At 59.2% G+C, this 56,638-nt stretch carries 52 protein-coding genes and 8 pseudogenes (2 of these 60 cut by a window edge); 40 read left to right on the forward strand and 20 right to left on the reverse strand.

The window, feature by feature from the left end; all coding sequences use genetic code 11:
* Positions 1-399: the final stretch of a cation:proton antiporter gene (locus A3AY_RS34620; protein ID WP_018324966.1), read on the forward strand. The gene continues 867 nt to the left of window position 1, outside the view; the window shows 399 of its 1,266 coding nt (coding positions 868-1,266); its start codon lies beyond the left edge, outside the window; the stop codon is at positions 397-399.
* A gap of 201 nt (positions 400-600) precedes the next feature.
* Positions 601-798, forward strand: a complete 198-nt coding sequence (locus tag A3AY_RS0106970) for a hypothetical protein (protein WP_018324967.1) — start codon at positions 601-603, stop codon at positions 796-798.
* Positions 799-824: 26 nt separating this feature from the next.
* Here A3AY_RS0106970 and A3AY_RS0106975 read toward each other — a convergent pair whose 3' ends face one another.
* Positions 825-1,628: a helix-turn-helix domain-containing protein gene (locus A3AY_RS0106975; RefSeq protein WP_234913076.1), complete on the reverse strand. Its 804-nt coding sequence runs from the start codon at positions 1,626-1,628 to the stop codon at positions 825-827.
* Positions 1,629-1,824: 196 nt separating this feature from the next.
* Between A3AY_RS0106975 and A3AY_RS0106980 the strand changes: the two genes are divergently transcribed.
* Positions 1,825-2,655, forward strand: coding sequence for an N-acyl homoserine lactonase family protein (locus A3AY_RS0106980; protein ID WP_018324969.1), 831 nt, complete (start codon positions 1,825-1,827; stop codon positions 2,653-2,655).
* Between the two features lie 357 nt (positions 2,656-3,012).
* Here the strand turns inward: A3AY_RS0106980 and A3AY_RS38970 are convergent, their stop codons facing one another.
* The 4 genes from A3AY_RS38970 to A3AY_RS41365 form a co-directional block, all read right to left on the reverse strand.
* Positions 3,013-3,453 carry a hypothetical protein gene (locus tag A3AY_RS38970; protein WP_018324970.1) on the reverse strand — a complete coding sequence of 147 codons (441 nt, stop codon included), beginning with the start codon at positions 3,451-3,453 and terminating at the stop codon, positions 3,013-3,015.
* A gap of 44 nt (positions 3,454-3,497) precedes the next feature.
* A complete protein-coding gene (locus A3AY_RS0106995; RefSeq protein WP_018324971.1) occupies positions 3,498-4,361 on the reverse strand; it encodes a ferritin-like domain-containing protein in 864 nt (287 codons plus the stop codon).
* Between the two features lie 163 nt (positions 4,362-4,524).
* Positions 4,525-5,247, reverse strand: coding sequence for an RNA polymerase sigma factor (locus A3AY_RS0107000; RefSeq protein ID WP_018324972.1), 723 nt, complete (start codon positions 5,245-5,247; stop codon positions 4,525-4,527).
* 363 nt (positions 5,248-5,610) lie between these two features.
* A complete protein-coding gene (locus A3AY_RS41365) occupies positions 5,611-6,003 on the reverse strand; it encodes a DUF6946 family protein (RefSeq protein ID WP_420864891.1) in 393 nt (130 codons plus the stop codon).
* Positions 6,004-6,201: 198 nt separating this feature from the next.
* Here A3AY_RS41365 and A3AY_RS0107005 point away from each other — a divergent pair, with 198 nt between their 5' ends.
* Both A3AY_RS0107005 and A3AY_RS0107010 read left to right on the forward strand, forming a co-directional pair.
* Positions 6,202-6,513 carry a hypothetical protein gene (locus A3AY_RS0107005; protein ID WP_018324973.1) on the forward strand — a complete coding sequence of 104 codons (312 nt, stop codon included), beginning with the start codon at positions 6,202-6,204 and terminating at the stop codon, positions 6,511-6,513.
* Positions 6,514-6,564: 51 nt separating this feature from the next.
* Positions 6,565-7,173, forward strand: coding sequence for a general stress protein (locus tag A3AY_RS0107010; protein ID WP_018324974.1), 609 nt, complete (start codon positions 6,565-6,567; stop codon positions 7,171-7,173).
* Between the two features lie 286 nt (positions 7,174-7,459).
* On the opposite strand, the gene A3AY_RS0107020 is transcribed toward A3AY_RS0107010, so the two are convergent.
* Positions 7,460-8,344 (reverse strand): helix-turn-helix domain-containing protein, encoded by an 885-nt coding sequence (locus A3AY_RS0107020; protein ID WP_026203194.1) that lies wholly within the window; start codon positions 8,342-8,344, stop codon positions 7,460-7,462.
* Between the two features lie 129 nt (positions 8,345-8,473).
* On the opposite strand from A3AY_RS0107020, the gene pobA reads away from it, so the two are divergent.
* The gene (gene pobA, locus A3AY_RS0107025; protein WP_018324976.1) at positions 8,474-9,646 is read left to right on the forward strand and encodes a 4-hydroxybenzoate 3-monooxygenase; all 1,173 of its coding nucleotides are present in this window, start codon (positions 8,474-8,476) and stop codon (positions 9,644-9,646) included.
* Between the two features lie 17 nt (positions 9,647-9,663).
* Here the strand turns inward: pobA and A3AY_RS34625 are convergent.
* A pseudogene (locus A3AY_RS34625) lies at positions 9,664-10,275 on the reverse strand (LysR substrate-binding domain-containing protein); the annotation flags it as partial.
* Between A3AY_RS34625 and A3AY_RS40340 the strand changes: the two are divergent.
* From A3AY_RS40340 to A3AY_RS0107055, 6 genes and pseudogenes are all read left to right on the forward strand, one after another.
* A pseudogene (locus A3AY_RS40340) lies at positions 10,268-10,464 on the forward strand (3-carboxy-cis,cis-muconate cycloisomerase); the annotation flags it as partial. The pseudogenes A3AY_RS34625 and A3AY_RS40340 sit on opposite strands and share 8 nt — an antisense overlap.
* A 127-nt stretch (positions 10,465-10,591) precedes the next feature.
* Positions 10,592-11,764 carry an ABC transporter substrate-binding protein gene (locus A3AY_RS0107035; RefSeq protein WP_018324979.1) on the forward strand — a complete coding sequence of 391 codons (1,173 nt, stop codon included), beginning with the start codon at positions 10,592-10,594 and terminating at the stop codon, positions 11,762-11,764.
* Positions 11,765-11,966: 202 nt separating this feature from the next.
* Positions 11,967-12,830: a branched-chain amino acid ABC transporter permease gene (locus A3AY_RS0107040; RefSeq protein WP_018324980.1), complete on the forward strand. Its 864-nt coding sequence runs from the start codon at positions 11,967-11,969 to the stop codon at positions 12,828-12,830.
* Positions 12,830-13,837: a branched-chain amino acid ABC transporter permease gene (locus tag A3AY_RS0107045; protein WP_018324981.1), complete on the forward strand. Its 1,008-nt coding sequence runs from the start codon at positions 12,830-12,832 to the stop codon at positions 13,835-13,837. The genes A3AY_RS0107040 and A3AY_RS0107045 overlap by 1 nt, the downstream gene beginning before the upstream one ends.
* Complete coding sequence (locus A3AY_RS0107050) at positions 13,834-14,598, forward strand: ABC transporter ATP-binding protein (RefSeq protein WP_018324982.1); 765 nt, start codon at positions 13,834-13,836, stop codon at positions 14,596-14,598. Before A3AY_RS0107045 ends, A3AY_RS0107050 begins: the two co-directional genes overlap by 4 nt.
* Complete coding sequence (locus tag A3AY_RS0107055; RefSeq protein ID WP_018324983.1) at positions 14,579-15,295, forward strand: ABC transporter ATP-binding protein; 717 nt, start codon at positions 14,579-14,581, stop codon at positions 15,293-15,295. The genes A3AY_RS0107050 and A3AY_RS0107055 overlap by 20 nt, the downstream gene beginning before the upstream one ends.
* Before the next feature lie 150 nt (positions 15,296-15,445).
* Here the strand turns inward: A3AY_RS0107055 and A3AY_RS41370 are convergent.
* Positions 15,446-15,643: pseudogene (locus A3AY_RS41370) on the reverse strand (FCD domain-containing protein); the annotation flags it as partial.
* A 169-nt stretch (positions 15,644-15,812) separates the two neighbouring features.
* A complete protein-coding gene (locus tag A3AY_RS0107065) occupies positions 15,813-16,832 on the reverse strand; it encodes a LacI family DNA-binding transcriptional regulator (protein WP_018324984.1) in 1,020 nt (339 codons plus the stop codon).
* A 169-nt stretch (positions 16,833-17,001) separates the two neighbouring features.
* On the opposite strand from A3AY_RS0107065, the gene A3AY_RS0107070 reads away from it, so the two are divergent.
* The 6 genes from A3AY_RS0107070 (at position 17,002) to A3AY_RS0107095 (ending at position 24,463) form a co-directional block, all read left to right on the forward strand.
* The gene (locus A3AY_RS0107070) at positions 17,002-18,261 is read left to right on the forward strand and encodes an ABC transporter substrate-binding protein (protein WP_026203195.1); all 1,260 of its coding nucleotides are present in this window, start codon (positions 17,002-17,004) and stop codon (positions 18,259-18,261) included.
* 66 nt (positions 18,262-18,327) lie between these two features.
* Positions 18,328-19,209 carry a carbohydrate ABC transporter permease gene (locus A3AY_RS0107075; RefSeq protein WP_018324986.1) on the forward strand — a complete coding sequence of 294 codons (882 nt, stop codon included), beginning with the start codon at positions 18,328-18,330 and terminating at the stop codon, positions 19,207-19,209.
* A complete protein-coding gene (locus tag A3AY_RS0107080) occupies positions 19,202-20,038 on the forward strand; it encodes a carbohydrate ABC transporter permease (RefSeq protein ID WP_018324987.1) in 837 nt (278 codons plus the stop codon). The genes A3AY_RS0107075 and A3AY_RS0107080 overlap by 8 nt, the downstream gene beginning before the upstream one ends.
* Positions 20,039-20,051: 13 nt before the next feature.
* Positions 20,052-21,194, forward strand: a complete 1,143-nt coding sequence (locus A3AY_RS0107085; protein ID WP_018324988.1) for an ABC transporter ATP-binding protein — start codon at positions 20,052-20,054, stop codon at positions 21,192-21,194.
* Between the two features lie 119 nt (positions 21,195-21,313).
* Entirely contained in the window at positions 21,314-22,669 is a 1,356-nt protein-coding gene (locus tag A3AY_RS0107090) for a NosD domain-containing protein (protein WP_018324989.1), read from the forward strand.
* Positions 22,670-22,786: 117 nt separating this feature from the next.
* Positions 22,787-24,463 (forward strand): glycoside hydrolase family protein, encoded by a 1,677-nt coding sequence (locus A3AY_RS0107095; RefSeq protein WP_018324990.1) that lies wholly within the window; start codon positions 22,787-22,789, stop codon positions 24,461-24,463.
* A 61-nt stretch (positions 24,464-24,524) separates the two neighbouring features.
* On the opposite strand, the gene A3AY_RS0107100 is transcribed toward A3AY_RS0107095, so the two are convergent.
* Together A3AY_RS0107100 and A3AY_RS0107105 are read right to left on the reverse strand one after the other, a co-directional pair.
* Positions 24,525-24,986, reverse strand: a complete 462-nt coding sequence (locus tag A3AY_RS0107100) for an MgtC/SapB family protein (RefSeq protein WP_018324991.1) — start codon at positions 24,984-24,986, stop codon at positions 24,525-24,527.
* 765 nt (positions 24,987-25,751) lie between these two features.
* Positions 25,752-26,630, reverse strand: coding sequence for a LysR family transcriptional regulator (locus tag A3AY_RS0107105; RefSeq protein ID WP_026203197.1), 879 nt, complete (start codon positions 26,628-26,630; stop codon positions 25,752-25,754).
* Between the two features lie 215 nt (positions 26,631-26,845).
* Here A3AY_RS0107105 and A3AY_RS0107110 point away from each other — a divergent pair, with 215 nt between their 5' ends.
* From A3AY_RS0107110 to A3AY_RS0107125, 4 genes are read left to right on the forward strand one after another with little or no spacing between them, the layout of a single operon-like run.
* Positions 26,846-27,829, forward strand: a complete 984-nt coding sequence (locus A3AY_RS0107110) for an ABC transporter substrate-binding protein (RefSeq protein WP_018324993.1) — start codon at positions 26,846-26,848, stop codon at positions 27,827-27,829.
* Positions 27,830-27,845: 16 nt separating this feature from the next.
* Positions 27,846-28,850, forward strand: a complete 1,005-nt coding sequence (locus A3AY_RS0107115; protein ID WP_018324994.1) for a FecCD family ABC transporter permease — start codon at positions 27,846-27,848, stop codon at positions 28,848-28,850.
* Positions 28,847-29,881: a FecCD family ABC transporter permease gene (locus A3AY_RS0107120; protein WP_018324995.1), complete on the forward strand. Its 1,035-nt coding sequence runs from the start codon at positions 28,847-28,849 to the stop codon at positions 29,879-29,881. Before A3AY_RS0107115 ends, A3AY_RS0107120 begins: the two co-directional genes overlap by 4 nt.
* Positions 29,882-29,889: 8 nt before the next feature.
* Complete coding sequence (locus A3AY_RS0107125) at positions 29,890-30,687, forward strand: ABC transporter ATP-binding protein (protein WP_026203198.1); 798 nt, start codon at positions 29,890-29,892, stop codon at positions 30,685-30,687.
* Here A3AY_RS0107125 and A3AY_RS0107130 read toward each other — a convergent pair.
* The gene (locus A3AY_RS0107130) at positions 30,677-31,357 is read right to left on the reverse strand and encodes a class I SAM-dependent methyltransferase (protein ID WP_018324997.1); all 681 of its coding nucleotides are present in this window, start codon (positions 31,355-31,357) and stop codon (positions 30,677-30,679) included. The genes A3AY_RS0107125 and A3AY_RS0107130 overlap by 11 nt on opposite strands.
* Positions 31,358-31,627: 270 nt before the next feature.
* On the reverse strand, positions 31,628-32,515 hold the full coding sequence (locus A3AY_RS0107135; protein WP_026203199.1) for a LysR family transcriptional regulator: 888 nt from the start codon (positions 32,513-32,515) through the stop codon (positions 31,628-31,630).
* Positions 32,516-32,676: 161 nt separating this feature from the next.
* Here A3AY_RS0107135 and A3AY_RS34635 point away from each other — a divergent pair.
* Positions 32,677-33,572 (forward strand): annotated as a pseudogene (locus tag A3AY_RS34635) (DMT family transporter).
* 153 nt (positions 33,573-33,725) lie between these two features.
* Here the strand turns inward: A3AY_RS34635 and A3AY_RS0107145 are convergent.
* The 4 genes from A3AY_RS0107145 to A3AY_RS0107160 are packed head-to-tail and all read right to left on the reverse strand — an operon-like array spanning position 33,726 to position 36,967.
* Positions 33,726-34,457, reverse strand: a complete 732-nt coding sequence (locus A3AY_RS0107145) for a transporter substrate-binding domain-containing protein (protein ID WP_018324999.1) — start codon at positions 34,455-34,457, stop codon at positions 33,726-33,728.
* 35 nt (positions 34,458-34,492) lie between these two features.
* Complete coding sequence (gene hpaI / locus A3AY_RS0107150) at positions 34,493-35,260, reverse strand: 4-hydroxy-2-oxoheptanedioate aldolase (protein WP_018325000.1); 768 nt, start codon at positions 35,258-35,260, stop codon at positions 34,493-34,495.
* 9 nt (positions 35,261-35,269) lie between these two features.
* Entirely contained in the window at positions 35,270-36,052 is a 783-nt protein-coding gene (gene hpaH, locus A3AY_RS0107155) for a 2-oxo-hept-4-ene-1,7-dioate hydratase (protein WP_018325001.1), read from the reverse strand.
* Positions 36,053-36,073: 21 nt separating this feature from the next.
* Positions 36,074-36,967: a dioxygenase family protein gene (locus A3AY_RS0107160; RefSeq protein ID WP_018325002.1), complete on the reverse strand. Its 894-nt coding sequence runs from the start codon at positions 36,965-36,967 to the stop codon at positions 36,074-36,076.
* Positions 36,968-37,256: 289 nt separating this feature from the next.
* On the opposite strand from A3AY_RS0107160, the gene A3AY_RS0107165 reads away from it, so the two are divergent.
* The 10 genes from A3AY_RS0107165 (at position 37,257) to A3AY_RS0107210 (ending at position 44,712) form a co-directional block, all read left to right on the forward strand.
* Positions 37,257-37,997: a GntR family transcriptional regulator gene (locus tag A3AY_RS0107165; protein ID WP_018325003.1), complete on the forward strand. Its 741-nt coding sequence runs from the start codon at positions 37,257-37,259 to the stop codon at positions 37,995-37,997.
* Positions 37,998-38,819: a sugar phosphate isomerase/epimerase family protein gene (locus A3AY_RS0107170; RefSeq protein ID WP_018325004.1), complete on the forward strand. Its 822-nt coding sequence runs from the start codon at positions 37,998-38,000 to the stop codon at positions 38,817-38,819.
* A gap of 76 nt (positions 38,820-38,895) precedes the next feature.
* Positions 38,896-39,564, forward strand: a complete 669-nt coding sequence (locus A3AY_RS0107175; protein ID WP_018325005.1) for an amino acid ABC transporter permease — start codon at positions 38,896-38,898, stop codon at positions 39,562-39,564.
* Positions 39,565-39,575: 11 nt separating this feature from the next.
* Positions 39,576-40,226, forward strand: a complete 651-nt coding sequence (locus tag A3AY_RS0107180) for an amino acid ABC transporter permease (RefSeq protein ID WP_018325006.1) — start codon at positions 39,576-39,578, stop codon at positions 40,224-40,226.
* Positions 40,227-40,268: 42 nt separating this feature from the next.
* Positions 40,269-41,111: a transporter substrate-binding domain-containing protein gene (locus A3AY_RS0107185; protein WP_018325007.1), complete on the forward strand. Its 843-nt coding sequence runs from the start codon at positions 40,269-40,271 to the stop codon at positions 41,109-41,111.
* Positions 41,112-41,175: 64 nt separating this feature from the next.
* Complete coding sequence (locus A3AY_RS0107190) at positions 41,176-41,898, forward strand: amino acid ABC transporter ATP-binding protein (protein WP_018325008.1); 723 nt, start codon at positions 41,176-41,178, stop codon at positions 41,896-41,898.
* Positions 41,899-41,909: 11 nt separating this feature from the next.
* On the forward strand, positions 41,910-42,788 hold the full coding sequence (locus tag A3AY_RS0107195) for a shikimate dehydrogenase (RefSeq protein ID WP_018325009.1): 879 nt from the start codon (positions 41,910-41,912) through the stop codon (positions 42,786-42,788).
* Between the two features lie 25 nt (positions 42,789-42,813).
* Positions 42,814-43,182: a 5-carboxymethyl-2-hydroxymuconate Delta-isomerase gene (locus A3AY_RS0107200; RefSeq protein ID WP_018325010.1), complete on the forward strand. Its 369-nt coding sequence runs from the start codon at positions 42,814-42,816 to the stop codon at positions 43,180-43,182.
* Between the two features lie 28 nt (positions 43,183-43,210).
* Positions 43,211-43,660 carry a type II 3-dehydroquinate dehydratase gene (aroQ, locus tag A3AY_RS0107205; RefSeq protein ID WP_018325011.1) on the forward strand — a complete coding sequence of 150 codons (450 nt, stop codon included), beginning with the start codon at positions 43,211-43,213 and terminating at the stop codon, positions 43,658-43,660.
* A 14-nt stretch (positions 43,661-43,674) separates the two neighbouring features.
* A complete protein-coding gene (locus A3AY_RS0107210; RefSeq protein WP_026203204.1) occupies positions 43,675-44,712 on the forward strand; it encodes a Gfo/Idh/MocA family protein in 1,038 nt (345 codons plus the stop codon).
* A 301-nt stretch (positions 44,713-45,013) separates the two neighbouring features.
* Here the strand turns inward: A3AY_RS0107210 and A3AY_RS37485 are convergent, their stop codons facing one another.
* Positions 45,014-45,484, reverse strand: a complete 471-nt coding sequence (locus A3AY_RS37485; protein WP_083925909.1) for a BA14K family protein — start codon at positions 45,482-45,484, stop codon at positions 45,014-45,016.
* Positions 45,485-45,682: 198 nt separating this feature from the next.
* On the opposite strand from A3AY_RS37485, the pseudogene A3AY_RS41155 reads away from it, so the two are divergent.
* A pseudogene (locus A3AY_RS41155) lies at positions 45,683-46,254 on the forward strand (ATP-binding cassette domain-containing protein); the annotation flags it as partial.
* A gap of 244 nt (positions 46,255-46,498) precedes the next feature.
* Here A3AY_RS41155 and A3AY_RS0107220 read toward each other — a convergent pair.
* Entirely contained in the window at positions 46,499-48,268 is a 1,770-nt protein-coding gene (locus A3AY_RS0107220) for an adenylate/guanylate cyclase domain-containing protein (protein ID WP_018325014.1), read from the reverse strand.
* Positions 48,269-48,546: 278 nt separating this feature from the next.
* Positions 48,547-48,712 (reverse strand): annotated as a pseudogene (locus tag A3AY_RS41375) (transposase); the annotation flags it as partial.
* Positions 48,713-48,961: 249 nt separating this feature from the next.
* Here A3AY_RS41375 and A3AY_RS38980 point away from each other — a divergent pair.
* From A3AY_RS38980 to A3AY_RS40355, 6 genes and pseudogenes are all read left to right on the forward strand, one after another.
* Entirely contained in the window at positions 48,962-49,231 is a 270-nt protein-coding gene (locus A3AY_RS38980; RefSeq protein ID WP_154663256.1) for a hypothetical protein, read from the forward strand.
* On the forward strand, positions 49,206-51,686 hold the full coding sequence (locus A3AY_RS34645) for a hypothetical protein (protein WP_018325016.1): 2,481 nt from the start codon (positions 49,206-49,208) through the stop codon (positions 51,684-51,686). The genes A3AY_RS38980 and A3AY_RS34645 overlap by 26 nt, the downstream gene beginning before the upstream one ends.
* Positions 51,687-51,760: 74 nt before the next feature.
* Positions 51,761-53,527, forward strand: a complete 1,767-nt coding sequence (locus A3AY_RS0107235; RefSeq protein ID WP_018325017.1) for a type I secretion system permease/ATPase — start codon at positions 51,761-51,763, stop codon at positions 53,525-53,527.
* 3 nt (positions 53,528-53,530) lie between these two features.
* Complete coding sequence (locus A3AY_RS0107240; RefSeq protein ID WP_018325018.1) at positions 53,531-55,072, forward strand: HlyD family type I secretion periplasmic adaptor subunit; 1,542 nt, start codon at positions 53,531-53,533, stop codon at positions 55,070-55,072.
* A gap of 202 nt (positions 55,073-55,274) precedes the next feature.
* A pseudogene (locus A3AY_RS37495) lies at positions 55,275-56,224 on the forward strand (IS481 family transposase).
* A 224-nt stretch (positions 56,225-56,448) separates the two neighbouring features.
* Positions 56,449-56,638, forward strand: a pseudogene (locus A3AY_RS40355) (transcriptional regulator) (its annotated part continues 54 nt past the right edge of the window); the annotation flags it as partial.

Genomic DNA, 56,638 nt, shown 5'->3' on the forward strand with positions numbered 1-56,638 from the left:
CTTCTGATGATGGTACTCCTCGTATTCCTTGGCTCGATCGTGGCCACCGGGACGATCCTCGGGGCGCTCGACGGACGCGCCATCCTCGTCGCTGTGATAACCCTCGCCCTCGTAAGGCCACTATCCGGTTGGCTTTGTCTGCTAGGCACCGGATTTCCGGCGGGCGAGAAACTCGTGATCTCCGTGTTCGGCATCCGAGGGCTCGGAACGATCTACTACCTGGCCTATGCTACCGGGCAGGCGGCTTTCGATGATGCGAATACCCTCTGGGCGACGGGATTGCTGATAGTGCTGATCTCCATCGTCGTTCACGGTATTGCTGTCACACCGACCATGAATTGGGTCGATGCCACGAGACCGAAGAACCAGAACGCACCAGTTGATCCGGCAGTGCACTAGGTCGGTCGTTGCCGTCGTGTTGATCGCCACGTCATTCTGGCAGGCCTGCCTGCAAGAGGCCCTACCGATAGAGTGCACGACGTTCCAAGTGCTCGATCACGCTTCTGAAGGCGCTGGGCGGGGCGGGGCGGCAAGCGAGGCGGTGCTCTCGCCTGGTCGGTGGGTGATCCTTTCCTTTCCGACAAAGGCGCGGCGCTTTGCATGGCCTTTATGATCGGCCCTACGGATATCGGCTATCCTATGTGCCACCTTCTGCAGCAGCCACTCGTGGTCAAAGGCGAAATGGTGCAGGGAGGAATTGGCGTGCGCTTGAAGTCGAGCAACACCCAGTTCGTCGGTGGTTACCAGGGTATGCAGCATCTATTGATGGGATATGCCGGCGTGGGTTGGCCGCCTTGATGGGGTTCGAACTATACGCCTAGTTATCAGGAGCGGCGACCGCTCGGCGACTGGCCGAAGCTTTCCCTGTAGCGCCGGGCGAAATGCGAGCGTGAGGCATAGCCAGCGGCCTCCGCGGCGGCAAAACTCGATGCGCCGGAGGCAAGCGCGGTTTGGCCAGCGCGCAGGCGCTCGGTTCGAAGGACGTTGCGGAAGGACGTACCCGTCGCAGCAAGCCGACGGCGCAGCGTCGAAGCCCCGACGCCGAGACGGGCGGCGACGCGCTCGACCGTCCAGTCCTCCGACGGCGCGCTTCCGATTAGCCAGGCCACCTCCTCGGGCAGGCTAGCTTCGAACAATGGACGGGCCGCAGCGATCGGCCGCAGAAGCGTCAGCACCTCCATGAGCCGCACCGCCTTGACGGCTTCGCCCAACGCTTCACTGGCGATCGCCGTCGCTGCATGAATAAGTGTATGCACGAGATCCGGATCGAGTGGCACGCGGAACTGCCGGTCGCCATCGCGAGTGCTCGTCTTCTCGCCCCCCGTCAGCGGAGCTATGCCGGCCGGCAGCGCTGGCACCTCCAGCAACAGCGATTCATAGGAGGATGTAGGCCCCGCGGGAATATTGACGACATCCATCGGCACCCGCCCCGGCAGGACAAAGACAGTACCCGGCTCGAAGAAGTGCGTCGTATCGCCGAGCCACACTTCCTTGCGGCCCCTCAACATGACGCCGATGATGGGGCACGGAAGTTCAATCGCCCTGAACCGCTCCCGATCGATGGAGCAATAGGAAAACAGCCGGTTGCCATGCGAATACCGGCCGGCCGTGCCGTCTGGCGCCATCATCGGCCGCAGGCGCTCCACAAGCATGGACCTGAGATGGGTGTCGTCTCTGTAAGGGATGTTCATACCGAACGATAGCGCAGTACGCGTCAATAGAAAACCGCAGAGGTGAGCGTTTCGGGCTCGAAATCGATCGAACCGGACCCTCCACGGCGAACGGGATACGTCAAAAGCGGTCTCCACATCCAAGGAGACCGCCATGAACCCGATTGCAACGATCGTTTTTTCCGCCGCTGCCCTGATGGCATCCACGGCCCATTCCGCCGAGGTCGAACTCTGGCGGCTCGACTGCGGCGAAATCGAAGTCCGCGACCTTTCGCTGTTTTCCGACACCTACAATCACGTCGGCGAGAAGCGAACGCTGACCGACAGCTGCTACGTGATCCGCCACGACCAGGACTACATGCTCTGGGACGCCGGATTGCCGGCCGGTCTTCTCGGGGCAAAGCTTGATCCGAGCGCGGTACTTGCGCCAACGCTGGCGAAGGATATTCCGACCCAGCTCGCGGAAATCGGCCTCAAGCCCGAACAGATCAGCCGCCTTGGCATCAGCCACAATCATTTCGACCATGTCGGACAGGCCGCGTTCTTTCCGCAGGCGACATTGATGATCGGCGCAGCCGATCTCACCCAGTTCAAGGGCGACCCCCTGCCCTTCGCCGTCGATCCGGCCTTCATCAAGCCGTGGCTTGACGGCGGTGCGAAGGTTGACGCCATCTCGGGCGACCGCGACGTTTTCGGCGACGGAACGGTGACCATTCTCTCGACGCCGGGTCACACGCCGGGCGAAACAAGTCTGCTGGTGCGCCTTGCAGAAACCGGACCCATCCTACTTTCCGGCGACGTCGCGCATTTCGAGGAGCAGTTCGAGAACCGTGGCGTGCCAGGATTCAACTTCGATCGCGCCGAAACGCTGGCGTCGATGGAGCGGCTAACGGGGATTGCCAAGGCGCTGAATGCCACCCTGATCGTCCAGCATGACGCCAAGGATATCGCCAAGCTGCCGGCCTTCCCGAAAAGTGCCAGGTAGCGACGTCCGACAACCCGGCCGGCCGAACTGTCGGACGGCCGGGTTTTGTGTTGTATCCTTGCTGGTGGGAAAGGGCGCGACGCCCCCTTTTGCATCATGCCCCGACCAATGTCTGAAGTGTCCTCGCAAATGCCGCAATGAGGCATTGATCGGCTATGAAAACCGCGTCCTGATCGCCCTGGGCGGCGCTATTCTGGCCGCCTTGCCGAGCCGGCCAAATCACTAATTCAGTATTGCATCCCGCCAGCGTGCCGTGCTGCGACTGCCGGTGATATTGCCGGGGCGCAGTCCCAGGCCGTAGGGTTGCACTGATGCTTGACCTGATTTCGCCGGCATTCCTCGTTCTCGCGATCAGCCTTAGCTGGAATTGGTTCGCCTGCATTTTAGCATGCAGGCGAACGCCGCACTTGCGACCTCGCCGCTTACCACCACCGCCGCCGCCATCAGCTTGTCAGCCTCAGCGGTGGCTTTCGCTGGTAACACTCCGTCACTCGAAGTCCCGATCGTGCTGTTTGGCTTGTTCATCTGCGCGATCGTCAAGAAGCAGCCCGCTGCGGTAACCGTAGCCTTTCTGCAATCAGCCTCGCGGCGTATCTGCAATTCTCTACAGTTCCCTGAGGCGCAGCCGCGTGGCGCTGGCGCAAAGGCTCGAAATGCACCGTCGGCGCCGGCAATCGCCGCACCGGTCTCAGAGACATTCATGAACCTGCTGCGAGACAGCACTCGGCTTGAAGCTGCCGATCCGTGGTTCACATCATCATCCTTATCATCGTCTTTTCCGAGAGCATCGGATACCATCCGCTCAGTTTCCGGTGGGCAAATCGTCAGTCGTCGCAACTGGCTTAGGTGGTCTTGAGCGTGCCGTTCATCCCCTCCGGATAGAAGCCGCCCTTGCTCACTCCGTCCTTGTCGGTGAGGTACACGATCCTGAGCACCTCCTGCGGCGTTCTGGTGAACGCGATTGCATCGGGCGTCGAAGGAACGATGTTGGCTTTGCCGTCCCCCCGGATCCCCTGGTCCTTATTGCCTGATCCGTCGATTTTGTCTCGGGCATCGGAGACAGCGTTGGCGGCCTTCCAGGCTTCCTCTCCCTTTCGGTATAGCGTAGATCGCGCCATTCCCATGTGATAGGCCTCGACCGCCAGGATGCCTGCGGCTGCGGCGAGGAAATCCTTGTTTTTCAGAACGGTCGCCGCACCCGCATAGGCGGTGACGCCGACATCCTCGAACAACATCCCGCCGAGAACGAAGTTCGTCTCGTTGCCGAAGGGATCGAAGTCCGGCCCGAGGCCCGCTGCTTCCGCGACGGCTTCGAAGCCCGCACCGAAATCGATGGCCGGCCGGTCAACCGCGTTGGTTCCAAGCGTCTTCCGGTAGAAGCGGACGTGCGCGAGTTCGTTTTCCGCGACTTCCTGCATGAATTCGCCGATCGCGGGCGTCTCGAAGGAGACTCGCTTTCCACCAACGACGTCGCCGGGTTTCGAACCGGCATCGGCTCCGTCAAGGCCTGTTCCGGTGGTGCCGCGGAGGTAGTATTCAGCCTCCATATATTCGAGGTTGAGCGCAAAGCGGAAAATGTCCTCGTCCGATATGTCCTGTGCCAATACCGCAGAAGGCCGTGCGATTCCGCTGAGTGCCGCTCCGGCACCGAGTGCGATAAGTCCCTGAAGCGACTGACGCCGGGATAGGTGAAGTGCGCCCTGCATGGCGATCTCCTATGTTTGTCGATTCAACACCGCAGTCAGCTCCGCGGCACCGAATGCATTTGCCTGACGATTAGATGGTCCGGGCCGCCAAAATATTCCCATCCCGCTACAAAGGGCCCTTTGCCCTAAGATAGGATCCGGCGTAATCTCGGCTGGACGGCGTCTACGTGCGCTCAGTCGCCGCGTTCAACAGATGAGTATCCTTTCGAACCACTCGGACTGCGAGCCGATCGAGGACTGATTGTGCGAGGCGGTCACAACGAGCGCCAGCGAAGAGAAACGTATCCGTGAACACGGTGGCGAGCTTATCTCGCAGCGCCTCGCGGAGGAGCCGGCGTGCGCGATAAAGACGGGTGCTCACCGTCTCAGGGCGCAATGCCAAAAGGAAAGCCGTTTCCTCAATGCTCATTTCCTCGACGTCCCGCATGACAAAGACGATGCGAAAGGGCTCTGGCAAATCACCGACGGCTCGCTCCAAAAGGCCGCGGATTTCAGCGAGAGCGGCCTCCTCCTCGGGATCAGGCTTGTGTGCGCTGAAGGGAGCGACCATGCCTTCGATGGTTTTCGCGTCTACGGTGGGTCGCCTTTTCCGGCGGCGTCCGAGCGCCTCGTTCAGCGCGATCCGGGTGAGCCAGGTCGACAGCCGCGCATCCGCGCGGAATTGGGCCAGATGGGTGAAGGCGTGGATATAGGTCTCCTGAAGTACGTCCTCCGCCTCGGTGTCGTCATCCAGGACGGCGCGGGCGACCCGGTGAAGCCGCTGATTGTGACGCTTGATGATTAGCCAGAATGCAGCGGGGTCACGCTGTCGTGCGTGTTCAACCAGCCCCGCGTCGTCAAGGTCCTCTATTCTCACTGTCTCGGTGGATCCGCTCTGCTTCATCATAGGCACTCCAGATGCATCAGCTTACTGTGGGATATGCGGTTTCCGGCTCTTCGGTCTGCGGCCAGGTGGAGACCTCGGACTCTAGCGGACCAGAGGTCTGCTGACCAAGTAAATCGGCTCGGAGATGCTGCCTTCAGGAAGTGACAAAGATGATCTCTACCGCCGACACGAGGCGCAAAATAGCCAGAGTTCTCGATGCGACAGAAGTCTGCTCAGGGCTGAAGGCCCCTGTCGTCGCAGGCTGTTAGATGTGTCGATCACAAACAAATCCGAAGCCCGTGGACGATCTGGAACCCCTTCCACAGATGATATTATCGGATGCTGCGAGCACACGAGAACATTCCGCGTCAGAACTGCGCCCCATCAGCCACCGGTCAATGAGCGCCGTGGCGAAGGCCGATCGAGCCCTCCATTCAACGGGTGTCCAGTCTCGAGGAACGCGGCATCTCCTGTAGCCCATCCAAGCCTGAGCCGGACCCCACTGTTTAAGGAAAGTCGAACCCCGCGGTCAGGTGCAATGTCTTGGTCGAATAACCGGGTGAACGCAGTGAAATCGTCGAACCACATCCTCGTCGCTGAGAATGAATGAACGATCATCGCCGCCTCATCCGTTTTGAAGCGCTTCGCTTTAATCACCGCTGAGGCGGTGCGGTGCAGCAGCTGATAGCGGATATGTGCCGGTCGCGTCTCTGCCAAGCCAAGGACATCGCATATATGGCGAATCCTCGCCAGCTTGCCGTCAGAGGGGGCTTTCAGCCACTACCCGACCGTCGGTCCGAACGACTCATTCACCTTCCCTTCGATGGTCGCCGCGCACATTGCGCCACAGTGTCGGGCGCCCAAAGTGACATTTTAACTTTTGCGCATGCGCGCGACGGCCCGGCATGGAACCAATTCAGTCTGCCTGAGTTCTCAAACCATCGGATTATCAGATCCGCTACAAACGAGGACATCATGAAAAAGATCATATCTGCTGCGGCGATTATCTTCGCCGCGGGCTTGCCCGCTCACGCCCAGACAACACCATCGACGGAGGGTGAAACACCCGCTATCGCCACCCCCGACCAACAGAATCCTACGGCGCCCGTCGCCGGCGCAAACAGCTTCACCGAAGACCAGGCGCGGACGCGGATTGAAGAGGCCGGTTACACCGATGTCGCCGATTTGAAGCTCGACGCGAATGGCATCTGGCAGGCATCCGCCACGAAGGACAAGAAACAGGTCACTGTGTCGCTCGACTATCAAGGCAACGTCGTCGCCAGGTGACCACCCCAATCGAACTTTGATGCGCTGGAAGCGCGGAAACGAGGAACAGCTATGACAACGACGGTAACAGGTCTTTTCGACGATTACTCTGACGCGGAAGCAGCCGTACGGGAACTGAAAGCTGCCGGGATACCTGATCACGACATCAGCATCGTCGCCAACAATCCGGATGGCCGCTATGGCGACGATTCCAGCGCTGCCGAGGGCGCTGGCACGGGCGCCGGCCTCGGGGCTCTCGCCGGCGGTGCTGGTGGTCTCCTGACAGGCCTTGGTATTATGGCCATTCCAGGTGTTGGTCCTGTTGTGGCGGCGGGATGGCTTGCGGCCACTGCTGCAGGAGCCGTCGCTGGCGCCGTCGTCGGTGGAGCAGCCGGCGGTTTGATCGGTGCGCTTACCGATTCCGGCGTGCCTGAGGAGGATGCGCACGTCTATGCCGAAGGCGTGCGGCGCGGCGGTTCCTTGGTGACGGCTAAGGTGGACAACGCCATGGCATCGGAAGCAGAGGAGATTCTGGAGCGCTCCAACTGGGTGGATGTCCCGGCGCGGCGCAGAGCCTATCGCGAGCAGGGATGGAGCCGCTTTGACAGCTCTCTCGATCCGTATACGCAAGAGGAAATCGAAGCCGAACGGCAACGCTATGGTCGCCGCACCGGGTTGTAGCAATATGCGAGAAGGGGCCGGCCACGCGCCGGCTCCTTCGTTCCGTCACCTGCGAGTTAAAAAGCGCCGCGCAGCCCTGGCCCCGAGGCTAGGAGCAGCGCACCGCGTGGCGGATGCTCGGATTTTATCATTTCCAGGCAGCCTCGTCCTTTTCTTGATAGCCGTTGAACGTCCTGACGGGCAGAAGCGGCAGGTGGCCGGCTTGCATCGACTTCTTGCCCGGGAGCAGGCCTGCTTCAGGGACCGGAACGGCTATCAGATTTGGCGCTCCACTGATGGAAGAAATTTATTCGGACGATTGAGCAGCCAGCCGCGCGCGCTCTGCCACCCGGAAGGCGCGCGGGGTCTCGCCGGTCTCGCGCAGGAAATAACGCGAGAAATAGGCCGGGTCGGCAAAACCCAGCCGTATTCCGATCTCCTGAGCCGACATCTGTGTGAACACGAGATCGCGCCGTGCTTCATCAATCAGCTTGCGACCGATATAGACATGGGCCGTAAGCCCCGTCGCTGATTTGACAAGGCGGTTGAGGTGAGTAGGCGAAATGCCGAGTTCCCGCGCGTAGAATTGTGCCGGCTTCTGCCCGCGAAAGTGCTGCTGGATGAGGCCGTCAAGGTGTTCCATGCGCCACGCCGTCGCGCCAGCCCCGCGTTGTGGATTGTCACGCCCCCACTGCCGTGCCGCCAGCGTCAGCGCCAAGACCAGGTAGGCCTCCATCAAATTCGTGCGACCGCTGCGCCGGTTCGTCCATTCCCCGGCCAGGCGCTCCAATGTAGCGATTATGAACGCGCTATCCGGCTTACCTGCCTCAAGCAATGTTACCCGTGGCTCCAACGCAAAGCGCACCACCTCGCCGGAAAGCCGCATATGGGAAGCGAGCAGGGTGAAAACATGGCCGTCGACATCTGGGGAGAACCGGAAGCCGTGATCCACTGCAGGCGGAATCGTGACGATGGCGGGTGGGGTCAGCGACCAGCGACCGCCGCAGAACAGCGCATCGCCTGATCCGGCGGAAATGTACAGGATCTGGAAAAAGCTGTCGTGCCGATGCAGGCCTATCTCATAGCGATGCAGGCTGCTGCGGGACGGAATCGTTTCGCAATGCAACCAGAAATCCGGCTCTTTCCGGGTCTTTTCGCCATAGAGATCAAAGGTCGGTACGGGTTTCGTCATCTCGGCATCGCGCAAACAATGTTGTTCGATTTGTACAATCATTGGGCTGATCCGTCCATTGCCACACCCAGCCTCCCTGCCCGACAATTTGCGAAATGCCAGCTAGGCATCAAAATGCGGGAGGATATCATGCGCGTTAAGGTCGCTATCATCGGCTCGGGTCCGTCGGGGCTTCTGCTCGGCCAGTTGCTAGCCACGGCCGGCATCGATACGGTTATCATCGACCGGGCGAGCCGGGAGCACATTCTCGGCCGCGTGCGCGCCGGCGTGCTGGAGGAAGGCACGGTTAACCTGATGAAACAAGCCGGCGTCGGCGCCCGCATGGAGGCGGAAGGCCTGCCGCACGACGGCTTTTCGCTCGCCTTCGACGGGCGCGACCATCGCATCGACCTCTTTGGCCTGACCGGGGGCAAGCGCGTCATGGTCTATGGCCAGACGGAACTGACACGCGACCTCATCGAACAGCGCGAGTCCGATGGCCGTCCGACCATCTATGAGGCGTGCAACGTCGCACCGCAGGGTTTCGACAGTGCCAGGCCCTTCCTGACTTACGACAAGGACGGCGTGACGCACCGGATCGACTGCGATTTCATCGCCGGTTGCGACGGCTTCCATGGTGCGAGCCGCAAAGCCGTGCCTGAGAAGGCCATCCGCACCTTCGAGAAGGTCTATCCGTTCGGCTGGCTCGGCATTCTCGCTGATGTACCACCGGTTAGCGAGGAGTTGGTCTATGCCAACCATCCACAAGGCTTCGCGCTCTGCTCCATGCGCTCGCAGACCCGCAGCCGCTACTATATCCAGTGCGCGCTCGACGAAAAGGTCGATGACTGGTCCGATGCGCGCTTCTGGGACGAGTTGCGCCGCCGTCTTCCCACCCATCACGCCGAGGCGATGATCACCGGTCCAAGCTTCGAGAAATCCATTGCGCCGTTGCGTTCCTTCGTCGCCGAGCCGATGCGCTTTGGCCGCCTCTTCCTCGTCGGCGATGCCGCCCATATCGTACCACCGACCGGCGCCAAGGGGTTGAACCTTGCCGCCAGCGACGTCCACTACCTCTTCACCGCCCTGCTGGAACACTATCAAGGTCGCTCGAATGCCGGGATCGACGCCTATTCGGCCAAGGCGCTCGGGCGCGTCTGGAAGGCGGTGCGCTTTTCCTGGTGGATGACAACCATGCTGCATCGCTTCCCCGAGGCCGGCGATTTCGATCAGAAGATCCAGGAAGCCGAACTCGATTACCTCACCCATTCCCGCGCCGCCGAGACTGTGCTGGCGGAAAACTACGTCGGACTGTCCTATTGAAGTCTCGCCCATGCGGCTTAAGCTGCGGGCGACACCTCGCCCGCCACTTCGCGGATCGTCTGTATGAGGATGGCCTGCGGCATGGAGCGCGCGGCGTCGGTGCGCATGGTGAGGCCCACCAGACCTTGGTGTCGCTGGTATCGACCGGCAGCGCCGCCAGCTTGTCTTCGGCGATGTCGGCCGCCACGACTCCTTCAGAGATGATCCAGATCGCATCGCTTTCGAGCACAAAGGCCCGGCCGAAGGCATCAGACAGGGTCTCGATCTGGTTGGCCACCCGGCAATGCCGTTGGTGATGAGAAGACTCAACGCACAACGCAAGGGCGAATGATGGACGCGCGGGTCGGCATTAGCACTTTATAAGCATTGAGCCCGGAAAAGATCGCTCCTTGGGACAGCAGTGGATGACCGGTGCGTACGCAGAACACCACCTTTTCCGAATAGAGATGCTCGAACGAAAAACCCGCCATTTTTTCAGGCGCCGCAAGCCGCCTCACGACAAGATCGAGATCGCCGACGCGCAACTGTTCCAGCAACACCGTTCTCACCTTGACGATTTTGATCGTCGCGCCGGTGCACTCGGCGAGGAAGAGTTTCATCGCCCTCGGCATGAGGCGGAGCGTCACGCTCGCCCGCTTGAATGCCGTGCAACTTGGCGGCATGGCGAGGCCGCCGTGCACGAACAGGAGCGCTCCGGCGCAGCCTGGACGCTCGAATGGCCGATCCTGCCGCAGGCGGTGGTCGCGACGGGTGCCTCCCTGCGTCGTGCCTCCGACCTTATGGCGTCCCCTCCGTCAGCTTGGCATGGTCTCGGGTGAATCCAATAACCTTGAGGTTATGATATGAGCTTACTTTTTCATTTTACATCACTTTTCTATCTGCCAATCTGATAAAAAGTCTATTTGCCAGTCGCAAACTGTCTGGCTGATCTGCAGGGAGGAAATCATGAAGAAACTTGCGATCGCCGCGCTCGCGGCTGCGCTTCTGGGCGGTGTCGCCCATGCTGATATAATCAAGGTCGGCGTCGTCGGGCCGTTCTCCGGTCCCTTCGCGCTGCAGGGCAAGAATTTCAAGGCCGGTATCGACGCCTATATGGCGCTGAACGGTAATTCGGTCGGTGGTGACACGATCGAGATCATCTACCGCGATGTTCCCACCGCCGATCCGGCACAGTCCAAGGCCCTGTCGCAGGAACTGGTCGTCAAGGAAGGCGTACAGTATCTCGCAGGCTTCTACTTTACACCCGATGCGATGGCCGCGACACCGCTGCTCGAACAGGCGAACGTGCCGATGGTGGTGATGAACGCCGCCACCTCGGCCATTGTCACCAAGAGCCCCTATGTGGTGCGCACGTCCTTCACGACGTGGCAGACCTCGACGCCGATCGCCAAGGTCGCCTTCGACGGCGGCACCAAGAAGGTCATTTCAGTCGTCAGCGACTACGGTCCCGGCGTCGATGCCGAAGCAGCCTTCAAGACCGGCTTCGAGGCAGCCGGCGGCGAAATTGTCGAAGCCATCCGCATTCCGCTGCAGACCAATGATTTCTCGCCGATCATGCAACGCATCAAGGATTCAGGCGCCGAAGGCGTCTTCGCCTTCCTGCCGTCCGGGCCGACCACCCTTGGTTTCGTGAAGGCTTTCAACGAGAACGGCCTCAAGGAGGGCGGCATCAAGTTCTTCGCTCCCGGCGACCTTACCCAGGAATCCGACTTGCCGGCGCTGGGCGAGGCAGCACTTGGCCTGACCACGACCTTCCACTATGCCGTCTCGCATGACAGCGCCGAAAACAAGAAGTTCGTCGAGGCCGCCGCCAAGGCGATCGGAAATCCGGCCGAGCTCTCCTTCCCGGCGGTCGGCGCCTATGACGGCATGCATGTCATCTACAAGATGATCGATGCGACGGGCGGCGAGCAGGATGCGGCCAAGGCCGTCGATGCCGTGAAGGGCCTTGCCTGGGAAAGCCCGCGTGGTCCGGTGACCATCGACGCCGAAAGCCGCCATATCACTCAGAACATCTACCTGCGCGAAGTCGCGAGGGCGGACGACGGTACCTATTACAACAAGGAAATCCAGACCTTCGAAAACCAGGGCGACCCGGGTCTGGCGGTTGTGAAGTAAGGTCTGCAGCAGCGTGTGAGGCGGTGAATCTTCGAGTCACGCCCGACGAATGATGGAGGGAGGAGATAGCTTCCCTTCGATCAGGGATTGGGGGATGTCGCACGCATTGACCCGCCGTCCACCAGTCTTCGGGCTTGGCCCGCGGACCCCACACGGCCCGGCCTGACTTGCAGGATTGAATAGACGGCATCGGAACGGAAACATGCAAACGGTCTTCAGCATCGGTGTCGATGCATTTGCTTACGGCATGGTGCTCTTCGTCATCTCCATCGGCCTTTCGGTCACCATGGGGCTGATGCGGGTCGTCAACCTTGCCCATGGCGCGTTCGCGATGATCGGCGGTTATATCGCCTCCTATGCGGCGCGCGACCTAGGGCTTGCCTATGCCGTCGCCGTGATGCTGGCGATTGCCGGCACGATCCTCATCGCCATTCCCGTCGAGCGCCTGCTCTACCGGCGCATCTACGGCCAGTCGGAGCTGACGCAGGTGCTGATGACGATCGGCATCACCTTCTGCATCATCGGCATCGCCAACTATGTCTTTGGCCCGACCCTTAAGACCATCCCGGCGCCGGATGCGTTGCGCCAGCCGATCAGCCTCGGGTTCCGCACCGTTTCGGCGCACCGGCTCTTCGTCATCGCCTGCGGCACGGCCGTCGCGCTCGGTCTCTGGTATTTCATCGAGCGTACCGCCTTCGGGGTGAAGATGCGCGCCGCGGTCGACAATGCAGCCATGGCCGCCGCGCTCGGCGTGCGGACCGAGGTTGTCTATGCCGTCAGCTTTGCCGTCGCCGTCGGCCTTGCGGCTTTCGGCGGCGTGGTCGGCGCCGAACTGCTGCCGATTGAGCCCTACTATGCGCTGCGCTATATGGTGACCTTCCTGGTCGTCGTCTCGGTCGGCGGGGCGGGCTCCATTCCCGGCGCGCTTGCGGCCTGCCTGCTGCTTGGCGCCATTGACACGACTGGACGCTATCTCATGCCGGAATTCGGTGAATTCTTCTTCTATCTCGCTGTTATCGCCATCGTCTGGCTATTCCCTCGCGGCCTTGCCGGAAGGGCGGAGTGATGGCGATGCTGAGTGGCTCCGACACCCTTTCCGTGACCGGCGATCGCCGCGCGAGGCTGACGCGCGACGCAATTGGAGTGCTCGTCATCCTCGCCCTCGGCATAGCGGGCTATTTCCTCTTTCCGAACAACCTTGCTCTCCTGACGCGGATCACTGCGATCGCGCTGCTTGTGCTGTCGCTCGATCTCGTCACCGGCTATTGCGGCGTCGCCACGCTCGGCCATGCCGCACTGTTTGGTGCCGGTGCCTATGGCGCGGCCATCGCGGCGGCGCATTTCGGCATTGCCGACCCGATCGCCATGCTCGCCGTCGGCATTATCGCGGGCTCGATTGCGGGCCTCGTCTCCGGGGTCGTAGTGCTGCGCGCGCACGGCCTGCCGCAACTCGTATTGTCCATCGCCATCATCCATCTCGCCCACGAGGCGGCCAACAAGGCGTCCGGCTGGACTGGGGGCAGCGATGGCCTTGCCGGCATCATGCCCGATGCGGTCTTCGGCCTGTGGCAATTCGATCTGTGGGGCCGCACAGCCTATGTCTTCGGCATCGTGCTGCTCATCGTGGTCTTCGTCCTGCTCCGCCAGATCGTCCGCTCGCCCTTCGGCATGCTGTGCCGCGGCATCCGTCAGGATCCCGTGCGCATCCGGGCCATGGGTGGTTCGGTGCACGGGACGCTGGTCAGGATGTACATCATCTCCGGCGCGGTGGCCGGGGCCGGCGGCGCGCTCAATGCCATTTCCACACAGGTCGTTGGTCTCGACAGCCTGTCCTTCACGCTGTCGGCCGAAGCGATGGTCATGCTCGTGCTCGGCGGCACCGGTTCGCTCTACGGCGCGCTGATCGGCACCCTCGCTTTCCTGTGGTTCGAGGATGTGGTCTCGGCCGCAAACCCGTTCCACTGGCTTACCATCGTCGGCGCGCTGCTGATCGCTGTCGTGCTCTTCGCGCCCAAGGGCCTCTACGGCTCGCTGGCTTCCTATTTTGAACACCGCGGGAGGAAGAACCCATGACCGCGATTTTCGACGTCCGAAACCTGAAGAAGACGTTCGGCGGTCTTGTCGTCACCAACGACGTTTCATTGTCCATGGCACCGGGCGACCGGGTGGCGCTGATCGGACCGAACGGAGCGGGCAAGACTACCTTCGTCAACCTTGTCACGGGCAATATTTTGCCAAACGCCGGGAGCGTCATGCTCTGCGGCGAGGACGTGACGCGTCTTGGCCCGACGCAGCGCGTGCGCCGCGGCCTCGTGCGTTCTTTCCAGGTCACCCGGCTGTTTCCCGAAATGACCCCGGAAGAGCATGTGGCGCTCGCTATCCTACAGCGCGAGGGGCGTTCGGGAAGAATGTTTGCCAGCCACCGCGCCATGCCGGATGTCATGCAGGAAGGCCACGCGCTTCTGTCACGGCTCGGCATCGCCCATCTTGCCCGCCACCGGGTCAGCGAGATTGCTTACGGCCAGCAGCGCCTGCTGGAACTCGCGCTGGCGCTGGCGCTGAAGCCGAAGGTGCTGCTGCTCGACGAACCGGCAGCCGGAGTGCCGCAAAGCGACACCGCCCGGATCGAGCAGGCGATCGCCGACCTGCCCTCCGATCTCGCCGTGCTTATGATCGAGCATGACATGGACCTCGTCTTCCGCTTCGCAAAGCGTGTCGTCGTGCTGGCGGCGGGCGAGATCATCTTTGACGGATCGCCGGATGCCGTGACGAAGGATGCCCGCGTCCGCCAGGCCTATCTCGGGAGCTATGCCGATGCCCGCAGCGTCGCTTGAAATTTCCGGCCTGTCCGCAGGCTATGGCCCGACGCGCGTCTTGGAGGATATATCCTTCTCGGCCCCCGCCGGCCGGCGCCTTGCGGTGCTCGGCCGCAACGGCATGGGCAAGTCGACGCTCTTTGCCACGCTCGCCGGCCAGACAAAACGATACGGGGGTGAAATCCGTCTCGACGGCGCATCGATTGAGGGCATAGACAGCGCCTCTCGCGCGCACAAAGGCCTGGGCTATGTGCCACAGTCACGCGATGTCTTTCCGACGCTGACAGTCGAGGAAAATCTCTTTGTCGGCCTGAAGGCACGGCCACGCGCCGCCATCGAGGAGGCCTACACCATGTTTCCGCGCCTGAAAGAGCGCCGCAGGAACTTCGGCTCGCAACTTTCCGGCGGCGAGCAGCAAATGCTGACGACGGCGCGCACCATTCTCGGCCAACCCTCCGTGCTTTTGCTCGACGAGCCGCTGGAAGGGCTTGCCCCCGTCATCTGCGAGGAACTGATGGCCGCCTTCAGCACGCTTGCGGCGTCCGGCGCGATGACAATCCTGCTCGTCGAGCAGCGCATCCAGAGCGCACTCGATTTCGCAGAAGAGGTCATCATTCTCGAGCGTGGCCGTATTGCATGGAGCGGCACACCCGCTGCGCTGTCCGTCGACCGGCATGCGGTGGAAACCCTGCTCGGGGTTGGCGGCCTGCACTGACGGGATGACTTGCAGCTCCAGTCCGAAATCCGATTGATCATACCCAGATACGCAGCGTGCTAACTGACCGGGCATGCTCGACCCCGGCATTGATGTGGTGGCGCAGCAGCCGTATCGCGGTTTCTATATCAGGGCTCAGCGCAGCCTCCTTCAACGCCCGGTGCTCAGGGCGCGAGGCCAAGGGCGAAAGGCCAGCGCGATCATCTGATAGCGCAGGTACTTGTCGAAAACGTAAGCGCGGGTCTGCATCAGCACGCGTGACCCGCAGGCCGAAATCAGCATCTGGTGGAAAGACCGGTTGCTGCGGCGCCATGCGTTGACATCCGAGGTGACGCTCGCCTGTCGCGCTTGTGATGCGCGGCGATGACCCCGCCTCCCAGTCGAGTGTCGCCGCTCGGATTGGAACCGGTGTCAACCGTTCAATTCGCGAAAGATTAACCAAAGGTAACCTGAAAAATTTTGCTGGAAATCAGGCCAATTGCTCGCTGGACCAGGCGTTCTCATTCTGGAAATCAAATTATAAGGAGCAAACTGATGTTCGCTCGACCAGTTTACAGGGCACGACGCGACTGCTCGGGCGAGCCTTGCTTCCCGCCACGACGCTATTCAACAATTCCGCCCCTTCTAGACCTAAATCGTAATAGGGCAAGGCCGCAGTGGTCAGTTCCGGCTTCAGCGCCAGGGAAACCGTCCGGAAATCGTCAAAGCCGACAATACTGACATCCTCGGGGATGCGGAGACCCAATGCCATTGCCGCGATGTAGATTTGGATGGTCATTTCGTCATTGCCGCTCATGATTGCAGTAGGTCGATCCCTTTGTTGTAGCATCTCTGTCGCAACGGCAAAAACGTAGTTCTTCTCCGCTCCAACCGGTCCTTCCATGCCCAGACGGATACTCAGGTCGCTCTCTGCAAGGCCAAAGTCTCCAGCGGTTTTACGGAAGGCCTCGAGGCGCAGTTGCGCGCCCAACAAGATGGGATTCAGCCGGATGTAGCCGATCTTTCGATGGCCCCTGCTAAGCAGATAGCGGGTAAGATCTTGCGCGCCCTGGTAGTCATCAGGCTCGATCGACGGTAACAGTTCGTTCGTTTGAGGCCTGCAGTTGATCATCACCGTGGGGATGCTCACATCGCCGGTTACGGGGTCGACGATGCGATGAAACATCGTTACATAGAGAACACCGTCGATGCGATGGGATTGGAACATCTTCCAAATTTCCGCCTCGCGCTCGGACGCCCCGCCCGTGTTTGCCATCAGGATGGTCTTTCCGTTCGCATTTGCCCAATCCTGGACTCCGCGAACGATATCCACCGAGTAAGGCGTGGTCGATACATAATCGGTGATGATGCCAAATGTGTTGGAGCGACTTGAGCGGATGAGGCGTGCCGCCATGTTCGGCACGTATCCGAGGTCTCGAATGGCCTTTTCTACCCTCTCCCTTGTTTCCTCAGTCACATAAGGTTCGCCGTTAATCACCCTTGAGACAGTTTTGTTCGATACCCCCGCCACTTTCGCGACGCTGACGATGCTCACCATGTCCGCAAAATCTCCTTGTCCAGATTTGTTTTAAACGAGACGCATGACAACGTCGACATATTTTTATGACAACGTCGACATCCAATATTGACAACGTCGTCATACGAGGACTACCTTCGCACCAAGAAGGAGCTCAACGCAAACGCAACGAGCCAAACGGGAGGAATCGATGAGGAAAATACTTGGTACCAGCGCACTCGCGCTTGTTTTCATGGCGGCTTCCGCCAGGGCCGAAACCATCAACATCCTGGTGGAAGGCGGCGGCGAAATGCTGCAGAAGGCAGTCGCCGAGAAGTTTACCGCCGAGACCGGCATCCAGGTGAACTTCACCGTCGTCCCCTATCAAGGTGTCTTTGACAAGTTCTCGGCCGAGATCGCTTCCGGTTCATCCGCCTTCGACGTGGTGACAATTGATGTTGTGTGGAATGCGAAGTTTGCAGACCATGTCGAGGACCTCTCACCTCTTTTCACTGACGCGATTCGTGCAGACCTACCGCCGGCTTTACTTGCAGACGCAAAGGTCCGTGACAAATTGATCGGCATGCCCGGATGGGCAAACGCCGAGATCATCTTCTATCGCAGGGACCTCTTCGACAAAGCGGAGGAAAAGGAGGTGTTCCAGGCAAAGTATGGCTATCCCCTTGCTCCTCCTACGACCTGGCAGCAATGGCGCGACATCGCAAAATTCTTCACCCGTGACACCGACAGTGACGGCAAGATCGATTTCTGGGGCACCGACACCATCGGTACCTTTTCCGAGGAATGGATGGCGCATGTGCTGCAAGCGGGGTCGCCCGGTGTGATCCTCGACAAGGATGGGCAGGTCATTATCGACAATGAGGGGCACAAAAAGGCGCTCGAGTTCTACATATCGCCGCATTGTATCGATCATTCCGTCCCGGAAAACGTCAACGAAATCGGCTGGGGCGAAGCGCAGAACCTGTTCTACCAGGGCAAGACCGCAATGATGAAATTCTGGGGTCACGCCTACAAGATGACGCCTCCGGACTCCAAGATCAGCGGTAAGGTCGGTGTCGCGCCGATGTTGGCTGGCGATGCTGGAATCGCAGCCATTCCAGGGCCCTGGTACAACGTCGTCCCATCGACCTCGCAGCACAAGGACGCCGCCAAAAAGTTCATCGCGTTTGCTATCGCCAATAACGCCTTGGGCATCGAAGCGCCGCTCGGCCTCGCCGCGACGAACTCCGCGTATCGCAGCTACGCGGGCAAGCCCGGTTATGAACATTTCACCCCGCTTCTACAGACGCTGAGTGCTCCCGCGACGCGAGGTCGGCCAATGAACGAGAAATACCAAGAGATAGTCGACGAAGCTGTGCTGCCCGCCGTCCAGCAGGCACTTACCTGTCAGGCAGATGTCGGTGAAGTCTTGACGGAAGCCAAGGAAACGATCGAGGAAATTCTCAACTAACCTCGGACCTTCCTCAGCATCGCGGGGAGGATATGTCACCCGCGTCCCTAGCTTTCGGAGACGGACATGTCGGATGAAGACCGATTTGTACTTTGCATGCTCGCGCCTGCAGTCGCCATCCTCGGCGTGCTGGTCGCTTATCCGGTAGGGCTGCTGGTATTCGACTCCTTTTTCAAGGTCGATACGATTACGCCCCATATACGCGAATGGGTCGGCCTGCAGAACTATTTCGATGCCTTGACTTCGAAACGTGTCCTGGAAAGTGCTTTGCGGACCGTTCAGTATTCGGTCTTTGCGCTGTTCTTCGAATTTACGTTTGGCTTCTGTGCGGCGCTGCTCTTTTCGGCGCTTGCCGGTCAATCGCGGTGGCATCGCACGATCTTCGCTCTGCCGTTGATGGTTCCCCCTATCGTCGGGGGTCTACTGTGGCGATTTCTGCTCGTTGGCAATATCGGCATTCTAAACTACGGGCTCGCCCGTTTGGGTCTTATAAGCGATCCAGACGCGATCGCATGGTTGTCCAGCGAAGATATCGTCATCTATTCTGTTTCCTTTGCCGACATCTGGCTGACGACCTCCTTTGTCGCCCTTGTGTCCTATGCCGGGCTGACGAACATCCCAAAGGATCTGCTTGAGGCAGCACGGATCGACGGGGCAAATGCGCTCAAGCGCTTCTGGCATGTCACTCTTCCGCTGATGCGGCCGGTAATCGCCGTCGTCGTGATCGTACGGGGCGTGGATGCTGCAAAGACATTCGACTTGATCTGGATACAGACACAGGGTGGTCCCCGTCATGCTTCCGAGGTGTTCTCGATGAACATCTACCAGCGCATGGTTCGGTTCGGCGATCTGGGCGAGGCTTCCGCGTCTGGAACGTTGTTTCTTATCGTCATGATGGGTTTGGCGGCAGTCGCCTATTGGAAGATATGGAGGCCGGTACATGCATAGTGCGCCCCGCCTCAATGTCAGCGCAATCCTGATCAACGCGGCAGCCCTCGTACTGGTGCTATCGTACGCTCTGCCTTACATTTATCTCCTGATGACCTCCATAAAGCCGGCGGCCGATGTCCAGCAGATCCCGCCAAGCTTCTTTCCCGCTGTCGTCTCATTCGAGAACTTTCGCGAAGTGATGCGATCTTCAACCTTGCCGAGAGCCTTCATCAATTCGCTCATCGTCGCGGTGCTGACGACTGCTCTCTCGCTGTCAGTAGCCGTACCTGCTGCTTACGTTGCCACGCAGTATCGGCGCAGGATCACTACCATTTTCCTACTCTTCGCACTGGTGACGCGCATGGTGCCGTCGGTGGCGCTCGGAGTGCCGCTCTTCCAGCTTTTGAAGTCGCTCGGCCTGCTCGATACAATTCCGGGCCTAGTTCTCGCTCACACGTCGGCCGCGGTACCACTGGCACTGCTACTCATGTCCGCCTTCTTCGAGGGGATACCGAAGGAACTCGAAGAAGCGGCGCGCATGGATGGCTGCACACGATTCCAGGCGTTTCGAAAGATTGTCCTTCCGGTCATGACAGGGGGGATAGCGGTCACGGCGCTCTTTACCTTCATCACAAGCTGGAACGAGTTCCTCTACGCGCTGCTGTTGACGTCCGAGGCGACCAAGACCGCGCCGATCGTCATCGCCGAATACAACTCAGTCTATGGGCTTGCCTGGGGGGCGATGACGGCTGCGGCCGTACTCTACTCGCTGCCGGTCATCATCGTAACGCTCGCACTTCAAAAACAGATCGTCGGCGGCCTGACTTTCGGCGCTGTAAAGGGATGAGGGAGGCAAAGGCATGGCCGGCATAGAACTTCGCAATATTAACAAGGTCTACGGAAACAGCTTTCACGCTCTGCACGATCTGAGCTTCGACATCAGGGATGGCGAGTTCATGGTTTTCGTCGGTCCGTCAGGATGTGGAAAGTCGACGGCGCTCAGGATGATCGCTGGCCTGGAGAGCATTACTAGCGGTGAACTCACGATCGGCGACAGGTTAGTCAACGATGTCGATCCCAAGGATCGCGACATCGCCATGGTGTTCCAGTCTTATGCGCTCTACCCGCACAAGACAGTGCGGGAGAACATTGCCTTTCCCTTGCTGATGGCAGGTCTGCCGAAGACAGAGATCGCCAGCCGCGTAGACGAAGCCGCACGCATCCTCGAACTGACGACTTTGCTCGACCGCAGGCCGGCACTCCTTTCAGGAGGCCAGCGTCAGCGTGTCGCCATGGGACGAGCGATCGTCCGCAAACCAGCGGCCTTCCTAATGGATGAACCGTTGTCGAACCTCGATGCCAAGCTGCGCGTGCAGATGCGTGCCGAGATCGCCAGCCTCCAAAGAAAACTGAATGTCACTACGATTTACGTTACCCACGACCAGGTCGAGGCGATGACGATGGGTGACCGTGTAGCTGTCATGAAAGGCGGCGTGCTTCAACAAGTCGACACACCGCAAAACCTGTACAATCGCCCTGACAATATCTTTGTCGCCGCCTTTATCGGATCGCCCTCGATGAACTTGTACGAGGCAGTTCTGAATGGAAGGACGCTGACTTTGGGCAGCAACCTTTTCGAAATCCCTGACCGGGTTTTCGAATGCCGCCCCTTGCTCAACGGTGTGTCTAACCGTCAGGTCATTGTCGGTATTCGGCCCGAGCACATGAACGACGCCGCAATACGGCCTTCTTCGGCCGAGATCTCGGCCCCGGTCACTCTTGTTGAGGCGCTAGGTTCTGAATCTATGGTGCATCTGAATATCGACGCACCCAGGGTGAATGCTGGCGACCCGGATGCCGTCGCCGACATCAGCGACGAAAAAGCTGCTGTAGCCCGTTTTTCTCCGAAGAGCACAGTACGCACGGGTGACATCGCGCGCATCGCTGTCGATGCCGAAGAACTTCACTTCTTTGAACCGGACACCCGTACGAGCATCTGGTGATGGCAGGGAAAAGAGCTGCTCGAGCTCATTTCCCCAGACGGCTTGCCAGCACATAAGCCAATCAAAAACATCAGTCTACTCTCGCTGTAGAGTAAGATATGTCCTCGGAGAGATTAACAATGGTTAATGAGAACTGTTACGACGTAACAAAGTATTCCGTAGGGAACCCCTACGAGGATGTTGGAGCGGTCATCAATGGCATCATTACGGATATTAAAAGCAGGCAAGCAGTTTCCGATCTAAATGATGGCGGAAAACCTGGAGCAGTTATTTATATACCGCCAGGCGATTATCGTCTTGCCACTCAGGTTGTCATAGACGTGAGCTATCTGAAAATTGTGGGCTCTGGACATGGTTTTACGTCTTCGAGCATCCGTTTCAATACACCCGCAAACGAGCTGGCACACTGGCGTGAAGTGTGGCCGGGCGGAAGTCGCATACTTGTGGACATTTCTCCAGAGGCCTTCGACGATGAGGCTGCCGGGGCGGCGTTCTATGTCAAGCGTTCGGGAAATCCTCGTCTAAGCTCTGTGGAGTTTGCTGACTTTTGCATCGATGGCCTGCACTTCATTGACGATGGTTCTGGGCAAAATGATGCAGAAAATACATACAAGAATGGCAAAACAGGTATCTATGTAGGCAGCGCCAATGACTCGTTCCGAATAACGGGGATGGGACTCATCTATCTGGAGCATGGAGTGACTGTTCATGATGCAGATGCGCTGGCGATAGATAACAATTTCATTGCGGAGTGCGGCAACTGTATCGAATTGAAAGGTATGGGGCAGGCCTCAAGAATAGCAAATAATTTTGTCGGAGCCGGATATAAGGGACATTCCATTTACGCTGAAAACTATGGGGGCATTCTCGTATCCTCAAACAACGTATTCCCTCGAGGATCCAGCAGTATCTATTTTTCCGGCGTGGTGCGTTCCTCGGTCACAGGAAATAGATTCCATTCCTTTTATCCAGGAATGTTGGTGTTTGCTGCTAATTGCTGCGAAAACCTGGTTTCTTCAAATCACTTTATGCGAGATAGCGAGCCATGGGCGCCCATGCAAAAGTACGATAACGGCTTGGATGATCTGTTCGGACTCTTGCAAATTGATGGCAGCAACAATTCAGTAATTGCGAACCACATCTCGGAAAGCATAGATACTCAATATATTAAACCAAACGCCGTAAAGCCAGTGATAATTAATGTGGTTTCCGGTAGTGGAAACTACATAGCCAATAATCACATTGTCGCCACAACGGAAATAGCTCAAATCAATGATGCGCCAAACAGTGCCTGTTTTTCAACACAAGTAGGTGCATTGCTTTCAACTACCAATTTGAAGGCGCTCGATGTTACAACAGTACTTGTACAAAAGAGGTCTGTACGGAATATAGTTCTGGATTCAGGCAATGACGAACAAGTTGAGATGGACAAAACAATGAATGCGTTTAGGGGCACTCCAGTTCCTGGGCGTTAGTCGGCACGGTTTCAGTGTCGACCGAGCGTTAGCTAGACCGACCGTCTGTCGAACATTCAGCGAATATTCGGAGTTGTGTTCATGACGAACCAAATGGAACGGGAAAATGGCCCGTGGATGAAGCAAAACCTCTTCCTCCCCTCGGGGTACTGCTTGGAATTTTGGGCCGCGGGCGACGGCTTTTTCCGTTTCAACATTGATGGGAAAACGGTTTGGGAGGCTCGGTCATTTCCCATCCATCCGGAGTTTTTCAAGTATCACCACAGGGAAGCTTGCGAGGTCACCATTGTCACCAATGCGCCGGACGCTGTTCTTTGGGCCTATGGGTATCAGCCCCAAACCGTGAACGAGACCGGTGTGACAGTGTTTGATTTTTCGGAAAAAGGGATTCTTCAACGCACCGGTGCGGAAATTGAAGATTGGCTTCGGTCTGATCCGGATCGTCCTGTGCTTCATTTCTCGCCAATCCGGCATTGGATGAACGACCCCGTAGGTCTCTGCAAGATCGGCAAGCTATGGCACCTTTTTTTTCAATTCCATCCCAGCGGCTCTGAATGGGGACCGATGCACTGGGGACATGCGACCAGCCACGATCTGGTTGATTGGCTTCACATGCCGGTATTTCTGCATCCAGAACAGAACCTGTGGCGCCTCGGCGCCACAGGAGGCGCATTCTCCGGCAACGCTTTTCGGGATCGAGATGGGAGCTTGATGTTCTTTTACACCGAGCGCCTTCCCGCCTATGACCTTTTCAAGGGTTACCGGGAAATTCAAAAAATAGCGCGCCCAGATCGGCGAATGATCAAGGCGGAAGGCATTGTGACGGTGTTGGAGCAGCGCCCCGACGGGGTCGAGCACGACTTCCGCGATCCAAAGGTTTGGTGGGACGACGCAGCCAACGGCTATCGCATGATACTCGGCGCATCGATCGAGGGCGATCCCGCGGTCTTGTTGTTCGGCTCCGGCGATTGCCTTGAATGGCAATATCTCGGGCCGCTCTACCGTGCGCCGGTTAACTTCCGCCAAGAAGGCGCACGTGCGGTCGAATGCCCGGATTTCTTCCAGCTAGAGGATAAGTGGGTTCTGGTGATGGGATTTGTTGGTCATGTCGAGCCACGAACCCGGCGGCACAATCTCCTCTATGCCCTCATTGGTGAGTTTATCGAGGACTGCTTCGTGCCCGACACACCGGAACTGCAACTGCTGGATTTTGGAACCGACTACTACGCGATGCAGAGTTTCGATGCGGGAGGGCGCCAGATCGCGTTTGCCTGGCTCTTTAACTGGGAATACCGCAAGCCCGAGGGTTCATCCTATTCCGGGGAGATGTCCCTGCCGCGCGTCTTAAGCCTGAGCAAAGACAAGAATAAGCTGCTCATGCTGCCAGTGATCGAAGTCGACGAGCACTATGCCGCTGACCCGGTAATTGAGTCAGACCAAAGTGGCCAATACTCGCTGCCGAAAGCTCCCATTGAAATCCGGCTTACCGGGCCGCTCGAAGGCAGCAAGCTTGTCGCGACTAAAGATGGCGAGCTTGCTTTCGAGGTGAGCGTCGCCGACGGAATCCTTTCGGTTCGCCTCGCCCAGGACGATGGCTCAATCCACTATGTGGCGGAGCTCGGCGAGGCGAAGGACCTTCGTCTGTTTCATGACTTCGGAATCGTCGAGGTTTTCGCCGACGGCGGAGCGGTTTGTGGAACGCGCCGCGGCTACGTGAATATCGACCCAGACCACCTGGAAATCTCAACCACTGCATCAACGCAGGTGCTTGAAAAACGTAGCCGGAAACATTGATGCCGGTAGAGCAGACGCTCGAGTGCGCGCAGCCGACATCAACCACCAGTCTAGTCCTGCGCTAGTCGGTCTTTCCATCTACATCCTCCGTCGGCTTAAGGTTGGTCATGACGCGAAGCGTCAGAAACGTCATGATCGACAGGACGACTGCGATGTCGTACGCGCCAAGGCCGACCGCCGTTCCGGTGGCTCCAGTCGCCCACAGGCTGGCTGCGGTGGCCGTTCCTCTCACAGCGTTCTTTACGACAAGGATCGCACCGCCGCCAATGAACCCCATGCCGGTGATCAAACCTTCGACAATGCGGGCGGTGGCCTCCGGACTTCCAACGGTCAGGTTTTCCGTCGCCTGAATGAACCCGCAGCTTGCGATGGCCACAAGCGGGAACGTCCGCAATCCCGCGCTACGCTCGCTCTTTTCACGGTCCCAACCGATCGGTAGTGCCAGCAGGTAGGCCGCTATGAGCGCGCCAAGATGGGGCACCAAGTCGAAGGAAACACCAATTGCAGCAAACTGATCGAGCATGACGTTTCCTTCTGTATTGCCAATCGATGTCGGAGCGGCGTTCGTTGGATATATACCGCCTGTTGTCTTTTGCGAGACGGCAGGTGAAAGCGTTTGCATTACCTTGCTGCACTGCACATATAGAGGATGATACGCACCGCATACGTTTCAGACCGCATCTCGCGACGTTCTGCCAACGAAACACGCAGTGCGTCGCGGGAGCGATCAAATGACCGGCAAAAAGGCTTTGCTCCTGGTGAATCGTTGCCATTCAAACGGGTCGGTCTTGGGAGGCCAGCGCGTGTAAGCGGCACGCACGCAGAATTTGCGTACTCTTCGTGAAAATGACGCTCATCGGCCAAGGCACTCGAGCGCCACTGATCGTGTTGACCCCCAAGGGGATCTCGTTCTTCCGAAATATTGATGTGGTGAGCAGTATCGAAACGGCGGCTGACGGTGAAACTCTGCATTGCAGCGGCGAAACTAGTCAGGGTAAACCCGTGCACGATCTGGAACCCCATTCGGTTCCCACAGGAGGTATTATCTGATCCTGCGAGCACAGATCGGGAACGAATGTCGTTTGTCTTCCGCTTTACGCGCAAGGAGCGGACAATCTCCGCGGGGGGCAAGTTCTCCCCCCAACCAATTACCGTTCTCTCTCGCAGCTCGGTCCTAAAAACACAATCGAACGCTGTGGAGGATTAAATGGAAAAGAAGTTGGGGGGTGGGGTATCCTCGCCCTTTCGAGCACATGTAGACATGGATCGCCATGGGATAGGCATCCGATCAGGTCTCCCGCCACGTCAAGAGCCATTGATTGAACCGGTCGGCCATGCGATTGGGCATGGGTCCAGAAATCTCATACGCACCGACAATCGGGTTGATATGCGGGCAAAGCACGATGAGTTGCCCTTCCCTCAACTCCCGCTCGATCAGGGACGGGCTGGCCTGGCCTATCCCGAGGCCGGTCAAGCATGCATCGATCGATGCCTCATCCGTGTCGAAAGTGATACTGCCGCCATTCGGCCGGAATGCGATATCTGCAGCATTGCACCAGCGCCGCCATGACCATGCGTCCGCGGTATCAAGTAGGACAGGCAGATCAAGCAGCGCCTCGGGGTTTATCGATGCGACAGCCCGGCCGAGCAGGAGCGGCGAGCAGACGGCAACCGTTCTGTCGAGGAGAAAGGCAGAGGGAAACCGCGCTTCATCGGAGCCTCGGCTGTAGGTAATCGTAATATCGGGAACGTCGCTGGCACCGAGGGCAAGTGATTGGATGTTGAGGTCGACGTTCCGGTTCTCCGTCAGATAAGAGCCAAGCCTCGGAATAAGCCATCGCCGGGCAATGGTGATCGGAGCCTGTACCATCATGCGCACGCGATCCGGCAGGAGTGCGCGAGTGCCATTGTCGATGGTGGCGAGAGCTGCATTGACATGGGTAAGATACTGCCGGCCCGCATCGGTGAGCAATATTGCGTTGTGCCTGCGATGGAAGAGCTGGATGCCAAGAGCGTTCTCAAGCGATTTGATCTGCCGGCTGATCGCTCCCGGTGTGAGGTGCAATTCCCGCGCGGTGAGTGTCAGGCTACCCGTGCGCGCCGCGATCGAGAACGCGGGTAGCGTAGCCAACGGAGGCAGTTTGGGATCGGATTGAGAATTCCTCATGCCGGCGTGAGAATCTTTCGCTTGCAATTAACTTGACTGTATCTATCCACAATTTACCGAACTGACAAGAATGATCCGGGAAGTCTCAGATTGATGAACGAAATCCGAAACTCGTCCGGCTGTGCCGCGCCAAGGCGCAGCATGCATTTCTTGCAACGGCATGTGCCGCGAGCGCGGCGTCACTGTCCTTGCTGATCAAATATAGGGAGAGAACCATGTCTTTTGATTTTGCGCTGTCGAGCCGGCGCATCGTGCTGTCAGGACTGCTTGCAGCCTGCACCACGCTTGTCACCGTTCCGGCACTCGCCGTTGATGCCACGGTTAAGGTGACCGACGACCGCGGCGTCGAAGTTCAGGTTCCGGCGCAGCCGAAGCGAATCGCCTCGATCTCGTACTTTGGTGACGATGTCGCGCTTGCGCTCGGTATCAAACCGGTAGCCAGCACCTACATGGTCGATGGCCGCCCGCCCGAGTTTCTGCTCGGTCTCACCAAGGACATGGTACAGATCGGCCAGCGCGCCAAGCCGAACCTTGAACTGCTCTCGGAAGCTAAGCCGGACCTGATTGTCGCGATCCGCCGCTATACCGTCGGCAACGCGCCGCAGCTTGAGAAGATCGCGTCTTACGTCGCCTGGAACATGGAACTGCTCGAGGGCAGCGACAAGGAAATCGAGGCCCTGTCGAAGATTCTTGGCAAGCCCGAGCGCGGTATCGAATTGAACAAGGAATTCCGTGCGCATCTGGCAGAGATCGCCGCCAAGGCTCCGAAGGACGTGCACCCCCGCTATGCGATCATGTGGGGCGGCGAAGTGCCGTTCGCATTCCATGACGAAAACACCTCCGCGTCCATCGTCAATGCCATCGGCGGTAAGAATATCGCAGGCGCCATGACGCCGGGCGGCGAGTTCGGCATCGATCTCAGCCTGGAAACGATGCTCGAAAGGGACCCGGAAGTCCTGTTCATCTATGATTACGGTCCCGATCGCCCGCACGAGAACAACCCGATCTGGAGCCAGCTCACCGCGGTCAAGAACAACAGGGTCTTCTATGTCGGCGACCAGTGGGTCGAGACCAACGGTCCGATCGCCCGCGAAATCATGTTGCGCGAAGCCGCTCACTACCTCTATCCCGATGTTTTCCCGAAAGTGGACGTCCGGGCCGAAGCCGCGAAGCTCATTCCGGCCGAGGTCCTGAACTGACAAGTAGATCGCGACGATGGACGCCCGGAAATCCTCGATAGCAGTCGGCCTCATCGTCGTCGCGACAGTCTTGATCATCGTCGCCGGGCTCTTGCCCGGCGCGAAAATGCTCTCGATAGAGGCCGTCCTCCGGGTTCTCGCTGCCCCTGACGGTAAGATCGAGTCGATCCTGGTCTGGACGCTCCGGCTGCCAAGGAGTCTGGCTGCCGCAACCGCTGGAGCGGGTCTTGCAGTCTCGGGCTATATCCTCCAATCGCTGACGCGGAACCCACTCGCTGATCCCGGCATCACAGGCGTTACCGCTGGGGCGGTCGCACCTATCGTCACCTGCTTCGTTTTCTTTCCGTCGGTTTCCGGACACCTCTACCCATTTGTTGGGCTGGCTGGGGGGCTTGCCGCAGCAACGGTGACCTTCTGGGTCGCACGCGGCGGCACTGGCCATCCGCTGCATCTGGCGCTCGGGGGTGTAAGCGTCTCGCTCTTCTTGGGGGCGATCACGATCTACGTTCTGCTGTTTGCCGGGCCGCAATCCACGGCGCTGTTGTTCTGGCTGGTGGGCGGATTTTCAGGTCGGTCGTGGGCCAATCTGCTCCAGATGTTACCCTGGGTATTGTCGGGTGTGCTGGGAGCTTTGGTCCTTTATCGCGTGATTGCGATGTTTTCCCTCGACGACCGGTCCGCCGCCGGCATGGGAGTCCAGCTGGGATTTTGGAAACCTGTTCTGCTCGTCCTTGGCATCTGCCCGGTTGCCGGGGTCGCTCCGATCGCAGGACCGGTCGCCTTTGTCGGATTGGCCGCGCCACATATTGCCCGTCTTCTGCGACCACGCGGCACCGGCTGGGAAATCGCACTGGCTGCGGCCATAGGATCGCTGATCGTAACGACAGCGGACTTGATCGCCCGTACGATCGCCATTCCCAAGGAGCTTCCGGTCGGTATCATCACCGCACTTCTCGGTGGACCCATCTTCGTTTACCTCATCCAGCGCGGCAGGCTGGATTTCAGGAGCGAGGCTCCATGAGCACAAAGGCTTCAGCGATCGGCCAGCCAAGTCCGTGGGTCCTTCCAGCCGCGGTGACGCTCGTGTTGATTTCCTTCCTGGCTGCGGTGTTTCTTGGGATCGTCGACGTTCCCGCACGCGACGTCCTGTCGGCGCTGACCGGGAGCGGTTCGCCGGAAGCGCGCTCGATCATATTCGACATAAGGTTGCCAAGGATCGTGACGGGCATTCTCGCGGGAGTTCAGTTCGCGTTGGCAGGCCTGCTTCTTCAAACCATTACCCGCAATCCGCTCGCCGATCCTTCGCTGATGGGCGTCTCACAAGGGGCCACCTTGACGGTGACGATGTTTTTACTGTTCACGGTCTATCTCGCCAATCCGAATTCCCATTCAGTCAACGAGCTGCCGATCGCTTGGCTGCCGCCGGCCGGAATGGTAGGTGGGATGTTTGCAGGCGGCATCATCTATCTCCTAGCCCTTCGCCTCGACCTCAGTCCGCTCAGGATCACACTCTGCGGCATTGCTGTCGGAGCCGTCATGCACGCCCTCGCCATCGGCCTCATCGCCGGTTGGGGCTCGGCCCGGATCGAGATCATCCTTGAATGGATGTCCGGTAGCCTCTATGCCCGCACCTGGGATCACGCACTCTTCCTGCTGCCGTTCACCGTGGTCGGTCTCGCGATGCTTCCCCTGATCTACCGCCCGCTTATCCTTCTCCGGTTCGACGCGACCGTGGCGCGCTCCTTCGGACTTTCCTATCGACGGCAGTTTTCCCTGGTCCTGCTCGTGTCCTGCGCGCTCGCCGCAAGCGCGGTTGGCGCGGTCGGGCCGATCGTGTTCGTCGGCCTTATCGTGCCTCACCTGGCGCGGTTTCTCGCCGGACGGCATTTCCCGTTGGTCCTTCCGCTCACCATCGTCCTCGGCGCAGTCATCGTCACGCTTGGCGATTTGATTGGCCGTCTTGCCGGGGGGGCCGAAGAGGTCCCGATCGGTGTCGTCACTGCCCTCATGGGTGTACCCGTCCTGCTCGCGCTTCTGCGCAAGATTCCTTGAGGCCGTTCATGCCCCTTTCCTGCTCGCAATTGTCGGTGAACTACGGTCGCAGAAGAGCGTTGCACGGCTTTTCCCTCGCCATGGAAAAGGGGGAAATCCGCGCGCTCATTGGCCCGAACGGATCGGGGAAGAGCACCGCGCTTCAGGCCCTTGCCGGATTGGTCAAGGCTTCCGAAGGAAGAGCGGACATCGGGGGCGTGGCAGTCGCGTCGATGTCGCGAAAGGTCATCGCGAAGAAGCTTTCGTTCCTGCCGCAACAGCCGGCCGCCCCGGACGAGATGACGGTCGCGCAGCTCGTCCGGCAGGGCCGCTTTCCCCATGTCGGACTGTTCCGCTCCTATGACCGCAGGGACGAGGAAGCGATCGAATGGGCGCTCGAGAGTACTGGGCTGGCTGGTCTGGCCGACAGGACACTTCAGGAGCTCTCCGGTGGCGAACGTCAGCGCGCCTGGATATCGGCGGCTCTGGCGCAGGAGGCAGCCATCCTTCTGCTCGACGAGCCGACCTCGTTCCTCGATATCGGCTACCAGGTCGAAGTTCTCGACCTCGTCCATCGTCTCAGCCGTGAGCGTGGCGTAACGATCATCATGGCCATCCACGACATCAACCAGGCAATCTCGGCCAGCGACCGTATTTCCCTGCTAGAGAAGGGTGAGTTGCGCTTCGATGGCGAGCCGAAAGCGCTCGCTGAAAGCGGATTGATTGAAAAGACCTTCCGGGTGAAAGGGCGGTTTGTCGAGGTCGCTCCCGACAAGCCGCCGCATTTCGACGTCGAGCTTACGAAGTTGCCTCCGTCTAATTCTTAACCAGCCGGAAGACGATTTTGGTTTGCGTATAGTAGTCGAGCGCGTCCGCGAAGTCGGGTGTCCAGCCGTCCTCGCTAAACGGAATGAAGCCGTCATATTCCAGCTTGCGACCGGAAACCTCGAAACCCGCTTTGGCGAAGGCGCGGCCGTAATCGGAAATCGAGCGATCCTGAACGACAGTGTTGGTGCGCTGGGCGACCAGTTCCCGCCATTTTGGCCAGAGCGGATTGTCCGTGTGGCAGCCGGTCACGGCATAGTAGACCCCGCCCGGTTTCAGCGCCTTGAAGATATCGGCTGCATGGGCCTGGATGTCCTCGACGAGGTAGATCACCTCGTGGCTGATCGCCAGATCGAACTCCCCGACCCAGTCCTCAAGTGTTCCACCAACAGCATGCTGGACGGGGATATTGCCCTTGAAGGCTTCGGCCTTGGCGACCGACTGCGCTGCGATATCAATCCCGAGCGCCTTGTGGAACGGTCTGATCGCATAGAGATGACGGAGCAAGCCACCTTGATTGCAGCCGAAGTCCAGAACACTCTTCTGAGACAGATCGCGCTCGGCGATAAGATCGATCAGATGTCGCCAAATGGGGGCGTGGCCGTCGGACATCCGGTCTTCCGCATCCGGATCGACATACCACGTGGTGATGGTGTTGGCCGCCTGACTCATTGGGTTCTCCCATGCGATTCCCTTGAGGTGGTTTCTTAGGGCATGGCGAGTTGTGCGAACAGCCCAAAGTGGACGTACAGTGTGGCAAACGCGATGTCTGCTTTTGGTGTTACCGAGGTGACCACTCGAATAGGAGACTGACTGCTTCTAGGAATTAAAGCGGGTGGTGTGTACGACGGGCATGCGCGCAACGGCGGCCATATCTTTCGATATCCGAAGCGACCGGGACGCGTCAATCGACATATGTCCTTCGTAGTTGCGTCACTGGCATCAGCGGACGAGAGCCAAACTTCCGTGACGGCCAATGTCCCTCTCAATCTCGCCGACCAAGCTGTCTAGCGCCGGGTTCCTCGATTTCCTTGCTCGGCGCACGACATACGCCAGAGCTGGCGGCGGAGGTAGCCGTCCAATGAAAACGTGCATCTCGCCACGGATATGGCGGTCGCTCAGGAGAGCCACGCCCATGACCGCGTTGACGGCCGAAACGATGCCGGCGGCGCTCGAGCACTCGAAGATGGTCTCGAGAACCGCGTCGTCCTGGCCGATGTCGAGCGCCCACTGACGGTAGAAGCACTCGTCGTCAAACGACAGAAACGGAATCGGGCCGTCCTGCTGGAGCGCCAAATCCGGATGCTTCACCCAGTGAAGGTCTTCACGAAAGAGGACAACGTCGGTCGGTCGCACGTCATGGCTGAAGACCTGAACGATTGCGGCATCGAGCTCGCCTCGTTCGAGCATGGCGCGCAGGACGAGGCTCATACGGACCTTGGTACGGACCGAGACATTCGGATGCAGACGCCGAAACCGTCCCAGAATACGGGCGAGGTCGGTACACGCCGTGTCTTCGGTGAGGCCGAGCGCAAGCCTACCCGCGAGCGGGATTTTCGAAAGGCTGAGCAGAGCCTCGTCATGCAGACCGAGGATACGCCCGCCGTAGTCGAGCAAGTCTTTTCCCGCAGCGGTGAACATCGGACCGCCCGACTTCCGGCCGAGCAGTTCGCAGTCGAGGCTGAGTTCCAGTCGCTTGATCTTATGGCTCACGGCGGACTGAGAGAGGCCCAGGGCGACCGCTGCTCTAGTAATGCCGCCATGCTGGCGGATTGCGGAAAGCGCCCGCAAAGCGTCGATCTCGAGGCGGCGACTGTTGAGTTCATTCATGACCATATCCGTTTCGTTCTCTCCAGTGAGAAGCGTATCACGAACTACGCCACTCATGACACTCATTTGCTAAATGTCATGCAGCCATCGAAATTTGTCATGTGCGGCGTATTGTGCGATCCGCCTATCGGTAGATCGTAATCCTCGCAACAGAGCGCTTAATGACCGACATCTCTCTTCCTTCCGCCACCGCGCGCCGCCACCAACTGCTATGGCCATTGCTCGCCACTCTCCTAATCATCGGATGGAGTTCAGGCTTCGTCGGCATCCGGTATGCCAACCAGGAGGCAAGCGTCATGCTTCTGCTGTTCTGGCGGACATTGCTTTCGGGACTGATCCTTCTGCCCTTCGCATTGGCGATCGGGCCGAGCATATCCATGCGTCGGTCAGAGATCAGGCCCTGTTCGGCGTTATGGCCGTGTTCCTGTATCTGGGAGGCTTCGCGCTGGCTATCGAACAAAAAGTCCCCACGGGGCTGGTCGCGCTCATCGCCGATCTTCTTCCGCTGGCGATCGCCGCCCTTTCGCAACCCGTCCTCGGCGAACGGCTGACCGCACGGCAATGGCTGGGCACTGTGATTGCCGTCATCGGTGTTCTGATCGTATCTTTCGACAGCCTCAATATCGGTACGGCCCCGGTCTGGGCATACGGATTGACGGTGGGTTCCATGCTGATATTTGCTGTCGCCTCGGTCCTGCACAGGAGACACAAAACGCAGCATATGCCTGTCCATCAGAGTCTTTGCATCCAGACACTGATCGGTTCGGGACTCTTCGGCCTGTGCGCGTTGACGCAGGGCAGCCTTGCTCCACCGTTGACCCGTGATTTCGCGGTCGGCATGGTCTGGCTCGTTCTGATCGCAACGTTCCTCGCCTACGCCGTCTACTACACCAGTCTGCGGCTGTTCCCCGTGGCCAAGGTCAGCGCCGCCATCTATCTCAGTCCACCCGTGACGATGCTATGGGCCTGGATGTTGTTTTCAGAACCTCTGACGGTCACGATGTTCGCGGGGCTGGCGGTGACGTTGGTTGGCGTGGGGATAACTTCGCGCGGCTAAGCACTTGCGGACTTCGGAGTCCGCAATGGCAAATAGCGACCTGCGTCTCAATTGCTCGCCTTAAAGGGAGATCTGAACCCGGCGATGCCTTAGCCACATGGTTTAAGTGCTTGGTAGAACGCGCTTCGGCGTCTAACGCCCATTTATGAACCGCTATTGCTCTGCCAAAGCAACGCCAATGCTTTGTGCATGGCGAACGACATTTTCCGAAAAGCCTTGTTGACGAGCCTCCTCGACAAATTCTCGCACCAAGCGACCTGCTACATGGCGCGAACAGCTCACAGCGATCGTTTGCCTGATAATCAGGAACGGTTCCGCCAAGACACGGAAACCGTTGCGCTCCGCCGCGAAGCGCTCAAGCGCTTGCCGCACGCCCGCCGCTGCGTGGTGTTTGCCTTCGGCAAGCAGCTCAAGGCCTTCCCCCGGCGTAGAAGAGTGAATAATTTTGGCGTGAGCGAGACGTCTGGCCAAATAGAGATCATAGGCAGCGTTACGAGTGACGCAGATTTCCACACCCTCCGCGTCGACGTCTTGAAAGGTGCGATACGGTGCTGCCTCACGAACCACAAGCGTGCCCTCGATCAACGCATAGGCAGGCGAAAATAGTAGCCTGTCTTCGCGCGCCGGATCGGCGGCCAGGAAGGCGATGTCCCACTCGTTCTGATCGACCCGGGCCAGGATACTGGCTGCCGATGGATAGGCGACGAATTCGACTCGGCATCCGAGGCGCTCTGCAAACTCTCTGGCGAGTTGTGGACTGACGCCTTCAAAGGTTTCCGTCTTTGGATCGAGTTGCACCAAAGCGATATTCGCGAGGTTTACCGCCGCCCGCAGATAACCTTTCGGCATCAGCGCGTTGAGCAAAGCTGCCCTATCGTCGGCCATGTTTCGATCTCCTACGGGACGGCGCAATCTTGCGGTCACTGTTGCCTGAATTTTGCGGCCAGCGCCTCGGTCCCGCGGGCGAGAAGGCCGGCGTCAACACCGACCGCGGTAAAGGTAGTTCCAAGTTCGATACAGCGCGTAGCGAACGTGGTGTCCGGTGTCAGGATGCCGGCCGGCTTGCCAAGAGCCGCAAGGCGACTGATCGCATCCTCGACCGCAGCCACGACCTCAGCATGGCCAGGTTCGCCCGTATGTCCAAGGCTAGCGGCAAGATCCGCCGGGCCAATGAAGACACCATCGACACCGTCAACCTGTGCAATCCCCTCCAATGCCTCCAGTGCCGCACGGGTTTCCAACTGCACCAGCAGGCACAGTTCCTCCTCAGCCCGCTTAGCGTAGCCGGTGACACGCCCAAAACGCGTGGCTCGCGTTAGCCCGGACACGCCGCGGATACCGGCAGGTGGATAGCGCATGGCGGACACCGCAGCCTCGGCTTCCTCCCGATTCTGAACATAGGGAATGAGCAGTGTCTGCGCACCGATGTCGAGGTATCGCTTGATCAGCACCGCATCATTGCTGGCAGGCCGCACGATCGCCGAGACATCGTAGGCCGCGACCGCCTGCAATTGCGGCAGGACTGTCAGCACATCGCCTGGTGAATGCTCGGTGTCGAACAGCAGCCAGTCGAACCCGGAGGGCGCGACGATCTCCGCGGCATAGCTGCCCGGCAGGCTGCACCAGAGACCGATCTGCTGCCTCTTTTCGCGTAGCGCTCGCTTGAAGCGATTTTCCGGAAGATTCATGTTTTTCACCTATACAAAAGCGACGCCGATCGCACCGACCGGGCCATAGTCCGCATGGATGACGTCTCCCGCCGTGATATCGACAGGCCGCGTGAAAGAACCCGCCAGCACGATCTGCCCCTTCTCCAGCTTGCCGCCAACCGCATGGAGCTTGTTGACCAGCCAGGCGATGCCTGCCGCGGGATGTCCCATGACGGCCGCCGAAACGCCCGACTCCTCGATGATCCCGTTCTTGGCGAGCGTTGCGCCGATCCATCGGATATCAACATCCATCGGACGGATGACACGGCCACCGACGACGATAGCGCCGAAGGCGGCATTGTCGGCGATAGTATCGGTGATCGCGCGGGGGACCTCTGTTCTGTAATCGATGATTTCGAGTGCCGGAACGATGAATTCAGTGGCTCGCATAACGTCATAGATGCGCACATTTGGGCCTTGAAGATCTTCGCCCATGATGAAAGCCAGTTCAACCTCGAGCCGCGGCTTGATGAAAAGGTCGGCCCTGATCTGGGCACCGTCATTGAACAGAGCGTCGTCGAGGATGCGTCCATAGTCCGGCTCGGTCATCTTCGACGCCATCTGCATGGCGCGTGAGGTCAGTCCGATCTTGTGCCCCGCGACGCGCGCACCCTTGGCAATCCTGCCTTCCGCCCAAAAATCCTGAATGCGATAGGCGTCCTCGATCTCAATCTGCGGATAGGTCCTGCTAAGCTGCGGGATCGGCACCCGGCTTTCCTCGGCGGTCAGCAAGGACTGTGCCGCAGCGCGGCGCTCGTCATCCGTCAACATGGGGGTCGTTCTCCCGTTTGCTTATTTGATTGGTGCGCGCGGCAGGACTGCCTCGCCAGGCTCCATCACGTATGTGTATTCCAGTGAAAACCAGGGAACGTTCACATTCGGATCGTCTGGATGCGGTTCGTCATGCCGCACGAAATCTCCGGTCAGCGCCGAGGTGACGCCGAACTGAACGTCGGAATCTATATTCGGATCGCTCGGGTCGAAGACCTGCGAAATCAGAGTCTTATACCCTTCCTTGAAGATCAGCGCGTGCAAGTGCGCCGGGCGATAGGGGTGACGTCCCTGCGTCTTCAAAAGCCGGCCGACGACACCGTCCACCGGGATTGGATAGCCCACCATCTTCACCGTGCTGAACCAGAAGCGGCCCTCCGCATCCGTCGTGAATTTGCCCCGCAGGTTCATCTCGGCCTGATCAGGATCCTGGTTCTCGTAGAGACCGATGGGCGACGCGTGCCAGACATCCACTTCGGCGCCGGCAATGGACCTGCCTTGCGCATCCACCACCCGCGCGTGAACGAACAGCGGCGAACCCGGCGTATCCGACCGGATGATGGTGCCGCCATTTTCAACCCGCGGCGAGTTGAGGCGCCAGAAGGGGCCAAGCAACGACTGGGACGTTTCGGTCTGCCCCTGATCGCCATTGTTGAGCAGGCAAACGAGCGTTGAAACACCCAGAGACCCCGACATCAGGACGAACTCGTTATGGCTGTCCGTCTGCAATTGGCCGATTTCGTTGAGGACGGCTGTTGCCTCGCGAAATTCCGGCTCCGTCAGGCGGACCTCCCGGACGAAGGCATGCAGATGCTTCACAAGCGCCGTCAGTATCTCGCGAAGCCGATCATCTGCGGTCTGCTCCATCACCTGCAGAACAGCGGCCGTCACATCCTCTTGCGTCCGTATCACCATCTTACACCTCCCTGCGCCCGCAGACGTTTTCTTAAATCATCGATTATTTGTCAAGCGGACAGCTGCTGCACCGTCAGCAGTTTTTGCGAAAAACCGCTGACGGTGACGCCAGATCACCCAATCATATAGTTGATGTTATTATGTAAATGATAGATTGGAGTTTTTTGTGGACAGAAATTGGAGAATTTTTCGCCAAATCGTTTGACACAAATAATCGTTTATTATATCGATCGTCGATAATGAAGCCCGCCATCGGAAACCGCGGCGGAGCCATCTGGGAGGATGTCGATTGCGATCAGGGCCTGACAGCCTCATTTCGGAAAACGGCGCGGAGGCGGCAACGCCCAGCCCGACGTTTTTGGATGACGGCAAGAACACGATTGCCAGCCAGTTGGTGTCGCGCTTGCGCGAAGCCATCATTTCCGGCCAGCTCGAAGCAGGCAGCAAGATCAATCTCGATCGGGCAAAACAGAGTTTTAGCGTCAGCCTCAGCCCTTTGCGCGAGGCACTGGCCCGTCTGATTTCGGACGGGCTAGTCGAGTTCGAAGACAATCGCGGCTACCGCGTATCGCCCGTTTCGCTATCGAACCTCGAAGAGATTACCAGTTTGCGCGAGGAATTCGAAACCTATGCGTTGCGGGAATCGATGCGCGTCGGCGATGTCGATTGGGAGGGCAATGTCATGCGCGCGCTGCACCGCCTGAACCGCACGGAACGGGATGCCTCCAAACCCGAAACGCTTGAGCAATGGGAAGCCGTTCACCGGGAGTTCCATCTCACATTGATTTCGGGCTGCCGCAAACCGCTGCTTCTCGGTTTCTGCAAGACCATGCTCAACCTGAACGACCGCTATCGGCGCACTTTTCTGACCCGCACATCCGGCGACCGCAATGTCAGCGTTGAACATAGCGAAATCGCGCAAGGGACCGTGGCACGGGACATGGACTATGCCTGCGACAGGCTGCGCGAACACATTCATCGCACCGGCACAAATCTTCGAAAGCATCTCGCTGAAAAGGGGATCGCCTGAATGGAGACCCGGGAGGAATTCATGTCAGCCAACACTTCGCTGGGGGTCGCGCATTTTTCAGCGATCGACGTCGAGCCGGCGAAATTTGTGTCGCTTGCCGCCGCAGCCGGCTTTTCGTCGGTCGGCCTGCGCCTTCATCCGGCATTTCCCGGCGCTCCCTATTATGAGCTGCCGACCGGAAGCCACGCGGCGCGTGACGTCAAAGCCCGTCTGGATGGTGAAGGGATCTCGCTCTACGACATCGAATTCGTTGTCATCGGACCGGACTTCGATGCCGCTGCTCTGACGTCAGTGCTGGAGGCCGCAAGCGCGCTTGGTGCGCGACGTCTCAGTGTTTGCGGCGACGACTCAGATCGGGAGCGCCTTGTCGCCAATTTCGTGGCGCTTTGCGACCTCGCGGCCTCCTTCGGCATGGGGGTCGATCTTGAGAACATGGGCTGGCGCACCGTCGCCAGCTTTGATGACAGCCTGTCGATCGTGCAGGAATCGGAACGGGGCAATGCCGGTGCGCTAGTAGATGCTCTGCATTTCTTCCGCAATGGCGGCCAAGCCAACGATGTCTCTGCCGCCCCCCAAGGCACGATCAGGAGTATTCAGCTCTGCGACGCCCGCGGTCCCGCGCCGATAACGGCGGATCAAAAAGTCAGCGAGGCTAGAACAGGGCGCTTTGCACCGGGGCTAGGTGAGCTTCCCGTTGCGAGCCTGATGAGAGTGCTGCCCGCAGGCGCTGCGGTCTCGGTGGAGGTGCCGATCCATCCCAGCCAGGCGCCGGAGGAGCATTTGCGTCACCTTCATGATGCCGCCCGAGCGTTGACCGGCTAACCAGAAGCACAGCGCAAAACGGATACCACACACGAAGACAGGCAGAGGAGCCCGTCGGCGGGGGAGAGATATTGTCATGAATTACGTGCTGGATTTCAGCGTTGTCTTCGAAAAGATGCCCGACCTGCTGATGGCGGCTCTGGCAACGATCGGCTTGGCGCTGGCCGGCATGTCGCTGGCGCTGGTGATCGGCGTCATCGGGGTCGCGGCCCGAACATCGAATATCCGTCCTCTGCGCGCGGCCGTCATCGCCTTCGTCGAAGTGGTCCGCAATACCCCGTTCCTGGTGCAGATCTTCTTCATCTTCTTCGCCCTACCGATGATGGGCATTCGCCTCAACCCTACGGTCACGGCGATCATCGCGCTGGCCATCAATGGCGGTGCCTATGCGATCGAAATCATTCGTGGCGGTGTCGACAGCATTCACAAGGGTCAGGTCGAAGCCGGCCTGGCACTCGGCCTGCACAAGGCGCAGGTGTTTCGCCTGATCGTGCTGAAACCGGCGCTTCGAGCAATTTACCCCTCGTTGACCAGCCAATTCGTCATGCTGACGCTGACGACATCGGTGTGCACGTCGATCGCAGCCTATGAACTGACTTCCGTCGCACAGATCATCGAGTCCGATACGTTCCGCAGCTTCGAGGTCTATTTCACGATCACGCTCATGTACCTCGTTATCTCCTGGATGATGATGGGGCTGTTTGCGCTGATCTCGCGGCGTTTCTTCAGCTATCCGGTGCGGTGAGGAGCAGGACAATGGGTGTTATCGGCCAAAACGAAATGCTTTTCCTGCTGCAGGGTCTGAAGTGGACATTGCTTCTGTCTGCGATCGGCTTCATCGGCGGCGGCATAATCGGTCTCGTCATCGCGCTTGCCAGGACGTCTGCACATTCCGCGCTCCGCAAGACGGCGGCGGGCTATATCTCCATCTTCCAGGGCACGCCGCTGCTGATGCAGCTCTTCGTCGTCTACTACGGCATTGGGCTTCTCGGCTTCAGCATCGAGGCCTGGGTGGCCGTCGCCATCGCCTTCACGCTGCATGCCAGCGCCTTTCTCGGCGAGATCTGGCGCGGCGGCATCCAGGCAATCCCGAAAGGCCAGACGGAGGCGGCCAATGCGCTGGGTCTCCACTATGTGTCGCGGATGAAGGATGTTGTCCTTCCCCAAGCGCTCAAAATCTCGCTGCCAGCAACCGTCGGTTTCCTCGTCCAGCTCATCAAGGGCACGTCGCTTGCCGCCATCGTCGGCTTCATCGAACTCGCCCGCGCCGGACAGATCGTCTCGAACCAGACGTATCGACCATTGCTGATCTTCGGCATCGTCGGCGCAATCTACTTCATCATTTGCTGGCCCTTGTCTCTCTATGGGGGCCGGCTCGAAAATCGGATGGCAAAGGCCGCCCGGTAACCAACGAACGCACAAGCTCTATCAACCAAGGAGGAGAAGGTAATGATCAGCAGCTTCAAGACCGGCCTGAAGCGCCGTGGAATTCTGTTCGCAGCCGCAGCCCTGGTGATGGCCCCATGGCTGTCGCCGATGTCTGCCCAGGCCGCGACAGTGGAGGAGGTCAAAGCCAAGGGCAAGATTGTCGTCGGCATTCAAGGCGACAACGCGCCCTGGGGCTTCGTCAATTCGAGCGGCGTTCAGGACGGCTTCGATGCCGACATCGCCAAGCTTTTCGCCAAGGAGCTGGGCGTGGAGGTCGAATTTGCACCGCTCGCGGTCGCCAATCGCATTCCGGCACTTGTCACCGGCAAGGTCGATATCCTGTTTGCGACCATGGCGATGACGGAGGAACGAGCCAAGTCCATCCAATATAGCAAGCCGTATGCTGGCAACACAATTTCGCTTTACGGACCGAAGGACAAGAAGATGGCCGAAATCGGCGATCTCGCAGGCCTGGAGATCGGCGTTCCAAAGTCAAGCTCGCAGGATAAGGCGGTGACTACTGCTGTCGGCGATACGGCGACCGTCCGGCGTTTCGATGATGATGCCGCCTCCATCCAGGCGCTGCTTTCCGGCCAGGTGCAGGCGGTTGGCGGCAACCAGTTCTACCTCGACCGTCTGGAAGCGGCCAGCGCCGGCACATATGAACGCAAGATCGATTTCCTCACCACATTCAATGGCGTCGGAACACGACTTGGCGAGAAGGACTGGAATGAAACCGTCAACGCCTTCCTCGACAAGATCATGGCGAATGGCGAGCACGCCAAGGTCTACGCGAAGTGGATGAAGGTGGACGTTCCGAAGTTCCCCGTATCCATCCCGAACATCCCCTTCACCATCAACTGATACACGTTCTACGCAGGAGATCGCCGTGCCGCACGCTGCTGACACTCGAAGCCCGCTTCTTTCCATGGAAGCCGTGGATAAATGGTACGGCGCATTCCATGCGTTGAAAAACATCAACCTTAAGGTTCGCAAGGGCGAGAAGATCGTACTCTGCGGACCGTCAGGCTCCGGCAAGTCCACGCTTATCCGTTGCATCAATGCGCTCGAGAAGATCGAGAAAGGCACGATCATGGTCGAGGGCACAAAGCTGGATGACAGCGGCAAGTCGATCGACGCCGTCCGGCGCGAAGTCGGCATGGTATTCCAGAGCTTCAACCTGTTTCCGCACATGACCATTCTAGAAAACTGTACACTCGCCCCCATGCGGGTGCGCGGTACAAATAAGACTGATGCCGAGAAAATCGCCCGCAAATATCTCGAGCGCGTTCGCATTCTCGACCAAGCCGACAAATACCCCGCCCAACTTTCCGGCGGACAGCAGCAACGCGTTGCCATTGCGCGTGCGCTGTGCATGGAACCAAAAGCTATGCTCTTCGACGAGCCGACCAGCGCGCTCGACCCTGAGATGGTCAAGGAAGTCCTCGACACGATGATCGGTCTGGCCAGGGACGGCATGACCATGATTTGCGTCACCCACGAAATGGGCTTTGCCCGGCAGGTGGCCGACCGGGTCATCTTCATGGCCTCCGGCGAGATCATCGAAGAAGCGCCGCCGGAAACATTCTTCCGCAATCCGTCGCATCCGCGCACCCAGGCATTTCTCGGCGAAATCCTGGCCCATCATTAAGGCGTCCGCACATGACGGTTTCAAACGAAACGACGACACGCGCTGTGTTGGTGGTGGGACTGATCGGCGCGGATATCCAGATGTCGAAATCCCCTGCCCTGCACGAGCGCGAAGGTGCGCTTCAGGGGCTCGACTATCGCTATGAACTCCTCGACCTTGTAGCGCGCGGCCTTCCGGCCACCGCCCTGCCTGATCTTCTGGCGGAAGAGGAAGCACGCGGCTTTGCCGGCACCAACATCACCCATCCGTGCAAGCAGACGGTGATTGAGTACCTCACGGATCTTTCCGACGATGCCCGCATGCTGGGCGCGGTCAACACCGTCGTGTTCGAGAATGGAAAACGCACCGGGCACAACACGGACTGGTACGGTTTCTATGAAAACTTTCAGCGCGGCCTTCCCGACGTTCCGCGGCATCGAGCTGTTCTTCTCGGCGCCGGGGGCGCCGGCGTCGCGGTCGCACATGCCGCGATGAAACTTGGCATCGAGCGTCTCTCGATTTTCGATCAGGACGTTTCCCGTGCGGACCGTCTGGCCGAAGATTTGAACAGCCGGTTTTCTGCCGAACGGGCTTTTGCGATCACTGATGTGGGCGAAGCGATGCGGAGCGCCGATGGCCTCATCCATGCAACGCCCACTGGAATGAAGAACCATCCCGGGCTGCCGATCGAAGAGAGCTGGCTGGAGCCCCATCATTGGGTCGCCGACATCGTCTACATGCCACTGGTAACCGAGCTTCTGGCGCTTGCCACCCATCTCGGCTGTCGCACCCTGCCAGGCGGCGGGATGACAGTGTTTCAGGCCGCGGCCGCGTTCAAGCTCTTCAGCGGTATCGAACCCGACGCCGAACGCATGAGCAGCCATTTCACCGACCTGTGCAGAGCCTCCTGATTCAGGTAGGCGAAGGAGGGACAGGATGCCGCACATCGTAATCGAATACAGCGAGGGAGCCGGACGCCGCCTTGACATGCCAGCGCTGGTGAAGGCCGTTCATCGGAGCGTACGTGACAGCGGCGCCGTCAAGCCGAATGCCGTTCGCACCTTTGCACGCGAAGCGACCCATTCGCTGGTTGCCGACGAGCATCCCGACAATCAGTTCGTGCAGATCATCCTGCGCATCGCGCCCGGACGCTCTGCGGCCGAAAAGCGAGCAATATTGCAGATAGTTTATGACGCAGCCGAAGGCGTCGCACGTCCGGCACTTGACGAGGGGCGCTGCGCCCTGCGTGCCGATCTCATCCAGTCGGATCCCGATTTTGCCATCCACGAGACAACACTGCCGTGACCATTCCGGCAATTCGAAAGGAAGAAGAATGAGCCTGATCTACGTCCTCAATGGCCCGAACCTCAATCTGCTCGGCAAGCGCCAGCCACATATCTACGGCCACGAGACGCTCGCCGATGTCGAAGCCGATTGCCGCCGGGTAGCTTCCGAACTCGGTCAGGACATCCGCTTTCATCAGAGCAATCGTGAATACGAAATCATCGACTGGATCCACGAAGCACGCGAGGTCGCGGCCGGCATTGTCATCAATCCAGCCGCCTTCACCCACACCTCCGTCGCCATTCTCGACGCCCTCAACACCTTCGAGCAACCGGTCATCGAGGTGCATATTTCCAACGTCCACAAGCGCGAGGCCTTCCGCCATCATTCCTTCGTTTCGCACCGCGCTGACGGCGTCATCGCAGGGCTCGGAACCGAAGGCTATCAGCTTGCGATCCGTCGAGTGGCAAGCCTGATCAAGTCTGGCGATAAGAAATGACGGGACGGGCTGGCATGGAACGGAAGGTGAAACTTGCGGTGCTCGGCGCTGGCCTGATTGGCAAGCGCCATATCCAGCACGTATTGGCCGAGCCGCAGGCAGAACTTCTGGCCGTCGTCGATCCGATGCAGCTCGGGCAGCAGATCGCGCAGGAATCGGGCGCTAAATGGTTTCCAAGCTTTACGGCAATGATCAATACGGATCGTCCCGACGGCATCATCGTCGCAACGCCCAACCAAATCCATGTCGCCAACGGTTTGGAGGCCATCGCCGCCGGCGTGCCGGCCCTCATCGAAAAGCCGATTGCCGATAACATCGCGGACGGTGAAAAGCTAATCGGCGCCGCGCAAGCTGCTGGCATTCCGCTTCTGGTTGGTCACCACCGCCGCCACAATCCGATCATCCAAAAGGCGAAAAAGATCATCGACAGCGGCGAACTTGGACGCGTTCTCGTAGCCAACGCTATGTTCTGGCTATTCAAGCCGGACGACTATTTCAATATCGACTGGCGACGCCAGGCCGGAGCCGGTCCCGTTTTCCTCAATCTAATCCACGACGTTGACAACCTCCGCTATCTCTTGGGCGACATCGTTGCTGTTCAGGCGCGCGAATCCCACATTGTCCGCAGCAATGTTGTAGAAGAAACGGCCGTGATCCTGATGGAGTTCGCGAGCGGACTGCTAGCGACAGCGTCGGTCTCCGATACGGTCGTCGCGCCTTGGAGCTGGGAGATGACGACGGGCGAAAATCCGGCCTATCCGAAGACGGAAGAGGCATGCTACCTCATCGGCGGATCTCACGGATCCCTGTCAATCCCGTCACTCGATGTGTGGAAGAACGGCACGAAACGCAGCTTGTGGGAGCCGTTTGAGACACATCGTGTTGAATTTGAGCACGAAGACCCCCTGGCGCTGCAGATCCAGCAATTTTGTAAGGTGATCCGCGGTGAAGAACCGCCGCTGGTTACCGGGCGCGACGGACTGAACACACTGAACGTCATCATGGCCATCAAGCAGTCGGCGGACAGCGGCGAACGCATTGTCCTGGGATAGCGTGGCTAGAATGGCGACATCGAACGGCACGAGGCCCGATCGGACGGCTCCGCCTTCTCCTGGCCTTCCACGCGCCGATGAGCGGTTATCAGAGGCGAGAACGGTCCAACTCCGGCGCGGGAAACTCCTCGCGGTCAAAACGCAACTGCCCAAAGGTCATTTCATGCCAAGGACCGAGGATAAGAGCGGCATCAGCTAGACGGCTGCCCAGCGGTTCGCGGCGAAAGAGGCGGAGCAGCCAGAGCGATCATCGACGTCACCCGGTCTACGGGCGCTAACTCCGTCTCGATAGCGCCTCGGATCAATAGTAGGGTGAAATGCACTCCTGGCGCGGTCCATAATACGGCTGGAACGTGTTATCGTAGGCTTGATACGAACGATAGCGCGCGTAGCACCATTCGATATGGGCCGAACTAGCGTCGGAATAGGCCCCGCGCGGGGGCGACGCGATCGCTCCGCCGAGGGCCAATCCCGCTCCGAATGCGGCCAGCGGATACCACCAGCCATCGTTGTGCTGACGGTAACCATCCCGATGGTAGCGATAGCCCCGGTAGCCATTGTAGTTACCGTAGCGTGGGCCGGCGCTGTACCGAGGGCTGCTGTAGCTGCGTGCGTGCGGCGGGCCGCCACGGTGGCCGGGTTTGTGATGGACCAAGTCCACCCCCTGAGAACTCGAGGGCATCGACACAGGTGGCACAGGCATTGCCTGCGCAGGCATCACGTCCGTAAAAGCCGTAGCAGCTGCAACTAACAATGCACCAATCTTCTTCATCAGCTCACCCTAACAGTTTGGTTGGGTCATATTCGGGTGCTTGCGATGAACCTGGGATGAACGGCTTTGGATGCCTGTCGTGCCGAATTGCTGCACATTTGCCTCTATCAGCGGCCATCAACCTTTGTCAAACGGCCTGGTTCATGAGCCTCCGAAACAGTCGTGCAAACCGGCGAAACTCGACCTCCTCACCGTCGGCACCGGCGGCTTCAGACGACGATGGTCTATGTCACCCACGATCAGGTGGAAGCGATGACGATGGCCGATCGCGTCGTTTGATGAACCACGGACGGATCGAACAGGCAGCCGATCCGATCACACTCTACGAATCCCCGAAAAACCTGTTTGTGGCGGCGTTCATCGGGGCACCCAGCATGAATTTCGTCGAAGGCCGCCTCGAAAAATGTGATGAAGGGCTGCTCTTCCGGGCAGAAGGAGGCGTTGAAATCGGGGTTTCCCAGGAATACAGGGGACGACTGGCTAAAGCCGTGGATCTAACCGTGGTTCTCGGGATCCGGCCGGAGCATACGATGAACACCGATACTGACTAGCCCAGGATCCGTTTGCACGTCGCCGAAATCGAGCCACTTGGCCCGCATACTGGCAATCGGCAAGGTCGGCTCAGCGGCCTTCACCGCACAGTTCACGCTTCGTCGCGGGTAAAGCCCGACAACACGATTGACGTGCCGATCGACACAGCGAAGATAAATTTCTTTCGGAAAAGCTCCGGCGATAATCTTCTGGTAAATGGCGAAGCGGAGCGGTCTTAAACAAATCGCCTTGCCCCCCGGTTGTAGCGCATTGTCGTAAAAGTTGAGTTCTGCGACTGTACAAAAGTCAGTTGCAAACCGTTGCTTTGATCGGGAGTTTTCGCGACAAGGAGGGTCGCGAGAGGTGGTTTTCTTCTGTAGCTTCCCTCGATCGGAACGAGAAAGAAGCGCCAGCACCGGTCATTGCTCATCTTGAGCGGGTGGCTGCAGAAGGTGCAAGACCGGACACTCGCCCGGCCTGAAATTACACCAGGCCGGCCTTGCGAAGCCCGTCCACCACTAGCTCGAAATCGTCGGGGTTCTTGTAGGGCAACACTTTGCGACGGTATTCGAGGGAGTAGTTGGGATTGACCCGGAACACCTCCTGCCAAGCCGCGCGGGCCTCGTCTAAACGGCCCAGATGGCCGTAGCTCGCCGCTAGGAGCGCGCGCGAGACGTCGGTAACGGGATTGCGGGTCAGCCGCTCTTTCAGCAAGCCAACCGCCTGTTCGTACCTTCCTAGGTGAAACGACGCCAAGGCTTGGAAGTGCAATAGCACATCCGGAAAATATGGGTTCAAGACCTTCGCCCGATCGAAATACTTGAGTGCCTCGTCGGCCCTGGCCGAGTAATTCAGTGCCTCGCCCAGGCTGACGTGTCCTTCAGCGAAGTTCGGATTGAGGACTATCGCACGTTGGGCCTCCGTGATGGCCACGTCGTGCCGTCGCGAATACAATTCGACGATGCTCAGCGCCCAGTGCGCCCTGGGATCGCGATCATCCAGTGCAACCGCCCGCGTCGCAAGCTCTTCCGCTTGCTCACGCGAATTCGGCGGTGACGGGCTCCATCCGTTCAAATAGTCAAGTACGTGCGTAAGGGCCAGGAACGCGTGGGCCGAGGCGAAATTCGGGTCCAGTTTGATTGCACGTTGCAAAAGGTCCCGGGCGGCGACGTTCGTCTCCTTCGTAAGCCGGTGCCACAGCTCTCGGCCACGCAGGAAATAGTCATACGCCTCAAGGTTGCCGGTGTGCTCGGGCGCCAGACGCTGCCGGTCGCCCTCCGTCAGGTTGATCGCTAGTGCGCCAACGATCTGCTGCGTGACGTCGTCCTGCACCGCGAATATGTCGGTGAGGTCGCGATCGAAGCGCTCCGCCCACAGATGTCCGCCCGAGGCTGCGTCGATAAGCTGCGCCGTGATGCGCACCCTGTTTCCCGATTTGCGGACGCTGCCTTCCAGCACGTAGCGTACGCCGAGGTTTCTGCCGACCTCCTGCACGTGAACGTTCTTGCCCTTGAACGTGAACGACGAATTGCGGGCGATGACGAAGAGCTGCGGCAGCTTAGAGAGAGATGTGATGATGTCTTCGGAAATTCCGTCGGCGAAATATTCCTGCTCGGCATCACCGCTCATGTTGGCGAAGGGCAGCACGGCGATCGACAGCTTCGGCGGCAGTTCCGTCGTCGGCCGGCTTGTCACCGGCTGTGAGGTCGCGATTGCCTTTGCGTCGGTGGTGCCGACACGCAGCGAATACACCCGGATCGGCTCGGCGATGTTCTTGAGCTGCGTGTTGCCAAGATCGCTGACTGAGAGGTCAAGCCGCGCCTTAACCTGGCGATAGGCATCCTCGGATAGGCAGATGGCCCCTGGCGCAGCGACACCCTCCAGACGCGAAGCGATGTTGACGCCGTCGCCCATCAGGTCGCCGTCGCTTTCCTCGACCACGTCGCCGAGATGAATTCCGATCCGGAACTCGATGCGGCGGTCCTGCGCCACGCCAGCATTGCGCTCGACCATACCGCTCTGCACCTCAATGGCGCAGCGCACGGCGTCTACTACACTGCGGAACTCGACCAGCGCCCCATCGCCTGTGCGCTTGATCACGCGTCCGTTGTGCACGGCGATGGTCGGATCGATCAGGTCGCTGCGCAGCGCCCGCAACCTGGCCAAAGTACGGTCTTCGTCTGCGCCGGCCAGCCGGCTGTACCCGACCACGTCGGCAGCCAGGATCGCGGCTAGCTTGCGGTTCTCGCTCACAGGACCATCTCCTCGTCTCCACAATAACAGGAAGACACAGGGAAGAGGAAATTTTCGGGGTGCCGTTCAGAGTGACTTTGGGTGAGATCAAGGCTCCACCGGCTCAACGTGTAAACCATGATAAGGCGCGAAATCTATCTCCGTCCGACGCCTGCTTCTGTGCATCGGTCAGATCGCTTCCTGATGAGCCAACGTGTCCCTGTAGAGTAGAATCGGAATGCGGTCAGACGCCTGCAATTGACTGCGCCATAGATGGCCTAGGCCCATCGACCGCCGCCGCGCAAATCGGTCTTGCGCGGCTGGCCCAGACGCCGTGGCGCAGGCAGGAACGGTGGAATGAATTCCCATTCGCGATCCGTAACATCGCTTGCAACGGCTCGTCCGACGGACATAATTCCGCCGGGTGGTTTCAGTCCAAGCATCGTGATCTCCATCGAAGCAAATGCGAAGGAAACACAACTGGCTGAAATCACCTACATCTTTTGAGGCCAGCCTCTAATCCAAAAGCGTTAACTTGCAACAACGCTACCCCTTTGTGATTAACGCCTAAGAATAGCTTGAAAAAAACCGAATATTAGAGCTCCCTAAAAAATAAGCCGCCGCTATCGACCCAGCACGGAGCAGGATAGAGAGTCGGGTGCGCTCTAGTACCGAGAGAGATGGCTGACGACCTCGTTCTGAATGAGGGGTGCCTTGCGCGAACACGCGAAGGCAATACAGCAATGCTGGCCACGAAAAGCGCCACAAGCAGATTATTTCAATCGCACAGCGATTTTAACTGGATTTGCGGCCAGCAACTCTCTGCGTGTCCTTTTTTTGCTGGCAGCCCGTCGCTGCCAATTTCCCAACGACAACCATGACAGCAAGTGCGCCCTGGCGACTCCAGCGAACCCAGCCAAAGGACTTACTGACGATCATTTAATGAGGGAGAAGAACAATGGCTATCACGATCACAGCGACTGACGAGCTTGTCATTCTCGACGAGACTGACGGCCTTCAGAACGCGACCGCAACACCGTCCCCCGCGGGCGACGCAGATGACAACGACATCTTGAGCAGCAGCCTGCCGGTGGCATTTTCGGGCCGGCTGACCTTCTACGGGCTGACGCTCGATGAGGCAGCGCTAAGCGGTTACAGCGGCGCCGTCGCCGACACTGGCGACAACATCCTCAATGTCACCGGCGCTACGGCGTCTACCGACTTCGCGCTCACCGCTAGCGGTGGAGCCGGGTTCCCGGATTATGAGACAGGCGCGACGTCCACCTTCAGCAGCGGTTTGTCTGCGGTGGCTGGCGACGGGACTATCACGGAAATTTTTCTCTTCACCGATCCGACCAACAATAACATCGTCTACGGCGTGGCCGGGGACAGCGGCGACGATCCCATCGTGTTCGCGGTCTATCTCGACGAGATTAAGACATCCGGTATCACTACCGGCGCCAAACTGTGGACCGTGCTCGCGGACGGCTACACGCTGGCACACAACACGGATGGCAGCACCGTTGCTGATCATGACGACTCTCTCGACCTGACGAACAAGCTGTTCGTCGCCGCCGTCGCGGAGAACGACTTCCCCTTCGCAGGCGCGCCTTCGGGCCAGAACCTCTTCATGATGTTCGGAACCACGTCGCTGGCAATCCTCGTGACGGGCGAGGATCCGGCCAACGAGTCGGCCGGCCAGCAGGTGTCGAATGACGGCGACACCGTCAATACGGGCCAGGGCGGCGGTGCCACCACGCTCGGCACCGAAGGTCAGCAGATCAAGGCCCAAAAGGCGCTGGTCGTCACCTTCGTCGCGGGCGCCAATTCCGAGTTCCTCGTTCCGGGCCTAGTCCCGTCCGAGGCAACCGACGAGGCTAGCATCGATTTCACCGGCTATGCTCAAGGCGTTCGGGGTGCCGAGATCACCATCTCGCAGATGACGCCGGGCAGTGCCAGCACGACCGCGACCGTGGAGATTCAGGCCTATCTCACGGCAGACGGAACGGGGAACAACTATATCGACGATGACCCGCTCGTAACAGGCGATACCAAGGTTAATATCGAGTCGGTGCACGTTATCCGCGGAGGGATCGACGTAACCGACACCCTGACCGTCACGATCTCGGCCAACACGGCCACAATTACGGGCGTGAAGGACGATGATGTCATCCAGTACACAACCACTGACGACCACAATCGCGTACTGGTCCGGAACGACCAGCCGACACAAGGCCCAGGTAGCAACGTCGCCTTCGATCTTGGCGGCGTCACAATCACTCAGGTTTCGAGTGACGTCGAAGAGGTCGGTTCGAAGGTCAAGTTCGAGGATGACGGGCCGACCGTCACGGTGAACGACATCTTCGGAACCTTCACCGAGGATCCTCAGACCGGCACCTGGGATCACGCGCCCGGGGAGGACGGGTTCAAAGTTGACGGCGACGGGTTCCTAAACGTGACCTTTGACAGCTACGAGATCGATGCCAATGGTCCCGTCGCCGGCAGCGCGCTCACGAAGACGGGCGATTTCACCTTCACCGGGTCGATCACAGACGACTTCAACGGCGATGGCGACGATGAGACGGTGGGATTCACGCTGACCTTCGATCCGGACACTGATCAATATACGTTCGTGATGGACAACCCGCCGACGCAGGTCATCCAAAGGGATACCACGCAGGGGGCGCTCAAGGCTGGCGGTCCCGATCCTGTGCAGACGCTGCTGTTCGGCGGCAGCGACGCGAACGCTGACGATGTGGTGTTCTTCGGTGCCGTCGCGACCGCGCCGGCGTCGGGTGTCACGGGCAACACGCCGCCGAACGACCTGCTCGATCTGATCGTGAACGGCGCACCGGACCTGACAGAGGAGCAGATCCAGGCGTTCCTGACCCCGACGAACCAGATCCCGACGCTGATCAACGGCGGAACACAAATGAACGTGTCGACCTCGGGCATCGGCGTCAACAACAATAATCTCGACGGCACAGCCACGGGAATCCAGGCGGGCGACGAAAGTTTCGTCTTCAACCCCGAGGAAGTCGTGGACAGCGTGACGGTCTATATCGACAATTCCGTCGGCGGCTATACCCCGCCAACAGAGGAGCTGTACTACACAGTTTATTTTACCGACGGGACCGTCAGCAGCAATAACTTGGTCACGGCGGCTATACTGCAAAATGCGCCCCGCAAGGATCCTAACATTCCCGACGTGGCCGAGGGCGGGAAGTTCTTTGTTATCGATGGCGGCACCAAGCAGATCGATGCGGTCCAGCTCACAATGGGCGCGGGCACCGTTAAGATCCCGGTGATCCAGTGGACGATCGAGGAGGAGTTCAATCCGCAGCCCCTCAGCCTCGACTTCACGGCGACGCTGTTCGATGGCGATGACGACTTCGACAGCGACACGTTCTCGATCGATCTGGTCGACGCGACCGTCTGATACGCTGGCGAGCCCGCCCAGGCGGCGGGCTCGCACCCTTCCGAACAAAGGTTTCCACTCACCGAAGGTAATCGATGCCACCTCAGATCAGCACCACCAGTCTTTCGGAGGTCGTGGGCGCCCTACGCAGGCAGTTCCCGCTGCTGATCCTGCTGAGCTGCCTCCTCAACCTGCTGCTCCTCGTCGCCAGCATTTACATGCTGCAGGTCTATGACCGGGTGCTGTCGAGCGGGTCGCTGGACACGCTCCTGTGGCTGACGCTGATAGCGATTTTTGCCGTCGTGATCTACGGTGCGCTCGAGCAGGCGAGGCGAGTGATCCTCAGCCGCGCCGCCGGGTGGCTTGACGGCGAGCTCAACGTGCCGATGCTGAGGCGCGCCATGGAAGTGCGGCTCACGGGAAAGGAGGGTCGCGCCGGTACCCGTGACGTGGCCGATCTGCGGAGCTTCTATGCGGGCGATGCTGTCCTCGCCTTTCTCGACATGCCCTGGAGCGTGATCTTCCTTGCCTTTATCTGGGCCCTGCACCCGGCACTGGGCGTGGTCGCCACGGCCGGTGCCGTCGTCCTGCTGGGGCTCGCATTGGCAAACGACGCGCTGACGCGGAACCGGCAGAAGCGTGTCGCAGCTGTCACCAAAACCCACCAGGAGAATGCCATGCGCTATGTCGATGCCGGCGAGACGATCGCGCCTCTCGGCATGGCAGAGGCAGTGTTCGAACGCTGGCGCCGCCGTCAGGCCGAGGTGGTAGCCGAGCAGCAGCTGTTGGCCGATCGGACGACCACGATCGTTTCGATTTCGCGCAGCCTTCGGCTGATCCTGCAAATTGCCATCCTGGCTGTCGGCGCCTGTTTCGTCCTTCTTGGAGAGATGACTGCGGGCGCCATGATTGCAGGCTCAATCGTCATGGGCCGAGCGCTCGCCCCGATCGAACGGGCGACCAACGCCTGGCGGGCCTTCGTCGCAGCGAGAAGCGCGTATGGGAACCTGAAGGAACTCTTCGCTGGCACGTCACGCGATGAGCGCGACCGCGTCTCTCTCCCCCGCCCCAAAGGCGGGTTCGTTTTCGAAAACGTCTTCTATCACCCTCCCGGCAGTCAGGAGCCGGTCCTCAATGCAATCAGCTTCGCGATTAACCCGGGTGAGAACTGTGCGGTGGTCGGACCATCGGGCGCCGGAAAATCGACGCTCTGCCGTCTCGCCGTGGGCGCCTGGAAACCGACCAAGGGCCACGTCCGGCTTGACGCAGCGGACGTTTTCGACTGGAATCCGGAGGATCTCGGCCCTCATATCGGCTATTTGCCGCAGCAGGTCGAGCTCCTGCCTGGCACGGTGGCTCAGAACATCGCACGTTTCCGAGAGGTGGACAGCAACGCGTTGATCCGGGCAGCGCAAGTCGCCGGCGTTCACGAAATGATCCTCTCATTGCCGGACGGCTACGAAGCCGAGATCGCGCTACACTCGCAGCGTATATCATTGGGCCAACGGCAGCGCCTCGGTCTTGCGCGCGCCTTGTACGGCGATCCGGCCTTCGTCGTATTGGATGAGCCGAACGCAAATATGGACGAGGCCGGAGACCGCGCTCTGATCGACGTGCTGACAACGCTCAAGCAGCTTCGAACGACCGTCTTGATCGTCACCCACCGCGCCTCGGTACTGAAGTGCGCCGATAAGGTCCTAGCACTTCACAGCGGCGCCGTTGCAGCGTTCGGCCCGCGCGCGCAAATGGTGCGGCAGGTACAGCCGGCCGGATCAACGGCGGCGAGGCCGTCACAAGCTCCTCCTCCAGAGGAGCCATCGCGGGTCCTTGGCCGCAAGAAGCGCCTTTCCGCGGGGGAATGAAGCATGCCTGATAAACTGGATTTGGTCGACTTTGCTGTTAACGGGGTCAAAACGCAACTATCCCGCGCCATTGACAGGCTGCTGGCCGGTTATGCCGCGGTGATCGCCACAATCCGTGATCAGTTGGCGCTTGCCGGCATCGCATTGAGCGATAGAGCCATTGCCCTCATCGTTTTAGCGACGGCAGCAGTCGCTGTTTTCGCCCTCGCGCAGATGCTGCGCTTTAGCGTGCGACGCAGCACCGAAAAGCCCCCAGACGCGCTCGCGGCTGCCACCCGGATGCCTCGACGTTTGGGGCTCTTGGCAATAACGCTGTTCATTGTGGTGTTGGGCGGCTGGTCGGTGCTCGCCCCTCTGGCGAGCGCGGCGCTAGCCCCGGGCGTCGTCAGCCCCGACGGGTATCGCAAGACTATTCAACATCTCGAAGGCGGGATCATTCGATCGATCCATATTCGCGAGGGTGACGTGGTCAGGGCTGGAGATCCGCTGATTACTCTCGATGACACGAAGGCCAGGTCTCTCGACGCGGAAGTTCGGGAGCGACTTCTGCACAATCTGGCGACCGAGGCTCGACTCGAGGCAGAGCGGACCGACGCCGCCGAAATCAGCTACCCCGATTTTCTGATTCACAAAAGCACCACGGGCCTGCAGCGACTGATGGAAGGGCAGCGGCAATTATTCGTCAGCCGGCGTGCAGCGCATCAGGGTCGCATCCAGATCCTCGAGGCGCGCATTCGCCAACTCGAGGAGCAGAACGCTGGCCTGCGGCAGGTGATCGCCGCTGAAGCCGAGCAGATCGCCTTGATTGACGAAGAAATATCGGCTGTGCAGGTTCTTCTCGAAAAGCGTCTGGAGAGCAAGCCGCGAATACTGGCTCTCAAGCGTCATCGTGCCGATATCGCAGCCGCGAAGGCAGCTAACCGAGCGAAGATCGCCGAGAATGCACAAGCCATGGGCGAAACCAACCTGCAACTCCTAACAATAACCGAAGAGCGCCAGGAAAAGCTTGGTACGGAGCTCGCCGAGATGCGCCGGATCCTGGCTGAGCTCAAAAGCCAGCTGCCGTCGCGCGAGGACATACTCGAGCGAACAGTCATTCGCGCTCCGCTTGCCGGCACGGTAATGAATCTCCACGTCACGACGGAGAGGGGCGTCATAGAGCCAGGACAGCCGCTGCTCGACCTCGTTCCGAATGACAGTGGAGTGGTCATCGACGCCCGGGTTCGACCGACCGACATCGAGCGCATCAGAACCGGTATGTCCGCCCGCGTGGTCCTCACGGCTTATCGGCAACGGAGTCTGCCGCTCGTTTATGGCAGGCTGCGCTCGATCTCAGCAGATGCGATAGCTGATGAGAGAACGGGAACGACCTATTTCCTGGCGAAAGTCGAGGTCGATCCAGTGGACCTCGCAAACCTCGACGACGTGCAGCTTATACCTGGCATGCCCGCCGAGGTGATGCTTTTGGACGGCGAACAGAGCCTTTTCGCATATCTACTTGCCCCGATACTCGACAGCGGCCGGCGAAGCCTCCGCGAGAACTGAAACTAGCGGACGAACGACCAGTTATTTGGACGTTCGGTACCGGCCAGGTCCTAGGACTTGTAATCAGCTTTAAATCAACAACGGTTGTCGTCCCTGCAGGGCTGTGCGCGCGTTGGGTCGGAACCGGGCATTCCGCCTAGTCTAGGTGTTTGATCCCGGATTTTGATGGTGCAATCCTCTCGCAAGCCTGAAGAGATTCGCTATGGGACAAATTCTACACGGGAGCGCCCGCACGACAGAGGCGGTCCGTCGAGCGATACAGCTAGTCAAGAGAGCTTGAGAGCACTTGCGAACGCTACGGGATCAATCAGAAGACTGTCGCCAAGTGGAAGAAACGGACTTCGATCGCCGATCTTCCGACCGGACCGAAAGCGCCGAGGTCCACCGTTCTGTCGACCGAAGACGAAGCGATCATCGTCGCCTTCCGCCGGCATACGCTGTTGCCGCTCGACGACTGCCTCTATAGTCTGCAGGCGACGATCCCCCACCTTACACGATCTTCGCTGCATCAATGCCTTCAGCGACATGGCATCAGTCCTGATCGATATCGACGGTGACAAGCCGGCGAAGAAGAAGTTCAAAGCCTATCCCATCGGCTACTTTCACATCGATATTGCCCAGGTTCAGACTGCCGAAGGCAAGCTTCAACTCTTCGTCGCCTTGATAGGACATCCAAATTCGCTTTCGCCCACCTCGAGGAAAGCGCCAACATCCATACCGCCGCGGCTTTCCTGAAGGCCCTGGTCGAAGCCGTACCCTACAAAATTCATACCGTCTGACGAACAACGGCATCCAGTTTTCCGATCTGCCTTCTCGCCGCAATGGACCCACGGCAAGGCTGTGCATGCATATGTTCGATCGTACATGCCGAACACATGGCATCGAACACCGACTGACCAAACCCAATCACCCTTGGACCAACGGTCAGGTCGAAAGAATGAACCGGACAATCAGGGCAGCCACCGTCAAACGCTATCATTACGACAGTCAAGACCAACTCACCGACTTCCTCGCCGCAATTTTGGCCGCCGCTTGAGGACCCTCAAAGGCCTCACGCCATACGAATTCATCTGTAAACAATGGGCTTCAGAGCCGAAAAAGTTCAGCCTCAATCCAATCCATCAATTCCCGGGACTAAAGATGTCGAGATAGGAACCTTCAGCAACCGGTTCCCGAGGAGGTATTATGCGATCCTGCAAGCACAGATCGGGAACGTCGCTGCGCGTAGGTCCGATTTGGGTGCCATCAATGATCGACCGACAATTTGGCCGATCGAGATTCCATTTCGAAAGGCGATCTCCATCCAAACCGGAGCTTGCATGTGTGCCGCATTTCGAGTGCGGTGAATTCGACCACTCTGCCACCTCTCCGGCTTGTTGACCGTCACTCGCATGATTCATCTCTGCGAACTCCTCGGTTTCATGCCAATTGATATGCTCTTTGAAGTAGCCCCTTATCTGTGGGGGGAGGACGCAAGAAGAAGCGGAGGACCGCCGGACGCTGACGAAACTTATTGAGCGACGGCCGCAGGATACCATGCGCGATCTCATTCGGCTCCTGCAACGC

It is taken from the genome of Rhizobium giardinii bv. giardinii H152 (assembly GCF_000379605.1).
Taxonomy (GTDB): Bacteria; Pseudomonadota; Alphaproteobacteria; order Rhizobiales; family Rhizobiaceae; genus Pararhizobium; species Pararhizobium giardinii.

Bases quoted from the DNA above. Each gene is read 5' to 3' on its own strand.
- A3AY_RS0107065 (WP_018324984.1), bottom strand. From the start codon at position 16,832: ATGGTGAGCATCGTCAGCGTCGCGAAAGTGGCGGGGGTATCGAACAAA.
- A3AY_RS0107050 (WP_018324982.1), top strand. From the start codon at position 13,834: ATGACCGCGATTTTCGACGTCCGAAACCTGAAGAAGACGTTCGGCGGT.
- A3AY_RS0107125 (WP_026203198.1), top strand. From the start codon at position 29,890: ATGCCCCTTTCCTGCTCGCAATTGTCGGTGAACTACGGTCGCAGAAGA.
- A3AY_RS0107135 (WP_026203199.1), bottom strand. From the start codon at position 32,515: ATGAATGAACTCAACAGTCGCCGCCTCGAGATCGACGCTTTGCGGGCG.
- A3AY_RS0107145 (WP_018324999.1), bottom strand. From the start codon at position 34,457: ATGGCCGACGATAGGGCAGCTTTGCTCAACGCGCTGATGCCGAAAGGT.
- hpaH (WP_018325001.1), bottom strand. From the start codon at position 36,052: ATGTTGACGGATGACGAGCGCCGCGCTGCGGCACAGTCCTTGCTGACC.
- A3AY_RS0107190 (WP_018325008.1), top strand. From the start codon at position 41,176: ATGGAAGCCGTGGATAAATGGTACGGCGCATTCCATGCGTTGAAAAAC.
- A3AY_RS0107100 (WP_018324991.1), bottom strand. From the start codon at position 24,986: ATGCTCGATCAGTTTGCTGCAATTGGTGTTTCCTTCGACTTGGTGCCC.
- A3AY_RS0107035 (WP_018324979.1), top strand. From the start codon at position 10,592: ATGAAGAAACTTGCGATCGCCGCGCTCGCGGCTGCGCTTCTGGGCGGT.
- A3AY_RS0107010 (WP_018324974.1), top strand. From the start codon at position 6,565: ATGACAACGACGGTAACAGGTCTTTTCGACGATTACTCTGACGCGGAA.
- A3AY_RS0107200 (WP_018325010.1), top strand. From the start codon at position 42,814: ATGCCGCACATCGTAATCGAATACAGCGAGGGAGCCGGACGCCGCCTT.
- A3AY_RS0107020 (WP_026203194.1), bottom strand. From the start codon at position 8,344: ATGACGAAACCCGTACCGACCTTTGATCTCTATGGCGAAAAGACCCGG.
- A3AY_RS0107195 (WP_018325009.1), top strand. From the start codon at position 41,910: ATGACGGTTTCAAACGAAACGACGACACGCGCTGTGTTGGTGGTGGGA.
- A3AY_RS0107095 (WP_018324990.1), top strand. From the start codon at position 22,787: ATGAAGCAAAACCTCTTCCTCCCCTCGGGGTACTGCTTGGAATTTTGG.
- A3AY_RS0107000 (WP_018324972.1), bottom strand. From the start codon at position 5,247: ATGATGAAGCAGAGCGGATCCACCGAGACAGTGAGAATAGAGGACCTT.
- A3AY_RS0107085 (WP_018324988.1), top strand. From the start codon at position 20,052: ATGGCCGGCATAGAACTTCGCAATATTAACAAGGTCTACGGAAACAGC.
- A3AY_RS0107045 (WP_018324981.1), top strand. From the start codon at position 12,830: ATGGCGATGCTGAGTGGCTCCGACACCCTTTCCGTGACCGGCGATCGC.
- A3AY_RS0107240 (WP_018325018.1), top strand. From the start codon at position 53,531: ATGCCTGATAAACTGGATTTGGTCGACTTTGCTGTTAACGGGGTCAAA.
- A3AY_RS0107130 (WP_018324997.1), bottom strand. From the start codon at position 31,357: ATGAGTCAGGCGGCCAACACCATCACCACGTGGTATGTCGATCCGGAT.
- A3AY_RS0107120 (WP_018324995.1), top strand. From the start codon at position 28,847: ATGAGCACAAAGGCTTCAGCGATCGGCCAGCCAAGTCCGTGGGTCCTT.
- A3AY_RS0106980 (WP_018324969.1), top strand. From the start codon at position 1,825: ATGAACCCGATTGCAACGATCGTTTTTTCCGCCGCTGCCCTGATGGCA.
- A3AY_RS0107185 (WP_018325007.1), top strand. From the start codon at position 40,269: ATGATCAGCAGCTTCAAGACCGGCCTGAAGCGCCGTGGAATTCTGTTC.
- A3AY_RS0107055 (WP_018324983.1), top strand. From the start codon at position 14,579: ATGCCCGCAGCGTCGCTTGAAATTTCCGGCCTGTCCGCAGGCTATGGC.
- A3AY_RS0107115 (WP_018324994.1), top strand. From the start codon at position 27,846: ATGGACGCCCGGAAATCCTCGATAGCAGTCGGCCTCATCGTCGTCGCG.
- A3AY_RS0107005 (WP_018324973.1), top strand. From the start codon at position 6,202: ATGAAAAAGATCATATCTGCTGCGGCGATTATCTTCGCCGCGGGCTTG.
- A3AY_RS37485 (WP_083925909.1), bottom strand. From the start codon at position 45,484: ATGAAGAAGATTGGTGCATTGTTAGTTGCAGCTGCTACGGCTTTTACG.
- A3AY_RS0107170 (WP_018325004.1), top strand. From the start codon at position 37,998: ATGGAGACCCGGGAGGAATTCATGTCAGCCAACACTTCGCTGGGGGTC.
- A3AY_RS0106970 (WP_018324967.1), top strand. From the start codon at position 601: ATGGCCTTTATGATCGGCCCTACGGATATCGGCTATCCTATGTGCCAC.
- A3AY_RS34645 (WP_018325016.1), top strand. From the start codon at position 49,206: ATGGCTATCACGATCACAGCGACTGACGAGCTTGTCATTCTCGACGAG.
- A3AY_RS0107070 (WP_026203195.1), top strand. From the start codon at position 17,002: ATGAGGAAAATACTTGGTACCAGCGCACTCGCGCTTGTTTTCATGGCG.
- A3AY_RS0107040 (WP_018324980.1), top strand. From the start codon at position 11,967: ATGCAAACGGTCTTCAGCATCGGTGTCGATGCATTTGCTTACGGCATG.
- A3AY_RS38970 (WP_018324970.1), bottom strand. From the start codon at position 3,453: ATGGTATCCGATGCTCTCGGAAAAGACGATGATAAGGATGATGATGTG.
- A3AY_RS0107235 (WP_018325017.1), top strand. From the start codon at position 51,761: ATGCCACCTCAGATCAGCACCACCAGTCTTTCGGAGGTCGTGGGCGCC.
- pobA (WP_018324976.1), top strand. From the start codon at position 8,474: ATGCGCGTTAAGGTCGCTATCATCGGCTCGGGTCCGTCGGGGCTTCTG.
- A3AY_RS0107075 (WP_018324986.1), top strand. From the start codon at position 18,328: ATGTCGGATGAAGACCGATTTGTACTTTGCATGCTCGCGCCTGCAGTC.
- aroQ (WP_018325011.1), top strand. From the start codon at position 43,211: ATGAGCCTGATCTACGTCCTCAATGGCCCGAACCTCAATCTGCTCGGC.
- A3AY_RS0107110 (WP_018324993.1), top strand. From the start codon at position 26,846: ATGTCTTTTGATTTTGCGCTGTCGAGCCGGCGCATCGTGCTGTCAGGA.
- A3AY_RS0107090 (WP_018324989.1), top strand. From the start codon at position 21,314: ATGGTTAATGAGAACTGTTACGACGTAACAAAGTATTCCGTAGGGAAC.
- A3AY_RS0107180 (WP_018325006.1), top strand. From the start codon at position 39,576: ATGGGTGTTATCGGCCAAAACGAAATGCTTTTCCTGCTGCAGGGTCTG.
- A3AY_RS0107160 (WP_018325002.1), bottom strand. From the start codon at position 36,967: ATGGTGATACGGACGCAAGAGGATGTGACGGCCGCTGTTCTGCAGGTG.
- A3AY_RS0106995 (WP_018324971.1), bottom strand. From the start codon at position 4,361: ATGCAGGGCGCACTTCACCTATCCCGGCGTCAGTCGCTTCAGGGACTT.
- hpaI (WP_018325000.1), bottom strand. From the start codon at position 35,260: ATGAATCTTCCGGAAAATCGCTTCAAGCGAGCGCTACGCGAAAAGAGG.
- A3AY_RS0107175 (WP_018325005.1), top strand. From the start codon at position 38,896: ATGAATTACGTGCTGGATTTCAGCGTTGTCTTCGAAAAGATGCCCGAC.
- A3AY_RS0106975 (WP_234913076.1), bottom strand. From the start codon at position 1,628: ATGATGGCGCCAGACGGCACGGCCGGCCGGTATTCGCATGGCAACCGG.
- A3AY_RS0107080 (WP_018324987.1), top strand. From the start codon at position 19,202: ATGCATAGTGCGCCCCGCCTCAATGTCAGCGCAATCCTGATCAACGCG.
- A3AY_RS0107210 (WP_026203204.1), top strand. From the start codon at position 43,675: ATGGAACGGAAGGTGAAACTTGCGGTGCTCGGCGCTGGCCTGATTGGC.
- A3AY_RS0107105 (WP_026203197.1), bottom strand. From the start codon at position 26,630: ATGAGGAATTCTCAATCCGATCCCAAACTGCCTCCGTTGGCTACGCTA.